Here is a 57671-nt window from a genome sequence, read left to right on the forward strand (position 1 = left end):
GTGCAGCAATGCATGGAGCTGACCAATACTAATCGGTCGAGGGCTTATCCTAATATTCTGAAGTTTAGGCTTCAGAAGCAAATGAAAGTTTCGAACTGCAAATTCATTCGTATCTAGTTTTCAGGGATTCAATCTCTGATTCATGAATAATCTGGAGAGATACCCAAGTGGCTATAAGGGGACCCTCTGCTAAGGGGTTAGACTGTGTAAACGGTGCGTGGGTTCGAATCCCACTCTCTCCGCCATTGATTTTTTCATGAATATGTAATAGGTGTTTAATGTGGCGGTGTAGCTCAGCTGGCTAGAGCGTACGGTTCATACCCGTGAGGTCGGGGGTTCGATCCCCTTCGCCGCTACCATACATATTACAGCCCAGGAGGCTTAGCTCAGCTGGGAGAGCATCTGCCTTACAAGCAGAGGGTCGGGGGTTCGATCCCCTCAGCCTCCACCATTTTTACTTAGGTTTATTGGAATTATACACTTGCCGGTGTAGCTCAACTGGTAGAGCAACTGACTTGTAATCAGTAGGTTGGGGGTTCAAGTCCTCTCGCCGGCACCATCTTTACAAATGGGGAACCGTGGTGTAGTTGGCCTAACATGCCTGCCTGTCACGCAGGAGATCGCGGGTTCGAATCCCGTCGGTTCCGCCATTTTTTTATTTTTTAAATTTAATATGGCTCGGTAGCTCAGTCGGTAGAGCAGAGGACTGAAAATCCTCGTGTCGGCGGTTCGATTCCGTCCCGAGCCACCTTGTTATTACGGAGGATTAGTGAAGTGGCTAAACACGGCAGACTGTAAATCTGCTCTCTACGAGTTCGGTGGTTCGAATCCATCATCCTCCACCAGTATTATGAGCCATTAGCTCAGTTGGTAGAGCACCTGACTTTTAATCAGGGTGTCGAAGGTTCGAATCCTTCATGGCTCATCACTAACAGACGAAAAGTCATCAACCTTTATAGGTGGGTGACTTTTTTGTTTATTCTTCTTTTTAGTCTGGATATGTTACTATATGAAGAAAAAGGTAAAGTGGTAGGTGATAACCGATGATGGAGATGGAGACACTGCGTCAGAAGTTGCAACAAATTGTAGGTATTCCTCTCACGATTAAAGAATTGACTAAGCAGGATTCTAGCTCTTTTTTTAATTATAAGAATAGTACGCTTATGGATTCTGTTGTGAACGAGGGTGAAGTATGGTTTCCCTTGTATAGTCGAGATGGGCGAATGTCTGTCTTAGCTGGAGAGTTGAATGCATTAAGCTTAGAGGAAGTTCAATTTATGGAACTCATACTCGCTAATGTTCGGGTTCAGATGGAGCAATCGTTATCTCCTCAAGATGAGGAAGAGAGAGAAGTTCAAGAATTAAGCTCATGGATAGAATCACAGTTAGAGTTAGGTAAACTGAATGATGAGACCCCAGAAAATGTTTCAATAAGGAAGCGTATGACTACACAAATGGTCCCTTTTTTACTGAAATGTGAGGGTGTCCATTTACCTGATATACCTTATATTACGTTGAAGAGATTGTTAGTAAGTTATTTCGATGGTGAATTACTGCTGATACCACTGAAGGATTATGAATGGTTGATCTTAGCCCAAAGAGAGTTGGTTCTCGGAGGTAATGATGATAAAGAGGACGAACTAGAAGAAACGGACGCAGAGATATTATCTGCCTTCTGTCTTGGTCTGCATGAGCTGGTGGCTAGTGAGTGGGTTGGCGTGTTCCATCTCTCTGTTATGCATTCATTAGATCCACTCCCAGCACTTCCTAGCACAGTACTTATGATGAGAGAGACTATTTTCTTAGGGAAAACCTTTCATATTGCTGAGCACATACACTTGCCTTGGGAATTAGTGCTGGAACGTCTTGTTAGCAGTATACCGGACAAGCAAAGAGGTGGGTTTCTAGAACAGGTGGGTGACCACTCAGTTCTATTTACTGATCCGGAGACACTATCGACTTTGGAAACCTTTTTTCAACTAGATTGTAATGTAAGTGAGACAGCCAAGAGAATGTACATTCATCGGAATACGCTTCTCTATCGATTAGATAAAATTAAGAATGAGACAGGACTCGATGTTCGAAGCTTTAGTGATGCTGTTCTGGTCAAACTCACAATGCTATTGTATAAAGTGACGAAAAGAAATTAGCATTTTTGTGCAATTTGTGGATAGCCAGTCTAGGCATTTATGGGTAATATAAGAGTATCAAATGTATCCGATTTCACTAATATTACTTAGGGGGAAATTATAATGGCTGGAGTACGCTTAGAACATATTTTCAAGAAATATGCAGGTGCAGATAAAGCAACAGTAGAAGATATCAATCTTGATATTAAAGATAAGGAATTTTTGGTTCTAGTAGGACCATCTGGTTGTGGTAAATCAACTACACTTCGGATGATCGCTGGTCTAGAAGAAATTTCAGAAGGTAAACTTTATATCGGAGATCGTGTTGTAAATGATGTAGCTCCTAAAGACCGTGATATTGCGATGGTATTCCAATCTTATGCATTGTATCCTCATATGAGTGTATATCAGAACATGGCGTTCGGATTGAAACTACGTAAAGTGAAGAAAGATGAAATCGATAAAAAAGTACGTGATGCAGCAAAAATTCTAGACATCGAGCATTTGCTTGAACGTAAACCAAAAGCACTTTCTGGTGGACAACGTCAACGTGTTGCCTTGGGTCGTGCGATTGTTCGTGATCCACAAGTCTTCTTGATGGATGAGCCTCTTTCCAACTTGGATGCTAAACTTCGTGGTCAAATGCGTGCTGAAATCACTAAACTGGTTAAGCGCCTTGAAACTACTTGTATCTATGTAACGCATGACCAAACAGAAGCTATGACAATGGGTGACCGTATCGTAGTTATGTACGATGGTATTATTCAACAGGCTGCTTCTCCTGAAGAGTTGTACAATAGCCCAACTAACCTTTTCGTAGCAGGTTTCATTGGATCTCCTACAATGAACTTTATCAATGGTACTTTGAGCGAGTCAAATGGTTCTGTCCGTTTCCGTGCTGATGGATTGGATGTTGAAGTTCCTGGTGGCAAAGCTCAAATCTTGAAAGCTAAAGGTATGATTGGTAAAGAAGTAACTATGGGTGTTCGTCCTGAAGATATTCATGAAGAGCCTGTATTCTTGGAAGCATCACCAAACACGATCTTTACTTCTAATGTTGATGTTACTGAGAACCTTGGACATGAAATGTTACTATACTTGAGCGGTCTAGGTAACGATACGGTTATCGCTCGTGTAGACGGACGTTCTACTACACGTGATGGTAGCACAGTTCGCTTAGCAATTGACATGAACAAAATTCATATCTTCGATAAAGAATCAGAATTGAATGTTCTAATCGGAAAATAATAAATAGATTATATGAAGACCGCCCTGATGGGCGGTTTTTTTAAAATAGCTAAGGATAAGTTTCACTTGAATCCATTCCATCATCGTCGATGCATCTAAAACGATTGGCATTATGATGAAATAGATTCTTGATACCCTGTCCCTTATAACTTCCGTAGAAACAGGTGCCGTCTTTGAAAAAGGACGGCATTGCCGTTTCTACTTGTCTAATATGAAGTCTCTGGTTATCGTACTATAGTTCAGAGATTGCATTCGGTAGCGATTTCAATTACGATGGGTACAATGAAATAGCTTAATTTAATATCATATGAATTCTTGTAATTATAGTTACATAAGAAATGTGAAAGGGAGATATGAGATGGTTAAAAACGTTAAGGTATCCGAATTGGTTCAACAATTTCAACTAGAAGTCATTGCGGGAGAACAAGGTCTCAAACGTACTATTACGGTGGATGACTTAAATAGACCGGGTCTAGAAATGGCAGGTTACTTTGAATATCACCCACAAGAGCGTGTACAATTGTTGGGTAAGACTGAATTAGCTTTCTTTGCGATGTTAACGGCAGAAGAGAGAAAAGAACGTATGCAGAGGATCTGTTCAGATCTGACCCCCTGCTTCGTTGTCACTCGGTCATTAGAGGTTCCACAAGAGTTGATTGATATTAGCAATGAAAAGAATTTACCTGTGCTGAGAAGCAGCATGGCAACGACTATTCTTTCAAGTAAGATAACAGGGTTTCTGGAAAGAAAGCTAGCACCGACAGCAACAATCCATGGTGTATTATGTGATGTATATGGTGTAGGGATGTTGATTACAGGGACTAGTGGTATTGGTAAGAGTGAGACTGCATTGGAATTGGTCAAGAGAGGACATCGTCTCGTTGCAGATGATGCCGTTGAGATCCGACAAACCTCAGATAATCAGCTTCATGGTACAGCTCCTGAGCTCATTAGGCATTTGCTCGAAATTCGTGGAGTAGGTATTATTAATGCGATGACTCTATTTGGTGCGGGTGCCGTTCGTAACAACAAACGAATTACGTTAGTTGTTAGATTGGAGAATTGGCAACAGGATAAGCAATATGATCGTCTAGGTCTTGATGAAGAAACAACACGGATTATTGATACAGATGTTCCATTAGTGACCATTCCGGTTAGACCAGGACGTAACCTTGCAGTTATTATAGAAGTGGCTGCTATGAATTACCGTTTGAAACAAATGGGCCTAAATGCTGCGCTACAATTTACTAACAAATTAACGGCCACGATAGCAGAAGATATTGACGATATGGATTAGGAGCGTGAAAAATGGCCACATTATTACTTGATCCTATAGCCTTTTCTCTTGGATCACTCAAAGTTCACTGGTATGGATTAATTCTAGGGCTTGGTGCATTAGCAGGTTTAATGGTAGCGATTAGAGAAGGAAAGAGATTTAATATTTCCTCTGAGTTTTTTATGGACCTTTTGTTAATTGGTGTTCCTTCATCCATTATTGGCGCTAGAATTTACTTTGTTGCTTTTAAATGGGATGAATATAAAGATAACTTTGTAGATGTATTCAAAATATGGAATGGCGGTATTGCCATTTATGGTGCGTTGATCGGTGCTATTATATGCGCATTTTTCTATACCCGGCATAAAGGGTATGGACTCTGGAGAATTCTAGATATATGTGCTCCTGGTCTGATTATTGGTCAAATTATTGGGCGTTGGGGCAACTTCGTTAACCAAGAGGCATATGGTGGCCCTATAGAGAAATCCTTTTTACAAAATAACTTACATCTACCCGACTTCATTGTGAATCAAATGAATGTGAGTGGCGTGTTCCATCACCCAACATTCTTATATGAATCGTTATGGAACCTAGTTGGTTTAGGATTATTGCTGATTCTACGTCGGCAGAAGTTTCTACGCGCAGGAGAATTGTTCCTGTCCTATTTCATCTGGTATTCTGTCGGAAGATTCTTTATTGAAGGATTGCGTACGGATAGTTTAGCTTTTCAAGGTCAAGAGTGGTTGGCTTCATTAGTAAATGGGATGTGGAGTCCTATGAAGGCGATAGGCTTTGAATATGGTAATTTAGATGTTGAATACGGAAATGTAAGAATATCGCAGCTATTAGCCATTTTATTTGTTATTGTGAGTATAGCCATCATTATCTATCGCCGTGTAACGGTTAAAGGTCAAGAACATTATCTAGACCCTATCGTTTCAACTAAGATAAATGTAGACAATATGCCTGAAGCAATGTTTACACATAAAGAAACGAAGAGGGTAATTCCTACTGAAACTGTGGTACATGAGGAAGAGTTGCCAACTAAGGGTAAAAAGGAGTAACGACTGCATGATTGACACCATTTTATTTGATTTAGATGGAACTATTATTGATACCAATGAGCTTATCATTGACTCCTTTATACATGTATTAGAGAACCATTCACAAGCTCTTCTAACAAGGGATCAGATTATCCCCAAGATGGGTATGACGTTAGAGAAACAGATGCAAATATTCTCTGGGGTTGAAGACGTTACTCATTTGGTACAGGAATATAGAACTTATAATGATCTGATTCATGACGATATGGTTCAGCCATTTCCACAGGTGTTAGAAGTCATTGAAGCACTACACCTAAAGGGAATCACGATGGGGGTAGTTACAACAAAGAATCGCCCTGGTACCTTAAAAGTGCTAGAGATGTTCGGGCTGACCAAGTACATGAAGTCTATTGTAACGGTTATTGATGTTGAGCATCCCAAGCCACATCCTGAGCCTGTACTTAAAGCAATGCAGGAACTAGGTGCTGATCCCCGTAATACGTTAATGGTCGGAGATAGCCCTGTAGATATTCAAGCTGCCAATGCTGCTGGTGCGTGGTCGGCAGGTGTATCGTGGTCTTTAAAAGGTGAGGATGTCCTTAATAAGTATAATCCTGATTATATACTGCATTCGATGAACGACTTATATTCTCTGGTAGAACAGGAGTAAGATGAAGTGAGAAAGGTAACCCGGTATCCGGTGGAAGGTCCAAATTCACTGTGGCAGATCTACAGAACGGTCAGTCCCTGGAAAGGGGTCAAAAATTTCATCTTTATCCAAATTGCTCGTTACTGCCCTATACTTCAAGTGAAGAACTGGATTTATCGCCATATGTTAGGGATGAAAGTAGGCAAGCACACGGCTTTTGGCCTAATGGTGATGGTGGACGTTTTTTTTCCAGAGAAAATATCTGTTGGTGATAATTCTGTAATTGGCTATAATACAACGATCTTGGCACATGAATACTTGATTCAGGAATACCGCCTTGGCGACGTTGATATCGGTGAGAATGTCATGGTAGGTGCGAACACGACTATTTTACCAGGGATAACGATCGGAGATGGAGCTATGATAGCAGCTGGTTCTGTAGTACATAGAGATGTGCCTGCCGGTGCTTTTGTTGGCGGTAATCCTTTGCGTGAATTGAGAACCCAGACAACTTCATCAGAAGTAAATGATAGCGACAATCCATATCCTATAGCGCATAACTTGGTGAACCCAGAGTAAACTACTTTGGGTTTTTTTCCATAGGGAGAGGTGCTGTCTTTTAAAAAGGGATGGCATTACCGGTTCTGCTACAAGGTTCCCTCAGAATGATTTCCAACCATTCTGAGGGAACCTTGGGGTTACTTGTTATATGAACATACATAATGGTAGTGCTCGGGATCTATTTGTTAGAGGTTAGCCTAGTTGGAAATATTATGCCTTATTCAAAGGTTACATCATGAGTTTATATGATGTAATGGGAAGTTTACACTAAGGGGACACTTTAGGGGATATTATATTTTATTGAAAAGGAGTACTTTCTTTGAACTTAATTAGAAAAGAGCGGTTGCCACAGTTAGACGTATATCGTGCACTGGCTTTAATAGGAGTTCTTCATGTTCATGCATCCTCCTATGCTGCTGGAGTGCAAGCTATGGAATCGCCATTTTACTATGTATATAATTTTATGAATATTTTCTTTAAATTTGGGACAACATCTTTTATCTTTTTGAGTGGATTTGTGCTGTTCTATAACTACTACGATCGTCCAATCACCGTAAGACTACTTTCTCGGTTCTATGGTCGGCGAGTGTTATATATATTATTGCCATATGTTATCGCATCCACGGCATACTTTGTATACACGAAATTCACATTAGGACAGTTAAAAGGGATCCCATATAGTAATCTTTGGATTGAATTACGTGGGGATCTGCTAACCGGCACTGCCTATACCCATTTATATTTTGTGTTTATTAGCATTCAGTTCTACATTTTATTCCCATTCTTATTAAAACTATTTCAATCGAAACCAGTATTCGTCAAATGGGCTATACCCATAGGACTTATTCTTCAATGGGCTTTTGTATTTTATAACAAGTATGAGTTACAGCTTCTTAATAAGGGAAGTTATGCAATTACGTATTTTACTTACTATATGATGGGTGCGTACATCGCTATAAACTTTAGCAGCATAAAACCATGGCTGATGAATCCGTGGAAGCTTTTAACGGAGAGACAAAAGGTATGGTCAGTTACACTCTGGATAGGTTGGTTAGCCATCGCATTCATACATGTGCAATTATGGTTCTATACGAGAACAACTGGAAAAGCAGTCGATACGTTATGGTATGAATTAATCTGGAATATTCACTCGATGTTATCTGCGGTAGTTCTTTTACACGCAACCTTTGTTATATATAGGAAGTATTTTGGTAAAGTTGTAGCCTTTTTAACAAGAATGGGTGAGCTTTCTTTTGCCATATATCTACTTCATCCCTTTATTCTCGCCCAATATCGCCGATTTCGTTATCACATAGCACCGGAATCAATAGAATATCTTATATTTATATACGGTGGCTTATTGGTGGCATTGTTTGTGAGTTGGGGAATATCACAGTTTTATTTCAAAAGAGTTTCGTGGTCATGGGTTTTCCTCGGAAATATTCCACGTTCTTTAACGCGAAAATCCCAAAGGGCAACTTCCACCATGGATAGGTCTTCCGATGAGTCAACCACTCGTAAGTCTGTCCTTTAATTCTTAGGAATAATAGGAATAGTCCCATTGACGATAATGACATAATCATGTTAAAATAGCAGAAATTCTTTACTTTGGTAGTATGGTAGATCATTACCGTACTAAAGTATCTGACGAATAAATGTTTATACTCTCTAAGTTGAGGTGAAATATAGTGTCAAAGCCAAAAGGGTTTGAAAAACCGACGGGTGTCCGGGATTATCTACCGTATGCAGTAAAGAAGTTACGAAAGATTGAGCGGAATGTCCTAGATTGTATGAACCGTTGGGGTTATCAGCAGATTATGACACCCACGATGGAATATTACGATACGGTAGGTGTGGCAAGTTCCACATCGGACCAGAAACTTTTCAAATTGCTTAATAACCGCGGTACCACAATGGTACTTCGTTCTGATATGACAGCACCTATTGCTCGAGTAGTGTCTTCTCTATTGAAGGAAGAGTCACTTCCCATCCGCTTATCTTATCATGCCAACGTATTTCGGACGATTGAAGAGGAAGCGGGTAGAGAAGCAGAGTTCTTCCAGACAGGTGTTGAATTAGTTGGAGATGCTTCAGCAGAAGCGGATGCAGAAGTAGTTGCACTTGCAATTGAATCGTTAAAGTCAGCAGGGGTTGCTTCTTTTAAAATTGCTATGGGTCATGTTGGATTTCTACATGGATTATTTGAGGAGATTGTTCCTGGACGTGACGAAGATCAAGAATCATTGAAGGAAGGTCTTCTGCGTAGGGACTATGTGGGATTCCGTAATTCCATTCGTAAGCTACAATTGCCTGAAGCACAGGGGAACGTACTTGATGGTATCGTGCGATTACGTGGGGGTAAGGAAATATGTGAGCAGGCGTTGAAGCTAAGCTCTAACCTACGGGCTAGAGAATCGATTGATCATTTATGTAAGGTATGGGAAGTGCTTGAAGCCTATGGTGTCTCACAACATGTACTGATTGATCTAACGATGATTGGTGACTTCTCCTATTATACAGGCATGACATTCGAGGGGTATGCATCCGAATTAGGGTTCCCTGTATGTAACGGTGGACGATATGATAATCTACTACAGCAATTCGGGCGAGCTATCCCAGCTACAGGCTTTGCACTTAAGACGAATCGAATTCTAGATGGTGTACATGGATTCCAAGATGCAGATGAGAAGCCAATATTAATTCAGTATGATGCAGATCGGCGTCAAGAGGGACTAGCGAAAGCGAATCGTCTTCGGAGTGAGGGGCAGATCGTCATTACAGAATTAGTAACAGCAGCTAATGGTAGTTATGAATCATTACCCGAAGAACAGAATGCTAATAAAGAAAGAACAGGATATAGCCAAACGATCACGTACACTACACAGAAGTAATACATACCAAAGGATTGGAGGGGATGAGTTCGTGAGTGAAACGTTAAAAGTGGCAATGCCCAAGGGGCGTATATATACGAAGGCAGCAGCCTTATTTCGTCAAGCGGGATTAGCCATTCCATTAGAAGTAGATGAATCACGTAAACTGGTGGTTCCATTGCCGGAGATGGGGATGGAGTTTATTCTAGCCAAACCGGTGGACGTACCGACATACGTAGAATATGGTGTAGCTGATATCGGCATCGTTGGTAAGGACGTTCTATTGGAAGAGAGTAGAGATGTATATGAGTTGCTTGATCTTGGCATAGCACGCTGTCGAATGTCCGTTATAGGACTGCCTAATTGGGAACCAGGTATTCAGCAACGAGTAGCTACGAAGTATCCCAATGTCGCTTCCCAATATTTCCGCGAACAGGGACAACAGGTTGAAGTCATCAAATTGAATGGGTCAATTGAGTTAGCACCTTTGATCGGATTAGCCGATCGGATTGTGGATATGGTAGAAACGGGGCAGACGCTGAAGGATAATGGACTCGTTGAGATGATGAGTATTTTTGAAATTACGAGTCGTTTAATCGCGAACCGTGTGAGTTATCGAATGAAGAACACTCAGATTCAAGCGTTGTGCGATCTTCTCCAACAGGTCATTCCCGTACCCAGTATCAATAGTGTGAAGTTATAAAAGAAGCATAGAGCGGATGCATGGCAACAAGTAAACAGTAATAGGTAACCCTTGGGAGAGGAACGGATAAGGATGAAAATTGTACCGATTCAAGACTTTAATTTACAGCGTGAAGTGGACTATGGCACGCCTGAACAGAATGCCACCGTTAAACAAATTGTACGTGATATCAAAACAGAAGGTGACGCGTCCCTCCTACGTTATACCGAACAGTATGATAAGACGTTTCTATCTTCTGAACAGCTTCGGGTTACTCCCGAGGAATTGAAGGCTGCGTATGATCACGTGGAGCCATCCTTCGTTCAGGCAATTTCAGCTGCAGCGGCGAATATTAGAGCATTCCATATGCGGGAAAAGAGAAACTCTTGGATGGATCTACAACCGGACGGGACCATCTTAGGACAAATCATTCGCCCACTCAAACGTGTAGGCGTCTATGTTCCCGGCGGTAAGGCTGCTTATCCATCATCTGTCTTAATGAATGTTATCCCAGCCCAAGTAGCTGGTGTGCCTGAGATTGTTATGGTTACTCCACCCGCAACGAATGGAAAAGAGGGCATTGACCCTTATATTCTTGTTGCTGCTGCTGAAGCGGGTGTAAATGAAATATATAGAGTAGGTGGAGCACAGGCCATCGCTGCTTTGGCATACGGAACCGAAAGCATAGCTCCCGTTGATAAAATATGTGGACCCGGAAATATATATGTGGCTCTTGCGAAACGTGAAGTGTATGGTGCTGTCGATATCGACAGCATTGCTGGACCGAGTGAGATCGTCGTATTGGCTGATGAGACAGCAGATCCAGTCTATGTTGCGGCTGACCTGTTATCACAGGCAGAACACGATGAGATGGCCTCTGCCATCCTTGTGACACCCTCACAAGCATTCGCAGAAGCGACTTCAGTAGAAGTAACACGTCAGTTAGCTTTGTTACCGCGTCGAGATATCGCAGGTGCATCGATTGAGAATTATGGAGCCATTATTGTGGTGGAATCTATTGAAGAAGGAATATCGGTCGTGAATCGACTAGCCCCTGAGCATCTTGAGATCGTTGTTCAGGACCCGATGTCTTATGTAGGAAGTGTAGAGAACGCTGGAGCTATCTTCCTCGGACCGTATAGTTCTGAACCTGTGGGTGATTATTTTGCAGGTCCTAACCACATTATTCCGACGAATGGCACAGCAAGATTCTCTTCACCAGTGGACGTCGATGATTTCATTAAGAAATCAAGTATGATCTATTATAGTAAAGAAGCGTTGTTACAGAACGGTGCAATGATTATGGAGCTTGCGCGACATGAAGGGTTAGAAGGCCATGCTAGAGCGATTGAGGTTCGGCTAGAAAAGGAAGGAAAGGCGGGTATTCATAATGGACAATAATGTGAATGAGAACTTGCGTACAGCAAGTGTGAAACGTGTAACGAATGAGACGAATATCGAGCTTTCTTTTGGCATAGATGGTACTGGGGTTTCAGAAATGGAGACAGATGTCCCTTTCTTAAATCATATGTTGGATTTATTTACGAAGCATGGTCAGTTCGATCTTTCTGTGAAGGCTATGGGTGATATTGAGATTGATGACCATCATACGGTGGAGGATATCGGGATTTGCTTAGGGCAGACCCTTCGAGAAGCTCTAGGGGATAAGCGTGGTATTAAACGTTATGCTAGTGTCTTCGTACCGATGGATGAGGCTTTAGCACAAGTAATCATTGATGTTAGCAATCGACCACACTTCGAATACCGTGCAGAGTATCCATCATCGCAGGTTGGCAGTTTCTCTACAGAGCTAGTTCATGAGTTTCTGTGGAAGTTTGCGCTTGAAGCTCGTATTACGCTACATGTGATTGTACATTATGGACAGAACACACACCATATGATTGAGGCGGTGTTTAAAGCGTTAGGACGCGCGCTTGATGAAGCGACGAGCATTGATCCACGTGTTACAGGTGTACCATCCACGAAGGGAGTGCTGTAGTCGTGGCCATCGCGATTGTAGATTACGGGATAGGGAATCTTCATAGCGTGAGCAAGGCGATCGAGCGACTCGGATATGATGCGCTCATCAGTAGCGACGAAGGCGAGATTCTATCCGCCGATGGTGTGATTCTGCCAGGCGTCGGAGCCTTCGGCGACGCTATGGTGCATTTGCGGCAGAGCTCGCTCGATGCCACAGTGCAAAAGGCCGCAGCTGGCAATCAGCCGCTGCTTGGCATCTGCCTTGGCATGCAGCTGCTATTCAGCAGCAGCGATGAGCATGGTAGTCACGATGGCCTCGGCATTCTGCCAGGCTCAGTGGTTCGATTCAAAGGTGGCGATTATAAAGTGCCACATATGGGATGGAATAAGCTTCAGTATCGTGAAGAGGAGAGTCCATTATTCACTGGGCTGGAGGAAGGATACGTATACTTTGTACATTCCTATCATGTCCTTCCGGAAGTAAAGACGGATATTCTGGCAACAACGGATTATGGACAGCCGGTAACGGCGATTGTGGGACGGGATTCTGTCTTTGGGATGCAATTCCACCCAGAGAAGAGCGGGGATCTTGGAATGAGCTTGTTGCGAAATTTCCTTAAGCTTACGGGGGAGCCCGTGAAGGAAGCACGTGTATAGAAAGTGATGTAAGAACGAATAGAATGAACGAATTAAATGAACTGAAATTATAGGATTGTATTTACTATAGATCAAGAAGAAAGTGGGGCTACCGAAGATGTCTTCTTTTATCATTTATCCTGCTATTGATATTCGTGATGGGAAATGTGTAAGGCTAGTGCAAGGAGATTATAACCAAGAAACCATCTATAATGATAATCCATTGAAAGTAGCAAAAGAGTGGGAGGAACAAGGCGGAACATACATACATCTAGTTGATCTGGATGGTGCCAAGGCTGGCCATCCTGTGAATGACGCTATTATTGGTGCAATTACTAAGGGGGTAAATGTACCCGTACAGGTGGGGGGCGGGTTACGTACCCTAGAAGATGTAAAAAGGTTACTCGCACTTGGAGTGAGCCGGGTCATTATCGGTACAGCAGCGATAGAGGATCGCCCCTTTACCGAAGCGGTTCTAGGTACATTTGGAGATAAGGTAGCGATCGGAATTGATGCAAGAAATGGCTATGTGGCTACACGAGGTTGGCTTGAGACATCCGAAGTGAAAGCGGAAGTGTTGGCAAAGGAACTAGCTTCCAAAGGGGCAGAGACATTCATTTTTACAGACATTTCGCGTGATGGAATGATGCAAGGACCAAACGTTGAAGCCATCCGATCTTTGGCAGTGAGCAGTGGGCGTACCGTTATTGCTTCTGGAGGCGTTACGGTCTTAGATGACCTTCTAAGTCTTAGCGCTTACCACCATGAAGGTATAGGTGGAGCCATCGTAGGCAAAGCATTGTACACAGGAAGTGTTGATCTGGAGACGGCGGTACAAGCGATCAAACAGCAGGGATAGACTAGTCTGGACCTATTCTTATACACTGACGCAACTATTGAATTTAAAGGTAGAGGGGAAGAGAAGCATGCTAGCTAAACGTATCATTCCGTGTCTGGATGTGAAGGATGGTAGGGTGGTAAAGGGCGTTAACTTTGTCAATCTACGTGATGCGGGTGACCCGGTAGAACTGGCGGCGCTTTATGACCGCGAAGGGGCAGATGAACTCGTTTTTTTAGATATTTCAGCTTCTGTTGAAGGTCGGGCAACGATGATCGAAGTCGTTCGACAGACGGCAGGTGAAATTGCTATTCCGTTTACGGTTGGCGGAGGGATCTCCCATGTAGACGATATGAAGAGAATTCTACGTGCGGGTGCAGATAAGATTGGAATTAATACCGCAGCGGTGAAGAATCCACAGTTGATCTCTGAAGGAGCACTTCGCTTCGGTTCGCAATGTATCGTTGTAGCTGTTGACGCCAAGTACAATGAGGCTTGGGGTGAGTGGGAAGTCTATACCCATGGTGGCCGTACACCTTCGGGCATTCGAGCATTACAATGGGTTAAAGAAGTGGAAGCTTTAGGAGCGGGCGAGATTCTTTTAACAAGTATGGATGCCGATGGTACGAAGGATGGATTCGATATTCCACTGACTTCGGCTGTATCTGGACTTGTCGGGATTCCTGTCATTGCTTCTGGTGGTGCCGGAACGAAGGATCATTTCTATGACGTCTTTACAAGTGGTAAGGCTGACGCAGGGTTGGCAGCAACTATTTTTCATTATAAAGAAATGACGATTCAAGATTTGAAGTTGGATTTAAAGCAAAAAGGGGTGGAGATTAGATGAGTAACCTAAATCAAGAAAGTTCATTGAAACAATTACAGGAACAGATTCGTTGGGATGAAGCGGGACTTGTACCTGCGATCGTACAGGATATCACAACGAAAGAAGTATTAATGCTGGCCTATATGAATAAGGAATCACTTAAGCTTTCTGTAGAAAGCGGCGAAACGTGGTTCTGGAGTCGTTCTAGAAAAGAATTATGGCATAAAGGCGCTACTTCTGGTAATACACAAAGCATTGGTTCCATGAGCTATGATTGTGATGGAGATACCTTGCTACTTCAGGTTCAACCTCAGGGTCCAGCCTGCCACACAGGGAAGGTGACTTGTTTCTTTAACGAAGTTGCTGTGGAAAAGAAAGAAGATGTTAAACCAACAATTTCCTCAAGTGTCGATCGTTTCGCTGTGCTAGCGGAGTTGGAGCAGATTATTTCAGACCGTGAGAAGGAACGTCCAGAGGGTGCCTATACTACGTACTTGTTTGAAAAGGGTATCGATAAGATTCTGAAGAAGGTCGGAGAGGAAACATCCGAGGCAATCATTGCTGCTAAGAATAAAGATAACGATGAGTTACGGCTTGAAGTAAGTGATCTAATCTATCATTTGTTGGTATTGTTAGAAGAACGGAAGCTTCCATTAGATGAGATTATGACTGAACTTAGTCTGCGCCACGAGCGTCCTAGACGCGACTAAAGGAGGAAATACGTACAATGCTGATCGATTATCATACACATCACGTCCGTTGTGGGCATGCAGTCGGAGAACTAGAGGAATATGTTCTTAGAGGTATTGAGATGGGATTATCCCAACTCGGACTATCGGATCATATGCCTCTGCTTCACGTGGACCCTGCGACATATTATCCAGAGATGGCTATGCCTATGGCAGAACTTCCACGTTATGTAGAAGAATGCCTTGCGCTTAAAGAGCGCTATAAGGACCAGATTGATATACGTTTGGGACTCGAAGGGGACTACATTGAAGGGTATGAATCAGAGATTGAGCAGATCATTACATCGTATCCCTGGGATTATGTGATAGGGTCTGTTCATTTTCTAGGAGAGTGGGATATAAGTGATTATCGTCAGACGCATAACTGGGATGGCAAGAATATCCTTGCTGTATATGAACAATATTATGATGCTGTAAAAAAAGCCACCGCAACTGGCTTCTATGACATTATGGGTCATATCGATGTGATTAAACGATTTGGTTACCAACCACAACCGGAAGCCTACAACGATGTAATTTCACTAGAACATGCTGCGCTCGAAGCTGTAATGAAAAGTGGGATGGCAATGGAGTTAAATGCATCGGGCTTATCCAAAGCTTGTGAGGAGATGTTTCCTAGTAAACGAATGGTATCAGAAGCGTTTAAGCTGGGTATACCTGTAACCGTGGGTTCTGATGCACATGATCCGCTAAAACTTGGAGAACACTTGAAACAAGCTAGGGCTTTACTATGGGAAGTGGGTTATCGACAACTGTCCGTATTTGAGAAACGGATAAGAACTGAGGTTCCTTTTGAAATCTAGCTTAATCCTGTATAATACAATTACATATTGATTTAACTCAAGTCTGGTATAGTCTTGAAATCAGGAGGATGCTATGCAACACAAGATGCGTATTTTTACGGGCTCGTCCAATCCAAAGCTTGCAAAGGATATTTGCAGTCAACTAGGTGTGGAATTGGGAAGTGTCAAGGTTTCACGGTTCAAGAGTGGTGAAATCTATGTTAACTATGAGGAAAGTATTCGCAATTGTGATGTGTTTATAGTTCAGTCGTTATCGCATCCGATTAATGAGATGTTTGTAGAATTGCTTGTGATGATAGATGCAGCCAAAAGAGCCTCTGCCCATACGGTTAACATTATTGTCCCTTATTACGGCTATGCAAGGCAGGAACGGAAATCAGCACCACGTGAACCTATTTCTGCGAAAATGGTAGCGGATGTTCTAACAACAGTGGGTGCTAACCGAGTAATCACGATGGATTTACATGCCCCGGCCATACAAGGGTTCTTTAATATACCTGTGGATCACTTAACGGCATTAGACTTAATTAGCCAGTATTTGAGATCTAAGAATATTGCTAATCCAGTCATTGTCTCGCCGGATGCTGGTCGTGCTTCAACAGCAGAGAAATTGGCGAACCATCTTGATTCTCCATTTGCAATTATGATTAAGAAGAGACCTTCACATAATGAATCTGTGATCACGCATGTGATCGGAGATGTTGAGGGCAAGACGCCTATCATTATTGAAGATATTATTGATACAGGTACGACTATTGTGAATGTAGTGGAAGGGCTGAAGGAACGTGGAGCAGAAGACGTGTATGTCTGTGCTACACATGGCCTCTTCTCGGGTGATGCCTTAGAACGTTTGAATCATTCGAACATTAAAGAAGTTGTTGTGACGGATTCTATCGTACTTCCCGAGAATTATAGTGGATCGGTCAAAGTGCTATCTATAGCTCCAATGCTAGCACAGGCAACTCGTATTATTATAGAAGGTGGATCGATCGCGACTTTATTTAAAGACTCCGGCATTTAATAGATGCGGTGTCTTTTCTGCGTTTATGAAGAAGAACTTCCCTACTTAAAAGGACTCATGAACTTGTGGTATACTATGAGGAGCAATAGGTTAGTAGGAAAAGGAGGTGCCTTGCTTCAATGAACGATGATACACTACGGACAAATGTCCTACACAATAAAATAATACCGGTCCATTTGGACGCGAACTTCTTCTTTGAGAGGGCTGTTCAATCGTTAGATCGCAATCATTATGCTAAGGCATTGAAATATTTCAGTAAAGCGGTAGAGTATGAACCAGAGAATCCAGTGAATCATTGTAACATGGCCGGAACCATGTCAGAGATGGGGGACTACGAAGGTTCCAATTCCGTACTTGTCGATATTATAGAGCATATTGATCCAACAATGACGGAATGCTATTTCTATATGGCTAACAATTTCGCTAATATGGAGAAATTTGAAGAAGCCGAGAAAGCATTAGTCACCTATCTAGAAGAGGATTCAGACGGTCAGTTTCTAAATGAAGCTGAAGAAATGATGGATCTGCTCCTATATGAGTTAGATCGTCCAGCTAAATTGACTCGAATAAAAAGTCGCCAAGGCATGGTGGAACATGAACATGCCCGTACACTTTTAGAACAGGGCAAGTTCGCTCAAGCTGTAGATCTACTTGAAGAAATTGTAGAGAACTATTCTGATTTCTTAGCAGCACGTAATAACTTAGCCCTTGCTTATTATTACGTTGGATTATTCGATAAAGCGAAGGAAACGATCCAGCAGGTGTTAGAACAGGAGCCGGGAAATCTACATGGGTTATGTAATTTAGCCATCTTCTATCAACATGAGAACAATCTAGAACAATTGCTTCCGTTAGTACATTTACTTACGGTTACTGTGCCATTCCATCAGGAGCACTTATTTAAATTGGCTACAACGATGGGAATCTTAGGTCAACATGAACTAGCCCATCGGCATTTCCGTCGGTTGCTGAAGGATGAAGAGCTAAGTGGCGATCCGAGTCTATATCACTATACGGCGACAGCTGCATTCAACTGTGGACGGTATATTGAGGCAGAGAGATACTGGCGATATACAGCGAAGCTTGATCCAGATTCTGATGTTCCGAGATTCTACTTGTCTCAGCTTCAACAGTTTCAAGAAGGGAAGACGCAGCAACCTAAGATCAGCTACCATTACCATCTACCTTTTGAAGAACAGATGAAGCTGTGGGAGAATAATGGTGAAGGAATCACGGATGAAGTTAAGCATAATCCGCTTCTTCGCTCGTCTTTTTTCTGGGCGTTACGGCATGGTGATCATGCGACGAAACTACAAGTGATTCAGTCCTTTGCATGGATTGGAGATGAAGAGGTAAAACAGGTACTAGAAGCCTTTTTACTTGATCCAGATGAGGATCCCCAGCTAAAAGAGGCAGCCCTGCTGGTTCTACAAGGACTAGGGATTGACAAATCGCTATTGGATTTCCCAATACAGGAAGAAGTGTTATCTCAACAACAAGTATCGACAACGAACGATCTTCCTATGGATTGGGAACAGCCATCGCATATGGTCGTAGATAAGACGTTGCAAATGATGACTCACTCATGGGATCTGAATCAACAGCAAGAGATACAGAACTTATGGACTGAATTCCTGCATAAGAGCTATCCTAATACACCAGAATTTCGCCATCCAGAAGGTTGGTCAGCAGCGCTTGAATATTGGGCTTTCAAAATGGTTGGTCTTCCGACTACCTTCGAGGAAGTAGCACGACGATATGGGCTGTCTCCTTCTACTGTCAGTCGATATGCGCGGCGTATCGATAGTGTATGCCATATGAAGGATAGAAACGGATAATCTAATATATAATTATAGGTATGCAAAATCAGTAATAGGAGGTCACACGTATGTATAAATCAATCGTCATCGGAACAGGTCCTGCAGGATTAACTGCAGCTATATACTTAGCACGTGCGAACATGAAGCCACTCGTAATTGAAGGTATGCAACCAGGTGGTCAGTTAACGACAACTACTGAAATTGAGAACTTTCCAGGATTCCCAGAGGGGATTATGGGACCTGAATTAATGGATAATATGCGCAAGCAGGCTGAGCGTTTCGGAGCTGAATTCAAAACAGGTTGGGTAGAGAAGGTGGATTTCTCGCAACGACCGTTTAAGGTTCAAGTAGACGGCATGGGCGAATTAGTAGCTGAGACGATTATCATTTCAACAGGTGCATCGGCGAAATACCTAGGTATTCCAGGTGAGCAAGAGAACATTGGGCGTGGTGTCAGCACATGTGCGACATGTGACGGGTTCTTTTTCCGTGGGAAAAAGATTATCGTTATTGGAGGCGGAGACTCCGCTATGGAGGAAGCTAGCTTCCTAACGCGTTTTGGTTCTAGTGTAACCCTAGTACACCGTCGTGAAGAGATGCGTGCTTCTAAGATCATGCAAGATCGTGCTCGTGAGAATGAGAAGGTCCTGTGGGCATTGAATCGTACTCCACTGGAGGTTGTATCTGAAGGAATGGGTCTCAAAGGACTAAAGGTCCTGAATAATGAGACGAATCAAGAAGAACTGATCGAAGCAGACGGCGTATTTGTAGCGATTGGACATACACCAAACACGAAGTTCTTGGATAATCAGATTACTACGGATGATGTAGGTTATATTCTCGTAAAACCAGGTACAACAGAAACCAACATTCCAGGAGTATTCGCTTGCGGTGATGTACAAGATACTCGTTATCGCCAGGCAATATCGGCAGCTGGATCAGGATGTATGGCAGCGATGGATGCTGAGAAATTTATTGAAGGCAACATGGTACATGACTGGAGCGAGACTCTAGATAAGTAACTATAATGGTCACTTAATTAAAAAGACCCTGACGGATAAACGTTCCGTCAGGGTCTTTGTGTTGTATTTAAGACTCTCAATATTTATAACCACCCCTTCTCCTCGGCCGTCCGAATGGCCTCCATTCGATTATTAGCGCCTAGTTTATTCAACGCTTCGGAGATATAATTGCGTACCGTTCCATAGGAGAGATGGAGCATTAATGATATTTCATTAGCCGACTTTCCTTGGGAAGACAGGGATAGAATCTCACGCTCGCGAGGATTGAGAGGATTTGCTTCCTTTAGAGTTCCGAAAATGAGCTCAGGGGATATTTCTCGATGTCCCATCATGACCCGTCGTATAGACTGGGCAAGTTTTTCACTAGGTTCATCTTTTAATAAATAACCCTGCACGTCAGCCTTTATGGCACGTTCGAAGTACCCTGGGCGGGCAAAGGTAGTTAGAATAATGACTTTACATGGGGAACCTTGTTGATATAGCTGTTCAGCAACATCAAGACCTGTCCTAACGGGCATCTCGATATCTAGCAAGCAGACATCAGGTACATGAGAAGCGATGAGAGTGAGGGCTTCTTGCCCGTCTGAAGCCTGACCGATCACCTCGATATCACTTTCTAGATTTAATAATAAGGCTAACGCACCACGCAACATCCGTTGATCTTCGGCAAGAAGAACCCGTATCATGCTGTCTCCTCCTCTGAATGATCTTTCATAATAATAGGTATAGTAATTGTTAAGGTAGTGCCTTCCTCCGAAGATAAGATTAGAGAACCGTCAATTAAAGAAAGCCTCTCACCCATCCCTTTTAATCCATTGCCATCTTGATGATCTTCACGTAACCCTATACCATCATCGCTAATGATAAGGGTGACCTTCGACAATTGCTGTTCGATCCGTATCATACAACGATTGGCTCGGCTATGTTTCACCATATTTGTGACGGATTCCCGCAGGCATAGGCTAAGAATATTTTGAGTGAGATCGGGAACCCCCACTAACGTAACATCACCTTCGAAGGAGGATATGATATTGGCATTGTGCAAAATAACCTGAACATCTATTAACTCCTCAGCAATGGTCACTGCCCTCATGTCCGATACAAGTTCACGAACCTGTCGAAGAGCCGCTCTTGAGGTACGTTCAATTTCCTTAGCTTCAAGCTGTGCCCGCTCTGGATCCATGGTAATGAGCCGATTCACGATCTGGCTTTTCAAAGTAATTAAAGACAATGTGTGCCCCAATGTGTCATGTAGATCTCTAGCAATGCGCATCCGTTCTTCCCGCTTAACGAGTTCTCTGATATGTTCGTTAGCTTCATCTAACTGGATCTCCAATTGCTGATGCTTATTCATAGATCGTATTCCAAAAGGAGTAATAAGCATGATGATAATAAACGGGAGTAAAATCAAATATTGCATTGGTGGAATGGTCTTCAAATGTAGAATAAGCGGTAGAAATTCAATGATGGCTAATATACATAAGGAGACTTTGAATTTTAGTGAGTTGGTGTAATATCCAATGAAGTTAGCGGTAAAGAAACCCATAAATAAGTTGTATGGATTATAAAATAGGCTAAGAATAAAAATAATAACCATTTGTGAGGCAAGCCAATAAGAGAAGCTTCTATGTTCTGAGGCGAAATAAAGTTGGCGATAGGAGACTACGAATATACCAATCATCAAATAACCATATACCATCTTCATCCCCTGCTCCTGGGACATAATAAAGATAGGTATGAAGATATAAATTAACCAAACGTAAGGGTAGAATCCTAGTTTCTTGGGGAAAACTTGAAATCTCTCGGGCATGAGGTAGTTTACACCGCTTCCTGTTTTTTACGAATATATGTCGATAATACCATGAAAAATACAAGATATCCCAGCAGAATCCATATGTTATTCCACTCGGGTGTATTCCCACGTACAATCTCCCAAGCACCATTCCCAAAATTATAAGAAGGAAGCCAGTGGCCAATAGTCTGTAACACCTTAGGGAAAGCATCGATAGGAAACCACATTCCACCCATGATTGCCATGATCATGTAAATCGCATTACTAACGCCACTTGCCGTATCTACTCTTTTCATAGTTCCAACTAAGGTTCCTAGGGCTAAGAATGGTGAGCATCCGATTAATATCCATAGTCCACTGAGAATCCATTGCCATGCAGATAAGGACACGCCATTCATTAAATATCCTGAAGCAAAAATAACAATAATAGAAAATAAATGCATCATCGTTTGCCCGAACATTTTGCCGAAGAAATAGATGCCATCAGGAAGTGGTGTTATGCGAATGTAGGTAGACCATCCATGCACTCGTTCTTGAACAATACGAATGCCTAACGTCATAATTGATGAACCCATGACACTAAATGTGGTCATAGACATCAAGTAATGTGCCTGCCAAAGTTCATTATCATCGGTATTGGTGTTTATAAGTTTCGTAAATACGTAATAAAACAGAATAGGTAATACTAGTGACCAGAATACATAATAAGGATTGCGGAAAATTCTTCGTATCTCTGCCTTACACTGCATAGTTAACGCATACATGTTAGATAGCCCCCTTCTTGTGATTCATAGAATCAGGATGAAGTGTTAATTGTTCGAAGGCGTCATCAAGACGGCCATGCTCGACGCGAATATCATTGACTGCAAACTTATGTTTAAAAAGTGACGCCAACATCCTGTCTGTATTCTCGGTCACAGCATAGATTCGCCCTTCTTTTTCATATACATCCACAACCATTGATAAATTGAGAAGTGCCTCAGTCAGATGAGGGTCATTCGATTTGAAGGAGACAGAAGATTTCGTGAGTTTAGATTTGATATCATCAGGAGTACCATCAGCTATAATGACACCTTGGTCAAATAAAATAACACGATCTGCACAATCTTCAGCTTCGGAAAGGTAATGTGTGGTAAATAGAATGGTTTTGCCCTGATTAGTCAGTGAACGAACTTGATCCCAGAACAACCGACGAGCGGTAACATCTAAACCTACGGTTGGTTCATCTAAGAAAATGAGATCAGGATTGCCTATAAGAGCCAGTGCGAACCCAAGTCTTCTTCTTTGTCCTCCAGATAGCTTATATGCGAATCGATTGAGATCTTCCTCGTTCAGTCCAGTTAGTGGTATTAGTTGATCAAGATCAAGTGGATGCGGATGATAACTTCGAATTAAGGTAATCAACTCACGTACTTTCAGACCATCCATGACACTCACTTCTTGGAGCATTGCCCCAATCTTCTTGCGCACTTCGATATCCTTAGGGTCTTTACCTAGAACGCGTACCGTACCCTGACTTGGTTTAATTAGGCCTAATAACATCGACAGGACAGTGGTTTTCCCTGCACCGTTAGGACCTAGAATGGCAACGATGGAACCTTTCTCAATTGAAAAAGACACATGATCAACTGCCTTTTTTGTTCCGTAAAGTTTGGTAACGCCAGTCACATCCACAATTGAATTCATAATGAACCCCCTCATTTATATTTTAAACTCCTTATATTTCCATATTAAAAGATAGGATATGTTTGCGTTAGTTAAAAGTGTCAGTAAATCAAGATGACAATTGTCATCATATCCAACAACATGTTTGTGCATCAGTTCACAAATAAGTTTGCAACCTAAGGTGATATCATCTTAAAAATGCTATATAAATGAAGTATTAATTCTATCCGTGGGGATTGCGCTAGAGTTGTGCTTCTCTTGACCATATTGAGGGCATCAATTATAGTGGGTACGTAGGCTCAAAACTATTTTAGAGTGAAAAAGGTGGCTTGTTACATGTCTGAAAGTATCTATGTAGGTGTGGATTTAGGCGGAACGGCGATAAAAGTTGGGATTTGTGATAAAGAGGGGAAGCTTCTTCTGACGCATGAAGGACCCACAGAAAGTGCAAAAGGCGTTCAGGTCGTTATTGATAATATTGTGAAATATGTACGAGACATTGTGGAGAATTCTTCATATAGTTGGGACCAGCTTGAGGGTGTAGGTGCTGGGGTTGCTGGCTTTACGAATGTCCGTGAAGGGATTATCATTCAAGCACCGAACTTAGGCTTTCGTGATGTTCCGATACGTTCACTCTTAGAGGAACGTCTGGGCAAGCCGGTCAAAATAGATAACGATGCTAACGTGGCTGCTCTGGGTGAAGCTTGGAGTGGTGCCGGACGTGGAGTAGATAATTGTGTGTGCTATACACTTGGAACAGGTGTAGGTGGAGGCATTATTTTAAATGGTAAAATATATCAAGGTTTCTCAGGGATGGCAGGAGAGATTGGACATATTGCAGTTGTGCCTGATCTAGAAGCTATTCAATGTGGATGTGGTAAAAAGGGTTGTGTTGAAACCGTATCTTCTGCAACAGGTATTATTCGTATGGCGAAGGATGCTGTTGAACGTGGAGATCGTACAACACTTTCTACAGTAGAGAAAATGAATGCTAAGGAAGTATTCGATGCAGCTAAAGCTGGTGATGAAGTTGCCATGCGTATTGTGAATCGTGCCGCTTTCTATTTGGGTAAATCGATGGCAGCTGTAGCTGCAGTACTGAATCCAGAAGTATTCATTATTGGTGGCGGAGTTGCCTATGCAGGAGATATTCTGTTTAATGAGGTTCGTGCAGTATATGCGAAGTACACACCAGATCCTTTACTACAGGGTGTTTCGATTCTACCTGCTCTATTAGGAAACAATGCGGGGATCGTTGGAGCAGCAGGTCTGCACCTTCGTTCGTAGAAACTACTTCATATAAAACCCGTCAAAAGCTTGTGAACTCATGGACAAGGGAGTGAAAGCTGATGCTGGAAAATGACAATGCTGCGTCGGCCGTGGCCACCTTAATAATTATTACGGGTATGTCAGGCGCGGGAAAAACACTTGCGGTACAAAGCCTAGAAGATCTAGGGTTCTTCTGTGTGGATAATCTTCCACCGGTATTAATCCCAAAGTTTGCAGAACTCATTGAACAATCAAACGGTAAGATTGCTAAGGTTGCCTTAGTGATTGACTTACGTGGACGTGAATTCTTCACGGCTCTATCGGAATCTTTATTATATATTAAAAAGCATTTCACCATGCGTTGCGAGATTCTGTTCCTTGATGCGACCGACTCTGTTCTTGTACAACGTTATAAAGAGAGTCGTAGACGCCATCCGTTAGCTCCTGAGGGGATGCCATTAGATGGTATTCGCCTAGAGCGTAAGATGTTGGAGGAACTTAAAGTCTCTGCGACGCAGTTGATTGATACAAGTAGCACGAAGCCTGGACAATTGAAGGAGAAAATTATTTCTCGCTTCTCGCATCTTGAACCAAATACCTTGTCAGTCAATATTACATCCTTTGGATTTAAATATGGAATACCCATAGATGCAGATTTAGTATTTGATGTAAGGTTCTTGCCAAACCCTCACTACGTAGATCACTTACGTCCACGAACGGGGCAAGACAATGAAGTGTATGAGTATGTGATGAAGTGGGCTGAGACCCAATTGTTCCTAGTTAAACTGTTGGATATGCTCCATTTCTTAATTCCACAGTATTATAAAGAAGGTAAGAGCCAGGTCATTATCGCTATTGGATGTACGGGTGGCAAGCATCGCTCTGTTGCTATTGCGGAGTACTTAGGTAAGATGCTGAGTACCAGCGAGACTGAGACCGTCTCCGTTAGCCACCGAGACTCTGAACGAGATCGTGACCGGCATTAATGAGGTGAAGTCTGATGAAAGTGGCAGAGCCAACAAGATCGCGTCCACGAATTGTTGTAATGGGCGGAGGAACGGGATTGTCCGTCATGCTTCGGGGACTAAAGGAAAAGCCTCTGGATATTACAGCGATTGTTACGGTAGCTGATGACGGGGGAAGTTCGGGCATATTGCGAAGTGAGTTGCAGATGCCCCCACCTGGTGATATTCGGAATGTGTTAACTGCACTTGCAGACGTGGAACCGCTACTTTCGGAAATGTTGAGCTATCGGTTTAACAATGGTACTGGACTTGCTGGTCATAGCTTAGGCAATTTAATATTGGCAGGGATGACAGACATTACGGGAGACTTTGTAACGGCTGTTCGAGAGTTGAGTAAGGTATTTGCTGTTCGTGGTCAGGTGCTGCCTGCAGCAGGTGTTGCTGTAACTCTCCATGCAGAGATGGAAGATGGAAGTATTGTCATCGGTGAGTCCAAAATTCCAGAAGCCGGAGGTAGGATTAAGCGTGTCTTTCTTGATCCGACTCACGTGGAGCCGTTGCCAGAGGCTGTGGAGGCGATTCGTCAGGCAGATGCAATTTTGATTGGACCAGGTAGCTTATATACAAGTATTCTTCCAAATCTACTCGTTCCCAAGCTTGCGGAAGCGGTGTGTGCATCAGACGCAATTAAGATTTTTGTGTGTAATGTCATGACGCAACCTGGAGAAACAGATAACTATACAGTCAGTGACCATTTGAATGCAATCTATGATCATATTGGTACACAACTATTTGATTATGTCATTGTAAATAATGGTGATATCCCGACTCAAGTTCAAAATAAATATGCTGAGAAGGGTGCAAGGCCCGTCCAATTGGACATGGATGAATTGACCGGGCAAGGCTATAAAGTGATAGCTGACACGCTAGTCCTATTTCGGACATATCTACGGCATGATGCAGAGAAGTTAAGTCAACATATATATCAACTAGTACAAAATTGGATCTTACGAGAGAGGTGAGTCCCTTGTCATTTGCGGCACAGACCAAAAAAGAATTGACTATGGTTGAAGGACAGGCATGTTGTGAGAAGGCTGAATTATCAGCATTAATTCGAATGAATGGTTCAGTTCAGCTGTCCAACAAAAAGGTCATTTTAGATATCTCGACAGAAAATGCCGCGATAGCAAGGCGAATTTATACCTTGATCAAAAAATACTTTCAAGCGCATACTGAACTACTTGTCCGTAAAAAAATGAGATTAAAAAAGAACAACGTCTATATCGTACGTATTCCAGCCCAGGTACAGGAAATTCTGAAGGAACTTCATATTGTTTCCGAAGGTTTTATATTTACACCAGACATTCAACCTGATCTTATTCGTAAAAATTGCTGTAAACGGGCATATTTACGAGGTGCATTCATGGCAGGTGGATCAGTGAATAACCCAGAGGGGTCCTCTTATCATTTGGAGATTTCCTCCATGTATGAAGACCATTGTAAGGCACTAGTAGATCTGGCTAACGAGTTCAATTTGAATGCACGTTTTATTGAGCGTAAAAAGGGATTCGTTCTTTACATTAAGGAAGGCGAGAAGATTATCGAATTTCTCAGTATGATCGGTGCACATCAATCGTTATTTAAGTTTGAAGATGTTCGTATTATGCGTGATATGAGAAATTCCGTAAATCGGATTGTAAACTGTGAGACCGCCAACTTGAATAAAACAATTGGTGCAGCAGTGAGACAGATCGAGAATATTAAGCTATTACAACGTGAAATGGGATTAGAAAATTTACCAGAGAAACTGCGAGAAGTAGCAGAGGTTCGGCTTGTTCATCCTGATATGAACTTGAAAGAAGTCGGTGAGATGCTCAAAGGCACAGTCAGTAAATCAGGCGTAAATCATCGTTTGCGTAAGATTGATGAGATGGCCGATAAAATTCGCAATGGTTAAGTTTTTACTCTAGTGTCCTTCATGTTATAATGGTATAATGTTATTAATAAAAATGGTAATTCAGTGTATAGATTTATAAATAGGGGGTAAGTTTCCATGACAAAACACCCAGTAGTTGTCCGTCTAAAGACGGGTCTTCACGCGAGACCGGCAGCATTGTTCGTTCAAGAAGCGAACAAGTACTCGTCCGAAATTTTCGTGGAAAAAGACGATAAAAAAGTGAATGCTAAAAGTATCATGGGTATAATGAGTCTTGCAATCAGCTCAGGTACGGAAATCAACATTAGTGCTGAAGGTGCTGATGCTGAGCAGGCTGTAACTGCTTTAGTCAATTTGGTGAGTAAAGAGGAATTAGAGAACCAGTAATCGACCCATAATCGATGCGTTCTCGACATTCAATTGCATACATTAAGGAGCCGATCCCTAAAGGATTAGCTCCTTTTTGTTATTGTGATGCCTCCTAAATCTTATTAATTAAATTTATTTCTCCCCTTATGCAACCTTTCCTAATAAACCTCGTCTAAAGGGTAAATAAAGGAATAATTTTACGAGTGCGGATAAAATTAACTCAAACAAGATAAAGATGATGCATACGGGGCAAGCTTTACTTCGTGATGCTCAGACTATGCTTACGAAGTTAGCTTTACTCCGTAAAACTTTTAGGAGGCGAAGGTCATGCAAAGATGGGTGAAGAAAACGGGGAGTTTATTAGTAGCAGGTGCATTGGTGTTAGGATTAACAGGGGTTACGGGTTCGTTAACTAGTACTTCTAAGGTGTATGCAGACGAAGTACAACGTAATGTAATTAATGTTGTAGGTACAGGTGAAATCTCGATTACACCAGACATTGCGTATTTATCTATTGGTGTAACTTCGCAGGCGGATACGGCTCAAGCAGCACAAAAGGCAAATGCAGCTAAGATGAAGAAGTTGAATGATCTATTGAAGAACACATGGAAGATCGCTGATAAAGATATTAAGAGCACACAGTTCTATGTGCAACCTAACTATACCTATACAGAAAAAGAAGGACAAAAAGTGAAAGGGTATAATGCAAATCATACGATTCAAGTGACTTATCGTGATCTTGCTAAGATTGGTGAACTACTTGATGCGGCATCAAATGTAGGGGCAAATAACATTGATAATGTTCGCTTCTCGATAGAGAATCGTGATCAGTTCGAGACGCAAGTGATTGAGAAGGCGATGGCTAACGCTAATCTGAAGGCTAGTGCTATTGCGAAAGCAGCGAATCGACAATTAGGTATGGTTCTAACCGTTAGTCAGGGAGATATGAGTAACCCAGTCGTGTACGCGCAAACTGAAATGTTAATGAATGCGAAGTCGAGCATGGACTCAGCAGGTTCGTCAGCTGTTGAAGCTGGGGAAGTTAAAGTAGCAACACAGCTTAGCGTACAATATGAAATTAAATAACATCTAGGTTAAATGAATAATTGTGTTCACTAGAGTCACCTTCCTTCGACGAAACGTTGTCGCGGGAGGGTGACTTTTTAAATGCTGATTAATGTTTTGTGACGAATGTAGATTTGTTATTGTCGAAAACGATAGAAAGTTGTTGTACCTCAAGGCGAAAAACGTTATAGTGAATATGCGAAAATGGTATGTGCATGTTTAGGATTAAATGATTGAATAATAAGAATGAAAGAAAGCCATACAGATGATATGGCTTTTTAAAAATGTTAGAAGCTATGAACATAATGTAAACGGAATCTATACGATGAAAAAAGGGGTTGGTACTTATGATTGAACTCGTCAAGATCGAGAAGCAATTTGAAGGGCAAGTGGTGGTAAAACCATTATCCATGAACATTAAGGAAGGTGAATTCCTTACGTTGCTGGGTCCAAGTGGATGTGGGAAGACGACTATTCTTCGCATGATTGCGGGTTTTGAGCAACCTACGGATGGGGATATCGTACTTGCTGGGAAAGTTGTGACGGATAAGTCTCCTAACGAAAGAGACTTGAATTTGGTATTCCAGCACTATGCGCTATTTCCACATATGACGGTGGAAGAGAATATTGCCTTTGGATTAAAAATGAAAAAGATACCAAAGAATGAACAAAAGGTACGGATTGCAGAGGCAGTTGCCATGACGCAGCTAACGGCTCTAACCGGACGTTATCCTCATCAACTATCGGGAGGCCAACAACAGCGGGTAGCTATAGCCCGAGCTATAGTGAATAAACCGAAAGTGTTGTTACTCGATGAGCCACTTGGGGCACTAGATTTACAGTTGCGCAAAAATTTACAAACCGAATTAAAGCACCTTCAGCGTACATTGGGTATAACTTTTGTATATGTAACACATGATCAAGAGGAAGCTATGATGATGTCTGATCGAATCGTTATTATGAATAATGGGCAAGTTGAACAGATCGGAACCCCTAAAGAAATCTATTCTTCACCACGTACACTATTTGCAGCAACCTTTGTTGGTGAGAATAATATCTTTACATCACCCCAAGGTTTATTTGCAGTAAGACCTGAGAAGTTACGCCCACAACGAAGCGTAGAAGGTTCGATGAAGTCAGGTGTTATTCAAGATGTTCTGTATCTGGGAAATGTGCATAAATTATTGGTTGAACTAGATCAAGTAGGTGAGCAAGCAGCCATGATAGTGACGATGGTTCTGGATTCAACGGATGAAGAGGCATGGCAAGTAGGGGAACGGATTGGGGTGAGCTGGAACCCTAAGGATGAGGTGGTGATCCAACCGTGAACAAGTCCAAATGGTTCTTTACACCTGTATTGATATGGTTAGGATTATTCTTGATTGTCCCCATGCTTATCGTTGTGGCCATGTCTTTCATGCAACGCGACACACTGGGTAATGTTGTCTTTAGTTTCAGTTGGGAAGGTTATAAGACATTCTGGGATTCCCTTTATCTAGGGATCTATTGGGATACAATCGTATTATCCTTCATGACGACCTTGATATGTCTAGTTGTAAGTTATCCATTAGCCTATTATTTAGCCAATGCTTCTCCTCGAATGCAGAATTGGGGTATGATACTAATTACGATTCCTTTCTGGATTAATTTCTTGATACGGACTTACGCTTGGGTATTACTGCTTCGAACACAGGGTGTGGTGAACAGTTTACTGATCCATTTTGGATGGATAGATGAACCATTGCAAATGCTCTATACCAAGGGCGCTGTTCTGTTAGGGATGGTATATAATTTCATTCCTTTTATGGTGCTACCTTTATATGTGGCTATCGAGCAGATTGATCGACGTTTGCTTGATGCTGCAAGTGATTTAGGAGCCAGTCGATGGAAGGCATTCTGGCATATTGCTTTACCACAGAGTAAGGCAGGTATTATGACGGGGTCTGTGCTTGTCTTTGTATCTACTGCGGGAATGTTCGTTGTTACAGATATTCTAGGAGGATCGAAATCCTCTATGATTAGTAACATTATTCAGGCACAGTTTCTTGGAGCGCGTAATTGGCCCTTCGGTTCAGCGCTATCCGTTATTTTTGTATTGACTTCGCTTATACTGATTGTATTATTTAGTCGAGCTATGAAGTCACGTAGCGATCGTACAAGGGAGGGTGGAAGCAAATGAAGAAGAAAGGACATCCACTTCTCGGTATTCATTCTGCATTAATGATGATATTCATCTACGTACCCATTGTGCTCGTTATTGTGTATTCCTTCAATAACACACGCCTAAGTGGGGATTGGAAGGGTTTCACGCTTGATTGGTATTCCTCTTTAATGAGAGATCGCCACGTTATGGAAGCTTTAACTAATAGTCTTATCATTGCTGTTGTTTCAACTATTGCAGCGACTTTATTGGGTACGATCTCAGCTTTATCTATGCGCGAAATGGCGAAGAAGTGGAAAACTCCACTAAATGGGATGTTGTATATGCCTGTAATTATCCCGGACATCATCATGGGCTTGTCGTTACTAGTGCTATTCAGCCAACTTCAAATCCCTTTAGGGAAGTCAACAGTCATGATTGCCCATATTACGTTTAGTCTGTCTTATGTATACGTTCTTGTGACCGCAAGATTAGCGGGAATGGGTAGACAACTTGAAGAGGCAGCTCAGGACCTTGGAGCTAGTTATTGGCAGACTTTCCGACACATCACATTACCACAGATTACACCTGGTATTATCTCAGGGGCCCTTATTGCATTTACACTTTCACTTGATGATTTCATGGTTAGTTTCTTCGTGGCTGGGCCTAGCTCGACGACGCTCCCCATCTATATTTATGGGCAAGTGAAACGAGGAATATCACCAGAGATTAATGCATTGTGTACGTTGCTTATACTGGTTAGCATCACCTTGATATTGTTGGCGCAATACGCGTTGAATCGAGGAAAAGGACAGAAGAAACATAAGATGTTGCCCTTTTAATACCGTAGTTTGAGAATATATCATTACAAATGATGGATGGCCAAGTTGTAAGAGTAACTTGTACATTTGCCATATAAAAAGGTTTAACGAAAGAGAGGAGATACGTAACTGTGAAAAGAACTGGATTTTTTAGTATGCTTGGAGTTGGAGTTTTGGCAATTTCCCTTTTGGGTGGTTGTTCCTCCAAAGAGAAGTTGCATATTTACAGCTGGGCGGACAATTTTGATGAATCGGTGATATCGGATTTCGAGAAAGAGTTCAATGTGGACGTAACATATGATATTTATGCAAATAATGAGGATCTATTAGCCAAGATTAAAGCTGGAGGCGGAGGTTATGATCTAATCCAACCGTCAGACTATATGGTGGAGACGATGATCAAGAACAATCTGCTAGAACCATTGGATAAGAGTAATATCCCGAATTTCACTAATATTTCGGATACATTCAAAGACCCAACGTTCGATCCAGAGAATAAATATTCCATTGTCTATACTTCTGGTGTAACCGGAATTGCATATAACAAGAAATATATCAAAGATCCAATTGATAGTTGGGAAGATCTATGGAATCCAGCCTATAAGGGAAAAGTATTGCTATTAGATGACAACCGTGAAGTAATCGGTATGGCTCTTAAGAAGCAAGGGTTCTCAAACAGTTCTACCAATGAAGCGGAGATTAAAACAGCCGTAGACGATTTGAAGACATTACTCCCAAGCGTCCTAGCTTTTGATACAGATACTATTAAACAAAAGATGATTCAAGAAGAGGGATGGATCAGTACAGTATGGTCCGGAGATGCTGCGTATATTGTAAAGGATAACCCGGATATTGCGTACGTTGTGCCTAAAGAAGGGGCGACGATATTCTCTGATAACTATGCGATCCCTAAAGGGGCTAAGAATAAAGCATTAGCAGAGAAATTCATCAATTATATGCTGGATCCTCAAGTGAGTGCGACCAACTATGAAGCTATTGGTTATAGTGATCCGAATACCAAAGCGATGGAGTTCCATAGTGAAACCTATCGTAGTAATACGATGATCAACCTGACAGAAGAAGAACTAAATCGGACAGAATGGTTGAGTGATGTAGGGGATACCCTGCAGATCTATGATCGGTATTGGACAGAATTGAAAAGCGGTCGGGAATAACATTCTGTACACATAAAAGAGTAAGTGATATTTGGAAGCAGTTCGAAGCTACAGTCGTAGCTTTGAATTGCTTTTTTTGTTAAAATCTAAACGTTTCTTCGCCGCTAAAGGACGGCGAGGCCGTTTATGCTTGTAAGGATAACGCTGCTTAGATGAATCAAGTCAGACTAACTTGATTAAAAACAAACGATAACATATAATGTCTATTAAATAAGCAAACAATATTGGAAGGTGTCTATAATTATGGGGTATTTATCAAAATATTTCTGGAACGCGAGTGTTGAGGAAATTAAGCAAGGTTATGTGTACGATGCAGAACAGGAGGCATATGTTTGTTTAGTCTGCGGGTTGCGATATGAGAAGGGTATTATCTATAAGGAAGAAGAGGTATTCTACGAAGCGGAGAAATATGTACGTCGGCATATTGCAGGGGAACACACGTCAATGGTGGACTTTTTACTAGGATTAGATAAGAAATGGACGGGATTAACAGATTTGCAGCGAACGTTATTGAACTATTTTCAAATGGGGTTAAGTGACCAAGAGATCGTTAAAGAACTAGATGGAGGAAGTGCCTCAACTATTCGGAATCACCGCTTTACTTTACGTGAGAAGATGAAGCAAGCAAAGGTGTTTCTGTCCATTATGGAGCTAGTGGAGGAGAGATCAAGCAATAAGAACAAGTATATCCATATTCATGATTCTCCTTCGCTGTTGGATGAACGACACTCGATCACGCAGCAAGAGAATGAAGATATTCTTAATACGTATTTTAGTCAGGGTCTAGAGGGCCCGTTAAAAGAATTTCCCAAGAAAGAAAAGCGAAAGATCGTAATTTTGCGTCATCTTATTCAATTGTTTGATGTTCAAAAGTACTATACGGAAAAAGAGGTCAACGCAGTCCTTCAAGCTCGGTTAGATGACTATGTTACATTAAGACGTTATTTGATTGAATATGGATTCATGGAGCGGGAACCGGATGGCAGTCAATATTGGGTGAAAAGTAAGACGAAATAACAAACGATGATGAAGGAAGGGATCGACATGGATCAGCAAAGACGTAAACAATTAGTAACAGAGTATCAACAACGTCCACGTGAAATCGGAGTATATCAAATCTACAATTTGGCGAATCATAAAATATGGATCGGAAGTAGCCTGAATTTACATGGAGCGCTCAATAAAGATGTGTTCATGCTAAATATGGGGAATCATGACTGTAAGGCATTGCAGAAGGAATGGAAGGAATACGGTGAACATCAATTTAAGTTGGAAATATTGGAGAAATTGAAACTGGAGGAAGGTGAGTCTCTAATCGGTATGGTCCCAGTGAATGTACCTGTAAACCACCCATCGAATAAAAAAATTAAGAAAGAGCTCGAGGAATTAGAACAGAAGTGGCTACTTAAGCTTCAACCCTATGGAGATAAGGGGTATCACGAACAGAATTAACGATTTATTGATGGCTGATTAACTCTTACAACTAACGACAATACTGTTACTCAGATGTTACTTTATTCATTTTCCGTTTCGATATACTATGAAGTAATACCATTAATTAGTTGTTGAAGGGAGTATTGGAAAATGAATAAGGTAATGAGATATAGTGTGGCAGTTTTATTAGCTGGTATTCTAGGTACTAGTCTAGGATATACAGGACAAGCATCCACATACGCAGCACCGAATGCGACAAAAGGTACTATTCAACAAACCTCTGTGGTTCTGAAATGGAAGGGAACGACGTTATCCCAGAAAGGGCTAATTCATAATGGGAATACTTTGATTCCCGTGACTGTACTGAGAGATCAAATGGGGCTCCCTTTAACATATAATCCAGGCACAAGAACTTATAGTGTTGGTAGTGGGCATAGACAGTTGAATATCGATGTAATGGAGTATGGGGTTAACACAAACATTAATAACTATTACGTTAATAACTATGAAGTTCAGAATATCAAAGGCAAATTATATGTCCCGTTCAAGTTGATGAGTGATTACTTGGGGTATCAAGGCGTATGGAATCCATCACTTAAATCTCTGAGTATTACTCCAAGAGTGGAGAACCATACGATCATTAAATCAGAATCTGATGAGACGAAGACGAAGGATGCCCTTTTCTTGTTACGCTACCCTATCATTAGTGGACTTGAGAATGCAGACGCGGAGAAAGAGATTAACACTATCCTAGAGAAGCTCAAGGACCAATTCGTAGATGCCTCTAAAGAACAGGCTGCTAAGAGAGATAGTTCTGTCGAGCACACCTACCAATTCTTTCAGAACTATATTGTGACATACAATGAGAATGGAATGCTAAGTATCGTTGTAGATCAGTATAGTTATACGGGTGGAGCACATGGGGGCACATGGCAGACAGGATTAACCTTTTCCTTAAAGAATGGAAAGCTACTTTCGTTAGATGACCTATTGAAAGAGAAAAAGCCCACCTATAAAGTGGAGTTAAATCAATTTGTTGTGAAGAGTCTCAAAGAAATAAATGGGCACTATGAAGATTTTAAAGGGCTTAAAGATGATGCAGACTACTTTCTCAAAACGGATGGCTTAGCGTTGTTCTTTCAACAATATGCCTATACACCCTATGTTGCAGGTATTCCAACATTTGTGATCCCCTATAATCAAGTGCTACCTACTTTAAAATAATAAAACAAAAAACCATGTTCCTCTAGGGAACATGGTTTTTTATAGAGAAAAGTTCTTATTTTATAGAGCTAATGGCTTTTCGATAACTTTGTCGATGATGCCGTACGCCGCAGCATCTGCAGCACTCATGAAGTAATCACGATCGGTATCTTTCTCGATACGTTCAAGTGGTTGCCCTGTACGTTCGGACAATATTTTGTTCAACTTATCACGCATTTTGAGAATACGACGAGCACGAATTTCTATATCCGATGCTTGACCTTGTGCACCACCTAGAGGTTGGTGAATCATGATCTCACTGTTTGGAAGAGCATAACGTTTACCAATTGCACCTGCGTTCAATAGGAAAGCTCCCATTGAAGCAGCCATACCTACACAAATTGTAGATACATCAGGCTTGATATACTGCATCGTGTCAAATATTGCCATTCCGGCTGTAATGGATCCACCAGGACTGTTTACATATAAAGAGATATCTTTCTCTGGGTCTTCAGCAGCTAGAAATAGCATTTGTGCGATAATGGAATTGGCAACCATGTCATTTACATCAGAACCTAAGAAAATGATGCGATCTTTCAAAAGTCTAGAATAGATGTCATAAGCGCGTTCACCGCGGTTGCTTTGTTCAACGACCATAGGAATATAACCCACGTTGAAAACCTCCCTTTATTTAGCTAAATTATAACCTTTATTATACATACGATTACCGTATTTACCACATGATAAACATTTTAAATGAAAAAGTCAAAGAAAGTCAAACTCTGAACAAAAAAAATAGCCCTGATTGGACTTTGAGCGTTTGGTTAAAGATATTATAGAGACAAGCTACTGCAATAATAATGGCGCGCCCGCGAGGAATTGAACCTCGATCTCAGGCTTCGGAGGCCTACGTCATATCCATTTGACCACGGGCGCACGTTAAGCAATAGCAAAAATCATTATATGATAAATACGCAACAATAGCAAGGACTATCATGATGTATCTTCATTTTACTTTGCATAATAAGTAGAAGATAGATAGCGAAGATATGTAGTATGAGGGATTGGTACTTATTATGTATAAGAATTTCAAAACTTGTGAAATATACTCAGGGAATGCTTGCAACAGGAGCAAATATTGGTTACAATAGAGGTGGGACTTAAAAAGTTAACCCGGGACATTTTAAGGCCATGGAGAATGTAGCAGGAGTGGAAAGCATGCGAAATTTATTGGAAATACAAAAGCAGCTTCTGCCTGATCTCATGGAAACACTCAAGACAAGGTATAGTATTCTTCAACGAATCATGCTGTTTGATATGATTGGTCGTAGAACGCTCGCCGCGTCGCTTCATATGACGGAACGTGTATTACGGTCCGAGACAGATCTATTGAAATCGCAAGGACTAATAGAGATTGAAAGTACGGGGATGAAAATTAGTGATTCAGGTAGAAAATTGCTGGAGTCGCTAGAGCCCATTGCTAAGAATCTATTTGGACTCGCTGATTTGGAAGATAGAATTCGTCAAGCATATGGACTACGTAAGGTAGTGATTGTGCCTGGTGATTCTGAGTTATCGACGTTCTCTAAACGAGAATTGGGGCGTGCAGGTGCAAAGGCCCTGCTAAGCGTCATGAGTAATGAGGATATAATCGCTGTTACAGGAGGTTCAACACTTGCTGCAGTCGCTGAGCAACTGACTCAACAGTCATCATCCCACGCTAAGCGAACTTGGTTCGTACCAGCTCGTGGTGGACTAGGTGAGAGCATGGAGTTCCAAGCGAACACCGTTGCTTCTACGATGGCTAAGAGTGTGGGAGCCCAATATCGATTATTGCATTTGCCGGATTTACTCAGCGAAGATGCTTATCAATCGCTTGTCCAAGATAAGAACATTCAGGAAATTGTTCAGTTAATCAGACAGTCAAGAATCATCGTGCACGGCATTGGTGATGCCATGGAAATGACACGTCGCAGAAAGCTTGATGCAGCTACAATTGAAGCTATTAGAGTGGATGGCGCAGTTGCTGAGTCCTTTGGTTATTATTTCAATGATAAAGGTGCTATGGTTCATAAGATGATGATTTTAGGTCTTCGACTGGAAGATATCATGAACACTGAAATTGTAATTGGGATTGCAGGCGGTAAGAGTAAGGCCAGAGCAATACACGCCGTTCTTAGGTTTGGTCAGGAAGATATACTCGTCACAGACGAGGCTGCCGCCTTAGAAATTGAGAGAGAGATGGAAGAACAGGCTCTCACAACTTAGAAGATTGACTATTATTTTGTTGTCACGACAGGCTTAATAACCCGTCTTGAATAAATAAAAACGAATTTCGGGAGGAAATATTAAATGACTGTAAAAGTTGGTATTAACGGATTTGGACGTATTGGTCGCCTTGCATTTCGTCGTATTCAAGCTGTGGAAGGTATCGAAGTAGTAGCTATTAATGACTTAACAGATGCTAAAATGTTAGCTCATCTTTTAAAATATGATACAACTCAAGGTCGCTTTGATGGTGACGTTGAAGTACATGACGGTTTCTTCAAAGTAAACGGTAAAGAAGTTAAGGTTCTAGCTAACCGTAACCCTGAAGAATTGCCTTGGGGAGATCTTGGTGTAGAAATCGTACTAGAATGTACTGGATTCTTCACTACTAAAGAAGCAGCTGAGAAGCATTTGAAAGGCGGAGCTAAAAAAGTCGTTATCTCTGCTCCAGCTACAGGCGACATGAAGACTGTTGTTTACAACGTTAACCATGAAATCCTTGATGGAACTGAAACTGTAATCTCTGGTGCTTCTTGTACTACTAACTGCCTAGCTCCTATGGCAAAAACATTACAAGATAATTTCGGTATTGTTGAAGGTTTGATGACAACAATCCACGCTTACACTGGCGACCAAAATACTTTGGATGCTCCTCACGCTAAAGGAGACTTCCGTCGTGCTCGCGCAGCTGCTGAGAACATTATTCCTAACACAACGGGTGCTGCTAAAGCAATCGGCCTAGTTATTCCTGAACTTAAAGGTAAATTGGATGGTGCTGCTCAACGTGTTCCAGTTGCAACTGGTTCATTGACTGAGTTGGTTACTGTTCTTGAAAAGAATGTAACTGTTGAAGAAATTAACGCTGCTATGAAAGCTGCTTCTGATGTGGACACTTATGGATACACAGAAGACGAAATCGTATCTTCTGATATCAAAGGTATTACATTCGGATCATTGTTTGACGCTACACAAACAAAAGTATTGACTGTTGGCGACAAACAATTGGTTAAAACAGTAGCTTGGTATGACAACGAAATGTCCTACACAGCACAACTTATTCGTACTTTGGAATACTTCGCTAAATTGGCTAAGTAATAAAGACAAAGCACTTAGAAAACTTAAAGAGCGGAAACGGGTAATATGGTTTCCGCTCTTTATAAAATAACGAAAAAATATCTTAAATTTAAGATATGGGTTTATAGAACGGTTACGCTCCTTCATGGGCGTCATGCTGTAGATGCTTTAAATGTTATTCCTTAGATTCCAATCGATAAAAATATAATGGGTGTGGGGGAACGTGGAGATGAATAAGAAGAGTGTACGGGATGTAGAGGTTAATGGATTAAGAGTATTTGTTCGTGTCGATTTCAATGTACCACTCGAAGATGGTAAAATTACCGATGATACACGTATTCGTGAAACTCTACCAACGATTAAATATTTGGTAGAACACGGAGCTAAAGTTATTTTGGCAAGTCATATGGGGCGTCCAAACGGACAAGTGGTAGAATCCATGCGTTTGACTCCTGCAGCTGAGCGTTTGTCTGAGTTGCTCGGTAAGAAAGTGATCAAAGCTAATGAGTCTGTTGGCGAAGCTGTTAAATCCCAAATTGCTGAAATGACTAATGGTGACGTATTATTGCTTGAGAACGTGCGGTTCTATCCTGGAGAAGAGAAGAATGACACTGAACTAGCGAAACAATTTGCTGAACTAGCAGATTTGTTCGTGAATGACGCCTTTGGCGCTGCTCACCGTGCTCATGCTTCTACAGAAGGTATTGCTCATCTTCTGCCAGCAGTATCCGGACTATTGATGGAAAAAGAATTGTCCGTGCTAGGTAAAGCATTCTCTACGCCTGAGCGTCCTTTTACAGCGATCGTTGGGGGATCGAAGGTTAAAGATAAAATTGACGTAATTAACAACTTGCTAAATCTTGCTGATAACGTGCTTATCGGTGGTGGATTAGCTTATACGTTCTTCAAAGCACAAGGACATGAAATTGGTCTATCCCTGTGTGATGATTCTAAACTTGACACTGCACTAGGATTCATTGAGAAGGCTAAAGAGCTTGGTAAAAACTTCATGCTTCCGGTCGACATTGTCATTGCTGACGACTTCAGTGCTGATGCAAATGTTCAAATCGTTGACATCGATAGCATTCCTGCAGGTTGGGAAGGCGTAGATATCGGACCGAAGACTCGTGCTCTTTATGCTGATGTAATCAAAAACTCCAAATTGGTTGTATGGAATGGACCAATGGGAGTTTTTGAAATGGAACCATTCGCTAATGGTACACTAGAAGTAGCTCAGGCATGTGCTACTACGGATGCTTATACGATCATTGGTGGTGGAGATTCAGCTGCAGCAGCTGAGAAATTCCATTTAGCTGATCAAATGAATCATATCTCTACGGGTGGCGGAGCTTCCCTTGAGTTCATGGAAGGCAAAAAACTTCCTGGTGTAGAGGCATTGAACGATAAATAAATCCTAAATATTCGTTTATAAATGACGGATTGCTTCACCTAGCATGTTGAGGGTGGACAGCCCGTCAGATATAAATGTGTAGGGAATACAAGGAGTGAATAGCATGAGAACACCTATTATCGCAGGTAACTGGAAGATGTTTAAAACAGTTCCAGAGGCTGAAGCGTTTATTGAAGAAATCAAAGGTAAAGCAGAAGTAACTGGTGTTGAGAGTGTTATTTGTGCACCATTTACCAACCTTCCAGCATTAGTAGAAGCTGTTAAAGGAACTGCTATCAAGATTGGTGCGCAGAATTTACATTTCGAAGACAACGGTGCTTACACTGGTGAAATCAGTGGCGTTATGTTAAAAGATCTAGGCGTTGACTATGTCATTATTGGTCACTCCGAACGTCGTGCTTATTTCGCTGAATCCGATGAAATTGTAAACAAGAAAGCACACGCTGCGTTTAAACATGGCATTACACCGATCATCTGCGTTGGTGAGAAGCTAGAAGAACGTGAAGCTGACCAGACTAAAGCAGTATGTAAAGTTCAGACTGAAGGTGCCTTGAAAGGGCTGACTGCTGAACAAGCAGCTCAAGTCGTTATCGCATACGAACCAATCTGGGCTATTGGTACAGGTAAATCTTCAACTGCACAAGATGCTAATGAGGTTATTTCCTATATCCGTGATCTAGTTAAAGGTTTATATGGTGAGAATGTTGCGAATGCTGTACGTATTCAATATGGCGGTAGTGTGAAGCCTGAGAATGTGGTAGAATACATGGGTCAAAGCGACATTGACGGAGCATTAGTCGGCGGAGCTAGCTTGCAACCTGATTCATTCGTTCAGCTTGTTGAGGGGGCGAAGTAAGATGCCAGCACCAAGACCGGTAGCCTTAATCATCATGGATGGTTTCGGACTTCGTAATACTCAAGAGGGTAATGCGGTAGCACAAGCCAAAAAGCCTAACTATGAACGGTTGATGAGCCAATATCCTAACTCTACTCTTATTGCTTGTGGTGAAGAAGTTGGATTGCCAGCAGGACAAATGGGTAATTCTGAGGTAGGTCATCTTAACATTGGTGCAGGCCGTATTGTTTATCAGGACTTGACTCGTATCTCCAAATCCATTCGTGATGGCGAGTTCTATGAGAATCCTACATTGGTGGAAGCTGTTCGCGCTGCCAAGGTAAACAATAAGAAATTCCATATCTATGGTCTATTGTCCGATGGAGGTGTACATAGTCACATTGAACATGTCTTTGCGATGCTCGATTTGGCTAAGAAGGAAGGTCTGGACGAAGTCTATATTCATGCCTTTCTAGATGGACGTGACGTATCTCCAGACTCAGGTAAGCATTTCGTTGAACAATTGAATGCTAAGATGGAACAAGTTGGGATCGGTAAAATTGCGACAGTACAGGGCCGTTATTATGCTATGGACCGTGACAAACGTTGGGAACGGGTTGAGAAGTCATACCGTGCTATCGTTTATGGAGATGGACCACAGTATACAGACGCGCTTCAAGCTGTGACGGAATCATACGAGAAATCGATTTTTGATGAATTCGTAGAACCTACCGTTATTGTAGATGAGCAGGGTAACCCAGTATCTACAGTTGAAAGCGGAGATTCAATTGTATTCTTGAATTTCCGTCCTGACCGTGCAATTCAATTGTCTCAAGTGTTCACGAACAAGGATTTCCGCGGTTTCGATCGTGGACCTAAGTTCCCTGAGAATCTACACTTTGTATGCTTGACGATGTTCAGTGAAACCGTAGAAGGTTATGTTGCATATGAACCGAAGAACCTAGATAATACGCTTGGGGAAGTATTGGTACAGAACAACAAGAAACAACTACGTATTGCTGAGACAGAGAAATATCCGCATGTCACTTTCTTCTTCAGTGGTGGGCGCGATGTTGAACTGCCAGGTGAGACTCGTATTCTGATTAATTCACCAAAAGTAGCTACGTATGATTTGCAACCAGAGATGAGTGCTTATGAAGTAGCTGATGCTGCAGTGAAAGAGATCGAAGCTGAGAATCACGATTGCATCATTCTTAATTTCGCGAATCCGGATATGGTAGGACACTCAGGTATGCTTGAGCCTACGATTAAGGCAGTTGAAGTGACGGATGAATGTATGGGTAAAGTGGTTGATGCTGTCATTGCTAAAGGCGGGGTAGCCATTATTATTGCTGACCACGGTAACGCTGATATGGTATTTGATGAGCAAGGACGTCCATTTACTGCACATACAACTAATCCTGTTCCGTTCATTCTGACAGCTTCTGATGTTGTGTTACGCGATGGTGGTATATTGGCAGATGTTGCACCTACGATCCTAGATCTAATGCAATTGCCTAAACCTGTTGAAATGACTGGCGTATCTATGATAGCTAGTCACAAATAAGTGAATTTTTACAAAAAAATGATGTTCAAACAAAGGAGAAAAAACACATGACTATTATTTCTGACGTGTATGCTCGCGAAGTCCTAGATTCTCGTGGTAACCCAACAGTTGAGGTTGAAGTATATTTGGAATCAGGCGGTCTTGGCCGTGCAATCGTACCATCCGGTGCATCTACTGGTGCTCATGAAGCGGTTGAGCTTCGTGACGGTGACAAATCTCGTTACCTTGGTAAAGGTGTATTGCAAGCTGTTAAGAACGTAAACGACATTATTGCTCCTGAAGTTATTGGTATGGATGCATTGGATCAAGTCGGTATCGACAAAATGATGATCACTCTTGATGGAACACACAACAAAGGTAAATTGGGTGCTAATGCTATTCTAGCTGTATCCATGGCTGTAGCTCGCGCTGCTGCTGACGCTTTGGATCTTCCTTTGTATGTTTACCTTGGCGGATTCAACGCTAAAGTTCTTCCAGTACCAATGATGAACATCATCAACGGTGGTGAGCATGCTGATAACAACATCGACGTTCAAGAGTTCATGGTTCTTCCAGTAGGAGCTCCAAGCTTTAAAGAAGCTCTTCGTGTTGGAGCAGAAATCTTCCACAACTTGAAATCCGTATTGAGTTCTAAAGGATTGAACACAGCTGTAGGTGATGAAGGCGGATTCGCACCGAACCTTAGCTCAAATGAAGAAGCAATCACAACAATTATCGAAGCTATCGAAAAAGCTGGTTACAAACCAGGCGTTGATGTATTCCTAGGTATGGACGTTGCTTCTACTGAGTTCTACAAAGATGGTAAATATACACTTGCTGGTGAAGGTAAATCTTACACTTCCGCTGAGTATGTTGATCTTCTTGCTTCATGGGTTGAGAAGTACCCAATCATCACAATCGAAGACGGTATGTCCGAAGATGACTGGGATGGATGGAAATTGCTTACTGAAAAATTGGGCGATAAAGTTCAATTGGTTGGTGATGACTTGTTCGTTACGAACACTGAGCGTCTTGCAACAGGTATCGAAAAAGGTATCGGTAACTCCATCTTGGTTAAGGTTAACCAAATTGGTACATTGACTGAAACTTTCGATGCAATTGAAATGGCTAAGCGCGCTGGTTACACAGCTGTTATCTCTCACCGTTCTGGTGAATCAGAAGATAGCACAATCGCTGATATCGCTGTTGCAACAAATGCTGGTCAGATCAAAACAGGTGCTCCTTCCCGTACTGACCGTATCGCTAAATACAACCAATTGCTTCGCATCGAAGATCAATTGGGTGAATTAGCTCAATACAACGGTATGAAATCTTTCTACAACTTGAAAAAATAATTTAACATAGATAAAAAAGGCCAGATCGGGTGCACACCGACTGGCTTTTTTTTAATATAAGAAATGAGTACGTTTGGCTTGACCCTCTAGGTTATGGATATTCCCCCTAATTGAGGAGGTAATCTTGTCAAATATAGGCTCATGTGATACAATAAGAATGCTGTTTTCCGTAAATAACTAATTAATTCAACTTGGAATACATTAGAATGTTTGACACGTTTAGGAGGTGGAATGAATGGAACTCTTTTTACAAGTATTACTCGTTATTTTCTCCATTGGTTTAATCGCGGTGGTTCTCTTACAAAAAGGGAAAAGTGCAGGGCTTTCCGGCGCCATCTCCGGCGGTGCTGAACATCTTTTTGGTAAAAGTAAAGCTCGTGGTATGGACTTGGTCCTACAGCGTGTAACGGTTGCATTGGCAGCAGGATTCTTTATCCTTGCTATTGCAGTAGCTGTTGTTAGCTAATGAGAATTTCCGAAACCTTCGCTCTTACATATCCTATGTGGAGTGAAGGTTTTTTTGTTAAATAAAAATAGCAATCCTCATCCTCGTTCACTGACATTTGTAAATAATTCTTCTAACCCTTCATGTTAACTCTCCTATACAAACTCTATTTTGAATCTTGATATCCCAAAAATTTGAAACACTTCCTCGTAGAACACTTCCTCGTAGTTTGACTAATGTTTCCCTGTCTTTATTCATATGTAATTGGTGTGATGGTGTTGAACAATGAAGAGGTACATAGATGGAAAAGGGATGTTTGGGATTGAAATCGTGTATACTAGGGTAAGGGTATAGTAAAGAAATAAATGGTAAACAAATAAATAATAAAGAAATAATATGAAGCAAAGGATACATAAGAGCTTGCATTGCATCTATATTGCAAGTCATCTGAGGTGATAAATATGATATCAGAAGAAGAGATACTGAATTTTATGCGTGAAACAGCTTATAAGCCAATGACATACCAAGAGCTGGAACAGCATTTTGGGATTAGTCAGGCTCAGGATTTCAAGGAATTCGTGAAACTGTTGAACGCCATTGAACAAGACGGAAAAATTATACTAACACGTACCAATCGTTATGGTGTACCGGAGCGTATGGATCTTATACGTGGTCGCGTACAAGCGCATGCCAAAGGTTTTGCATTTCTAATTCCAGACGATCGGGACCACCCCGATGTCTACATCAACGCTAACGACCTTAAGAGTGCTATGAACGGTGACATTGTCCTTGTTCGTGTTACTTCAAAGAGTGCAGCTGGAGGTAAGTTAGAAGGCGAAATTATCCGTATAGTGAAACGGGCAATTACACAAGTGGTTGGGATATTCCAGAATAACGAAGCGTATGGTTTCGTATTGCCTGATGACAAGCGAATTAACCGTGATATTTTTATACCTAAGAATGCATTTAATGGTGCTGTGGACGGTGAGAAGGTCGTTGTACGGATTGTGAACTATCCAGAAGGGCGTTCTGCTGCAGAAGGCGAAGTAGCTGAAGTACTTGGTCATAAGGATGATCCGGGTGTAGACATTATCTCTATTATTCGTAAACATCAATTACCAGAAGCATTTCCTGAGGAAGTATTGGCTGAAGCGGAACAAGCGCCGGATTCCATTACTGATGAGGAGATTGCTCAGCAAGGCAGACGTGACCTACGTAATAAAACCATTGTAACAATTGATGGTGAAGATGCTAAGGATCTAGATGATGCTGTTAATGTTGAGCTTTTACCGAATGGGCACTATCTCCTTGGAGTTCATATCGCCGATGTAGGTTATTATGTGCGAGAGGGCTCTGAGCTGGATAAGGAAGCTTACAATCGTGGATGCAGCGTTTATTTGGTTGATCGCGTTATTCCGATGTTGCCACATCGCCTATCGAATGGGATCTGTAGTCTTAATCCCCAGGTGGACAGGCTAACGTTATCATGTGAGATGGAATTCGATGAGAATATGAAAGTCGTTAATCATGATGTGTTTACGAGCGTAATTCGAACGAAAGAACGCATGACCTATACGAATGTACGCAAAATTCTAGAGGATGAAGATCCTGAGTTAATGGAGCGTTATAGTGACTTAGTTGATACCTTCCGACTGATGAAAGAATTGGCTTTGAAGCTTCGTGGTAATCGCATGCGCCGTGGCGCTGTGGATTTTGACTTCCAAGAATCTAAAGTCATTGTGGATGAGAAGGGTAAGGCTGTAGATATTGTCAAAAGAGAACGTTCAATCGCGGAGCAAATGATTGAAGAGTTCATGCTTGCGGCGAATGAGACGGTAGCTGAGCATTTCCATTGGCTAAAAGTACCGTTCATCTATCGTATCCATGAGAATCCAGATCCAGAGAGACTACAGAACTTCTTGGCTTTTGCTGAGAATTTTGGCTTTCATGTCAAAGGTCGCGGAAACTCTATCCATCCAAGAGCTCTACAAGGGTTACTTGAAGATATTCAAGGAACAAAGGAACAAACGGTTATCAGTACGATGATGCTTCGTTCGATGAAGCAAGCGAAATATGATGCAGAGACGTCAGGTCATTTCGGGCTCGCGGCTGAGTACTATTCACACTTTACATCACCTATTCGTCGATATCCTGACCTTGCAATACATCGTGTCATTCGAGAAGTGATCGAGAACAAGGGGATGTTAAGTAATAAGCGTCAGGAATACCTTGCTTCACGTATGCCGGATGTAGCTCAACAATCTTCCGAGCGTGAGCGCGTTGCGGTGGAAGCAGAACGAGATACGGATCAGCTTAAGAAGGCTGAGTATATGTTGGATAAGGTTGGCGAAGAATTCGATGGAATGATCAGCAGTGTGACTAACTTCGGTATGTTTATTGAGCTAGAGAATTCAGTCGAAGGTTTAATTCGTTTGAGTGCGCTGACAGACGACTATTATCACTTTAATGAACAGATGATGTCATTAATTGGTGAACGTACTTCTAAAGTATTCCGCATTGGTGACGAATTGAAGATTCGTGTAGCACGTGTGAATATGGACGACCATACGATCGATTTTGAATTGATCGATATGAAGCCGCGGAAGGAAGGTAGCCGAGGCGGAAATGGGGGTCGTCCAGCAGGGGCAAATGGCAGTTTTGGTAAAGGTCCGGGCCGTGGAGGTAACAAGAACGGAGCTCGTGGTGATAAGGGAGCTTCAGGAAAGACAACTGGTGGGAAAATCGGATCTAACAGCAGAGGCACAAAGGCGCCTGGTGCACATGGTGGAGGTAAGAAGAAAGCGATGAATATGGGGAATAATACAATGGTTAACGGTGCAGCTACAGATGCAGGGAGTAAGCCATCTGAAGGCAGAGGTAGTAGAGGTAAAGGTAAATCGGGCGGTTTCAACAACCGTAAAGGCAATAAGGATGTTGCTTTTAAACCTGTAAATGACAATGTAGTTGTTGCTGAGGGTGGTAAAACCGCTACTCCAAGTGAAAATACGAAACCAGCTAGTCGTGGAGCAGCTCCTAGACGTGAAGGTGGAAATAGTGGTAATAAGGATAAGGGCGCAGGACGTAAACGTGACCGTGGTCCAGGTGCTCCAGCAGGTCGTTATGATGCTTTACAGACAACGCGTGGTCCTGGATTTGCATTCGGATCAGGTAAGGGAGGATACGGAGCAGGAGCAACTAGCGAGACAACACGTAACGATAGTTCACCTTCCAATGGGAATGGACGTAAACCTTCAGGTCGCGGTGGAATCTTTCTAGGTGGAGAAGCAACACCGGGAAGTGGTGCTGGAGGCAATTCACGTAAACGCCCAGCAAGAGAAGAGCAAAGTAAGACAAACGAAACCTCAAGCGAAGAGAAGTAGTAGATACCTTTAGAAGCTTAGAGGGCTTGCCTCATCTTGATTTTGAAGGATGCAGTTGATACAATGGATTTCTGGTATATTCTTTGTTGGATGAGGAATATGTACCAGAATCCATTTTTTATCATGATGTAAGGGGTTGAGGACATGGGTAAGAATAATAGTGACGGGAAAGTCTTGGCCCAGAACAAGAAAGCTTCCCATGATTATTTCATAGAAGAAACGTATGAAGCTGGAATGGTCTTAACGGGTACAGAGATTAAGTCACTTCGTAATGGTAGATCGAACATTGGTGATGCGTTTGCTACGATTCGTAATGGTGAGATTCATATTCATAATATGCACATCAGCCCTTTTGAACAAGGGAATCGGAGTAATCCGACGGATCCAACGCGAACACGTAAACTTCTTATGCATAAAGTACAGATTAAGAAGTTAGTCGGGTTGTTGAAGCAAGAAGGTTACACGGTTGTTCCACTTAAGATCTATATTAAGAATGGCTATGCAAAGCTACTTATTGGTCTAGGTCGAGGGAAGAAACAATACGATAAAAGAGATACTGCTGCTAAACGTGATGCACAGCGTGATATTCAACGTGCTTTACGAGAGAAGCAAAAGATTGCACGATAACGGTTTGATGCAGGATGGTAAACGGCTGAAGTTTCTTTAGGCTCACATGTCTGGCAATCTTGACCTATATTTCCTTGAACTAAGTTTCATAATGTATGCCATATGTGATATACTTAGTTATACGAGATCACTTGATCTTGTTGATTGATTACCTTCTAGTTGTCCTTTTTCATGGAGGAAAAGGATACTGAATAGAACATCATGTCTTGACTACTCAAGATTCTATCCTAGAAGCCCTTTATATTAAGGGGGCGTTTATGGATTCGACGGGGATAGTTTGAGCATGAGTAGCGGGTAGTGGGGACGCGTCCGCTTTATCAACGCTAAAGCCTATTAAATGGCAAAACACAAAACAACTACGCATTAGCAGCTTAATAACCTGTTAGCGTGCTCCTACCTAGCATCGTCCATGTGACTAGACTAGGGGCTAACAAATAGTGGAATACGCTGTCTCATCTCCGCCTGCGGTGAGCTGAAGAAGATAATCAGGCTGACCCAACGTATAGCCGGTTACGGGGCGATACTCGGGTGACATCAAAACTGTGACTACACCCGTAGAATCTTATGTGTCGATATTTTCGGACAGGGGTTCGACTCCCCTCGCCTCCATTTGAAAGACCCGCTGATCTAGCGGGTTTTTTCTTGTTTAGGGAGTGAATTGTAGACGGGCGCCTTAAATGTGGCGTTCTTTTTATTGGCTATAAGGATACCCAAAAGGTGTCCTTTTTTTCGTTGTATGGAGGAGGTGCGAGACAAGAATTGGGCACATCCATATCCTCGTATTTGGATAAATATACAAATTTGTCATGTGACAATATTGATGACAGCAGTCACTATTTTCTAAAATGCTGTAAATATATAATAGATTGATTACATATAAAGATGGGACAGTACGTATACGCTTTTCATGTATAAGTTTAGATAGACACGTATAAGTGAAGTTCATCGCCAAGTGTGAAATGAATTATATTATATTGATATTTTTTTTGATGAAAAGGAGAGTAATCATGAAAGAAAAAATTCTAGTTCTATTAATGATTATTGTTATTGTATTCACGACAATCACACCCGGGTTGATACTAAGAGTTGAGGCGGCAGTGGGGACAGTTACAAAGACCTTTACAGCTACGAAGGATACGATGGAGTTAAACGGTCATATTCAGTATGACGGCATTCATGATAATGATGGGAATGGCTTTCTTGGTATTGGCAGGATTAATGACCAATACGGGAATGTTCGGCAGAGGGCTGGCATAACGTTTGATTTGGGTGTGCCCGAAGGGAATGTTGTATCAGCAGAGTTGGTCTTGACTGTTGCTACTGTTATCAGAAATCCTAACCATACTTTGTATATGGAAGCCAGAAGATCTGCGACGAATGATTTGAATTATGTAACCTTTCCATCTTTAGATACGAGTAGTCCTTATGCAGATAAATTCATTGCGAAGAGTACTGATGAAGTGCCTATGGGTACTTATCTTGAGAATCAATCCATTACTTTTAATGTGAAAAGTGCTGTAGATGCTTTCACAGATGTCACGGATCGTAAAATCACCTTCTTACTCAATGGGAATGAGGCAGACGCTGACAGCGGCTGGTTCTCCATTCACTCCTTAGAGACTCATGAGAATGCTGCATACCGTCCGAAGCTAGTCGTTACTTATGAGACTGGACCGGTTAATACTCCCCCTGTGGGTTCTTTTATGATTTCGGAGGGAGTAGCGACAAACATAAGCACAGTTAATTTATCCGTAATAGGATCAGATCCTGATGCAGGGGATAGTGTTACCCATATGAGATTTGCGGATAGCGTTGCTAACTTGTCAGCGGCTTCTTGGCTGCAATACAGCAACATTTAGTCTAACTGGAGGAGATGGATCGAAGACCATCTATATGCAGCTTAGGGATTACAACAATGGGATCTCAACCAATTCTTCTCAAACCATTCTATTGGATCAAACAGCACCAACAGGTACACTGATCATTAATGATGGTGCCTCATGGTCGAAATCACACACGGTCACTTTGAAAGGAACCTATACGGATGGAAGCGGCTCAGGAGTTGAGCAGGCACGCCTTTCTAATATTAACGGCAGTTGGCAGACCAGTTGGTTCAGTATCGCTGACCTGAACGGGAGGTCATGGGTCCTTCCAGCTGGCGAGGGAGCTCAGACCGTATATGTACAATATAGAGATAAAGTCGAAAATTCGAGCAGTTCTGTTATTAGCAGTACGATTGCAGTAGATATAACCGCACCTGTTATTACGAATGTAGTCAATGGCAAAGCATATAACAGCACAGTTACCCCTCTTTTTAACGAAGGCAGCGGATTGCTTAATGGGAGCCCTTATTCCAGCGGTACAGATATTACGCAGGATGGAGCATATACGTTAATCGTCACCGATCCAGCAGGTAATAGTGCTACGGTGAGCTTCCGTATTGATACGGCGTTACCTATAGTGGTGGGAGTATACAATGGCGAAATATACAACACGAGCAAAACGATTACCTTTAACGAAGGGACAGCGACCTTAAACGGAGCAGTTTTTGTGAATAATACACAAGTTACACTAGAAGGTGTGTATACTCTAGTCGTAACAGATGATGCAGGCAATAAAGCAATTATTAGCTTCGTGATTGATAAGACAGGACCGATGGTGATGGGAGTTAGCAACGGTGGATTCTATAAAACAAAAGTATCTGTGGGCTTCAACGATGGAACGGCTACGCTGAACGGTGTGGCATTTGCTAATGGTACGGATATTGATCAGGATGGCAATTATACTCTGGTCGTAACGGATGCTGTAGGAAATGTAACGACCGTAAGCTTCATGATTGACACGGTAGCTCCAGTTGTAACGGGAGTAGCAGATGGAGGAGTTTACAAGTTAAGTAAGACGGTAGTTTTTAACGAAGGAACCGCAACGTTGAATGGGGCGGCCTTTACAAGCGGGACAGAAGTTACACAAGATGGTATTTATACGCTAGTTGTCACGGATCAGGCAGGTAATGTGACGACGGTTAATTTTGAGGTTAATAATGTCGGACCAACGGTTACGGGAGTAACGGAGGGTGAAGTCTATAAGTCAGTAACTCCTATATTTATGAAAGGAACGGCGAAGCTGAATGGAACAACCTTTGTCAGCGGTACGGAGATCATACTGGAGGGGGATTACACACTTGTTGTAACGGATGCAGCGAGTAACGCGACAACCATTAAATTTCAAATTGATGTAACTGCCCCAGAGGGTACGGTAAGTATCCAAGCAGGTGCAGAATGGACAAATGTGACGGACGTTACACTCACTCTGACTAGTAACGACGGAAACAATGGTAGCGGAATAGCGGAGATGCGCTTTTCTAACAACGGAAGTGATTGGGGAAACTGGGAACCATCAGTTATAACAAAGGCTTGGAGCCTTGTAACGGGGGACGCGGAGAAGACGGTTTATGTACAGTTTAAAGACAAGGTTGGCAATGTGAGTGGAACCATTAATGACGTTATTAAGCTGGATCAAACGATTCCTACAGGAACAATCGCTATAGACAAGGGTGAAACCACGACAAGCAGCAAGTCAGTGGCAGTAACTTTAACTTCTTCAGATGGTGCAGGTAGTGGCGTGACTGAAATGCGTTTCTCCGAAGATAGTGTGACGTGGTTGAGTTGGGAGGCCATATCATCTGAGAAAAAATGGCGTTTTACGGGTGAAGCGGGATTAAAGAAACTTTACGTCCAATTCCAAGACGCAGTAGGTAATATTAGTACGTCAAACTTGGCTTCAATTACCTATCAAGAAAGCTCGGGTGTTAGCGGCGGGGGTTCTAACGGGGGTGGTTCTAGCAGCGGTGGTTCTGTAAGTGAGGGGAGCACAGAAATTCTTCCTAGTGTTGATGCTGTCATTATTAGTACAGGGGGGAAGTCGGAGGTAGCAAAAGTTGATGTTAAAATGGTCGAAGGAAAAAAGGTAACAACGGTCTTCTTGGAAGAAGCTCAACTTCAAGCGATGCTGAATAAATCGGACAACAAACCGATTATTACGATTACGGTTCGTAACCATTCTGAAACCGTCAATTGGGAGATGAACTCTGAACTCCTACAAATCTTGGAGAACAACAATGCAATCATTCAAGTGATTACGGAAACGGTAGTGTATACTCTTCCCTTGGATCAAGTTAGCGTTAATAAATGGCGTAATCAACTAGGAACCGATATTCCTTTAAAGGACATGAAGATCAAGGTGCAAATAATTAATCTTCCTATATCGGGATTTGAGAATTTGGGTCATGGGCAGGTTTCATTTGTCGTTCCGCCGATTAGTTTTTCTATAAAGGGGTTATATGGAAACAAGGAAATAGAATTAAATCAATTCGATACTTTTGTGGAAAGGCGCTTGTACCATCCGACATGAGCTTAACTCCCGTCGTAATACGTGTAGGATCTATCCCTGTGGGTAATACAATTATTATTAATGGAGCAGACGAGCAACAGTTTATACCGGATAGTGATATTACACGCGCAGAGTATATAGCGATTATTACTAGATCATTAGGCTTAAGCTCAGCAAACAAGACATTTCATTTCAATGATATAGAGGAGAAAGCCTGGTATCATCAATCCGTTCAGATCGGGTTTTCTTATGGTTTGGTCGATGGATATAACGATGGTTCCTTCAGCCCTAATGAGAAGATAACTAGACAGGAAGCGATGGTTATTCTATCTAGGGCAATGAAGCTTGTGGAGTTGAATAAGGAGATAGACGGTACGAAGCAGCAAGAGTTAGTCAGCAATTTCGCAGATAGTGAACAATTGGCCTCTTGGGCTCGTCAAGCTGCAGCAATCATTCAGCGATTACTTCAACAAGCTGAATTTGTTTAAAATAACTACAGCGTATGGTGATCTTGTACAGCCAAGCTCCTCGCCTCCATTTTTAAATCCACAACCAAATCCGGTTGTGGATTTTTCATTTTAGGGATAAGAGACTATAAGAAAAGGTCAACATGCCTTATATAGACAATCCTCACTACTTCAAATCAAAACCTTTACTTTTTACGTATTCGGTATATCCGCCCAACGGCAAATCTTTTTCTAGCATGGCAATAAATTTGCCGGACCAGCTTGCCTTCTGTTTGTTATTCGTTCGTGCGCCATAGTATTCCTCGATTTCCCGGTCATAGCTTTCGACCTTTGCTTTAAGATCGTGATCATACTGGTTTTCAAAAAATACGGCAGACTGGGGCAACCGTGGCTTTTGCTCAGGGAATTCATCGGGAATCCCTACTGCAAGACCGACCAAAGGAATGACGAGGTTCGGCAGGTCAAGCCATTTGTCGAGGGCAGGCAAGGTTTCGTTTATTCCACCGATAATTACGGCTCCGAGCCCCATTGATTGGGCAGCCAAATTGGCATTTTGCAGAGCAAGCGAGGCACTCAGTACAGCGGTTTGATAAAAATACGAGAAGCTCAGGGTATGACTCATTTTCTCTTGTTGTTCCGGGCTGGCGGCTAGCATCATCCGATGTAGATCGGTGCAAAAAATAAAAAAGTACCCGCATTCCCCAATTGAGGGATTTTTCGAATGCACTGCGATATTCTTCAGCAGTTCCTGATCAGTAATGCCGATGATTGTGAACGGCTGCATATGCGCCGAGGTTGGTGCCATCTGCGCTGCATCGACAATGGCTTCGATTTGCTCGCCAGTCAACGGAATATTTTGAAACTTACGGATGGAGCGATGTTCGCGGATCAGTTGAATAACCTCATTCATTAAAATTCCCTCCCAATAGATAGTTTCTGCTGAAGCTATAGGAAGACCCCGTTTCACCTTATGGTTTCCATGGAAACCATATTACCAAGAAAAAGATATTGTGTCAAATAGTTTCCATGGAAACTATGATATAATTAAAATAAAAAAAGGTAGGCTTCCCTTATGGCAGAAGATATGAATGATGATTTACTTCAGCTCAAAAACCGCATCGAAAAATCAATCTACCGGATCCTCATTAGCGAAGCCGACGAGGACCAGGATCGACTGTGGCTCATGGACCGTATTTCTGACGACCGGCTAAAAAAGATGCTGCCCAGCCTATCTGTCTCAAGTCTCCATGTTTTGGACGTCATCAATACGCATGAAGGCATTATAGGGGCTGATATTGCCCGCGATATGGAGTTAACAAAAGGCGCCGTCTCGAAAATCACCCGTAAATTGTTGGATCAGGGCCTGATTCAGAAGAAACAACTGCCGGACAACCTGAAAGAGATTTACTTCTCCGTGAGTCCGCTCGGTGCCGAATTGGCCGAACTGCATCGGTTATTCCACCAAGAGCAGGATAAGAAAGCGATGGGATTGTTAACAAGCTTCGACGTAGCGTCGTTGGAAATCGTGGCAGACTTTATGGAGAAGCTAGCCAGCTTGAAATAGGGGAAATATTTTAAGATACCTTTAGATATTTATTTAGTTTTATAGTATATTTGTAATTAATAGGAATATTATGCGTCTATTTTAAAGGTTCAGGATTTTGTCACTCTATAAGAGAGATCACTCCATCATCATCTTGAGGAAGTGAATACTCTGGTTCAATTCGAAGCATAATGTGTAATGAAATTAACATGTAATTTAGAGCGTAGTTTAGAGAGTTCACAAAATGTTAATTATAATTATTCTAAACTAACTTGACGGATTATATTATTTAGTTAATAATAATGATTATAAAGTATATTCACAGTTAGTTGTTTTAAGGCTTGAATATACTATATTAATACTAATACAACTTAAAAGGAGATTATAAATATGTCACTTATCGGAACAGAAGTACTACCATTCACAGCATCTGCATTTCAAGACGGTAAATTTATTGATGTTACAGAGGAAAATTTCAAAGGTAAATGGAGTGTAGTGTGCTTTTACCCAGCTGACTTTACATTCGTATGCCCTACAGAACTAGAAGATCTACAGAACCAATATGAAACTTTAAAAGGTCTTGGTGTTGAAGTGTATTCCGTATCAACAGATACTCATTTCACACATAAAGCATGGCATGCAAGTTCTGATGCTATTGGTAAAGTTAAATACATTATGATCGGTGATCCTTCCCATGTTGTTTCTCGTAACTTTGATGTATTGATCGAAGCTGATGGTCTAGCTGATCGTGGTACATTCATTATTGATCCAGACGGCGTTATCCAAACGGTTGAGATTAATGCAGGAGGCATTGGTCGTGATGCTAGTGCTCTTGTTAACAAAATCAAAGCTGCGCAGTATGTACGTAACCATCCAGGTGAAGTTTGCCCAGCGAAATGGTCTGAAGGTGCTGCAACACTTAAACCAAGTCTTGATCTTGTAGGTAAAATTTAAGGTAGGTGTAGAAGATGAGACTAGATCCAGAAATAAAGTCCCAACTAGAACAATACCTCCAGCTCTTGGAAGGTAATATCGTGTTAAGGGTTAGCGCAGGCGATGATGAGGCATCTGAAGAAATGTTGTCACTGATCGATGAACTCGCTACCATGTCTTCCATGATCACTGTGGAAAACACACAATTACCTAGAACGCCAAGCTTTAGCGTAAATCGTGTGGGTGAAGAAACAGGCGTAACTTTTGCTGGAACACCATTAGGCCATGAATTTACTTCATTAGTACTCGCTCTATTACAAGTTAGTGGACGAGCTCCTAAGGTTGAACAGAATGTTATTGATCAGATCAAGAACATTCGTGGTGAATATACGTTTGAAACTTATATCAGCTTAAGCTGTCATAATTGTCCTGATGTTGTACAAGCCCTGAACTTGATGTCCATCCTTAATCCTGGTATTTCTCATACGATGATTGATGGTGGAGCCTTCAAAGAAGAGGTAGAACGCAAGGAAATTATGTCTGTACCAAGTGTTTACCTTAACGGTGAATTCTTCGAAAGCGGTCGTATGACCGTAGAAGAGATTCTTGCCAAAATGGGTAATGGTCCTGACGCGTCAGAGTTTGACAATAAAGAACCTTTTGACGTACTTGTTGTTGGTGGCGGTCCATCAGGTGCAAGTGCAGCAATTTATGCAGCACGTAAAGGAATTCGCACAGGTATTGTTGCTGAACGCTTTGGCGGTCAGGTCAATGATACTGTGGGTATTGAGAACTTTATCAGTGTTAAATATACTGAGGGTCCTAAGCTCGTGGCTAGCATTGAAGAGCAGGTTAAAGAATATGGCATCGATATAATGAATCTACAGCGTGCAAAACGTCTTGAGAAGAAGGATCTAATCGAAGTTGAACTCGAGAATGGTGCGATTCTGAAGAGTAAGGCAGTTATCCTATCAACAGGTGCACGTTGGCGCAATATGGGTGTTCCTGGTGAAACAGAGTTCAAGAACAAAGGTGTGGCTTATTGCCCCCATTGTGACGGTCCTTTATTCATAGGAAAAGATGTTGCCGTTGTTGGTGGCGGTAATTCAGGTATTGAAGCTGCAATTGATCTTGCAGGAATTGTGAAACATGTGACAGTTCTTGAATTTGCACCAGAACTAAAAGCTGATGCTGTGTTACAAGATCGCCTTTACAGTCTGCCTAATGTTACTGTACTGAAAAACGTTATGACAAAAGAAGTGACTGGAACTGATAAAGTTAACGGTATTTCTTATGAAGAACGTGATACAGGAGCAATCAAGCATATTGAATTGCAGGGTGTGTTTGTACAGATCGGTCTTGTACCTAATACCGATTGGTTAGGTGACATGGTTGAACGAACTCGCATGGG

General features: G+C 41.9%; 53 protein-coding genes, 9 tRNA genes and 1 other RNA gene (1 of these 63 running past the window's edge). 56 read left to right on the plus strand and 7 right to left on the minus strand.

The window, feature by feature from the left end; translation table 11 throughout:
• The first annotated feature begins 153 nt into the window (after positions 1-153).
• The 27 genes from AC1D7X_RS20170 (at position 154) to trxB (ending at position 20153) form a co-directional block, all read left to right on the plus strand.
• Positions 154-245: transfer RNA gene (locus AC1D7X_RS20170), tRNA-Ser, on the plus strand.
• 37 nt (positions 246-282) lie between these two features.
• Positions 283-359, plus strand: a tRNA-Met gene (locus tag AC1D7X_RS20175).
• 16 nt (positions 360-375) lie between these two features.
• Positions 376-451 (plus strand) — tRNA-Val (locus tag AC1D7X_RS20180).
• A 32-nt stretch (positions 452-483) separates the two neighbouring features.
• Positions 484-559 (plus strand) — tRNA-Thr (locus AC1D7X_RS20185).
• Between the two features lie 13 nt (positions 560-572).
• Positions 573-650 (plus strand) — tRNA-Asp (locus tag AC1D7X_RS20190).
• A gap of 25 nt (positions 651-675) precedes the next feature.
• A tRNA-Phe gene (locus tag AC1D7X_RS20195) sits at positions 676-748 on the plus strand.
• 12 nt (positions 749-760) lie between these two features.
• Positions 761-845, plus strand: a tRNA-Tyr gene (locus tag AC1D7X_RS20200).
• Between the two features lie 7 nt (positions 846-852).
• A tRNA-Lys gene (locus AC1D7X_RS20205) sits at positions 853-925 on the plus strand.
• Between the two features lie 118 nt (positions 926-1043).
• On the plus strand, positions 1044-2150 hold the full coding sequence (locus AC1D7X_RS20210) for a PucR family transcriptional regulator (protein ID WP_495457961.1): 1107 nt from the start codon (positions 1044-1046) through the stop codon (positions 2148-2150).
• Between the two features lie 102 nt (positions 2151-2252).
• Positions 2253-3377, plus strand: a complete 1125-nt coding sequence (locus AC1D7X_RS20215; protein ID WP_495457960.1) for an ABC transporter ATP-binding protein — start codon at positions 2253-2255, stop codon at positions 3375-3377.
• Positions 3378-3735: 358 nt separating this feature from the next.
• Positions 3736-4674 (plus strand): HPr(Ser) kinase/phosphatase, encoded by a 939-nt coding sequence (hprK, locus tag AC1D7X_RS20220; RefSeq protein WP_495457959.1) that lies wholly within the window; start codon positions 3736-3738, stop codon positions 4672-4674.
• Positions 4675-4685: 11 nt separating this feature from the next.
• Complete coding sequence (gene lgt / locus AC1D7X_RS20225) at positions 4686-5717, plus strand: prolipoprotein diacylglyceryl transferase (RefSeq protein ID WP_495457958.1); 1032 nt, start codon at positions 4686-4688, stop codon at positions 5715-5717.
• Positions 5718-5724: 7 nt separating this feature from the next.
• Positions 5725-6366 carry a pyrophosphatase PpaX gene (gene ppaX / locus AC1D7X_RS20230; RefSeq protein WP_495457957.1) on the plus strand — a complete coding sequence of 214 codons (642 nt, stop codon included), beginning with the start codon at positions 5725-5727 and terminating at the stop codon, positions 6364-6366.
• Between the two features lie 6 nt (positions 6367-6372).
• Positions 6373-6924 (plus strand): acyltransferase, encoded by a 552-nt coding sequence (locus AC1D7X_RS20235; RefSeq protein WP_495457956.1) that lies wholly within the window; start codon positions 6373-6375, stop codon positions 6922-6924.
• Positions 6925-7225: 301 nt separating this feature from the next.
• Positions 7226-8440, plus strand: a complete 1215-nt coding sequence (locus tag AC1D7X_RS20240; RefSeq protein ID WP_495457955.1) for an acyltransferase — start codon at positions 7226-7228, stop codon at positions 8438-8440.
• Between the two features lie 154 nt (positions 8441-8594).
• Positions 8595-9797, plus strand: coding sequence for an ATP phosphoribosyltransferase regulatory subunit (locus AC1D7X_RS20245; protein ID WP_495457954.1), 1203 nt, complete (start codon positions 8595-8597; stop codon positions 9795-9797).
• A gap of 31 nt (positions 9798-9828) precedes the next feature.
• Complete coding sequence (hisG, locus tag AC1D7X_RS20250) at positions 9829-10479, plus strand: ATP phosphoribosyltransferase (protein ID WP_495457953.1); 651 nt, start codon at positions 9829-9831, stop codon at positions 10477-10479.
• Between the two features lie 72 nt (positions 10480-10551).
• The gene (gene hisD / locus AC1D7X_RS20255) at positions 10552-11859 is read left to right on the plus strand and encodes a histidinol dehydrogenase (RefSeq protein ID WP_495457952.1); all 1308 of its coding nucleotides are present in this window, start codon (positions 10552-10554) and stop codon (positions 11857-11859) included.
• On the plus strand, positions 11849-12457 hold the full coding sequence (gene hisB, locus AC1D7X_RS20260) for an imidazoleglycerol-phosphate dehydratase HisB (protein WP_495457951.1): 609 nt from the start codon (positions 11849-11851) through the stop codon (positions 12455-12457). Before hisD ends, hisB begins: the two co-directional genes overlap by 11 nt.
• 2 nt (positions 12458-12459) lie before the next feature.
• On the plus strand, positions 12460-13095 hold the full coding sequence (hisH, locus tag AC1D7X_RS20265; RefSeq protein ID WP_495457950.1) for an imidazole glycerol phosphate synthase subunit HisH: 636 nt from the start codon (positions 12460-12462) through the stop codon (positions 13093-13095).
• 97 nt (positions 13096-13192) lie between these two features.
• The gene (gene hisA, locus AC1D7X_RS20270) at positions 13193-13933 is read left to right on the plus strand and encodes a 1-(5-phosphoribosyl)-5-[(5-phosphoribosylamino)methylideneamino]imidazole-4-carboxamide isomerase (RefSeq protein ID WP_495457949.1); all 741 of its coding nucleotides are present in this window, start codon (positions 13193-13195) and stop codon (positions 13931-13933) included.
• Between the two features lie 67 nt (positions 13934-14000).
• A complete protein-coding gene (hisF, locus tag AC1D7X_RS20275; protein ID WP_495457948.1) occupies positions 14001-14759 on the plus strand; it encodes an imidazole glycerol phosphate synthase subunit HisF in 759 nt (252 codons plus the stop codon).
• Positions 14756-15448: a bifunctional phosphoribosyl-AMP cyclohydrolase/phosphoribosyl-ATP diphosphatase HisIE gene (gene hisIE, locus AC1D7X_RS20280; protein WP_495457947.1), complete on the plus strand. Its 693-nt coding sequence runs from the start codon at positions 14756-14758 to the stop codon at positions 15446-15448. The genes hisF and hisIE overlap by 4 nt, the downstream gene beginning before the upstream one ends.
• A gap of 17 nt (positions 15449-15465) precedes the next feature.
• A complete protein-coding gene (gene hisJ / locus AC1D7X_RS20285; protein WP_495457946.1) occupies positions 15466-16290 on the plus strand; it encodes a histidinol-phosphatase HisJ in 825 nt (274 codons plus the stop codon).
• Between the two features lie 73 nt (positions 16291-16363).
• Entirely contained in the window at positions 16364-17311 is a 948-nt protein-coding gene (locus tag AC1D7X_RS20290) for a ribose-phosphate diphosphokinase (RefSeq protein WP_495457945.1), read from the plus strand.
• A gap of 119 nt (positions 17312-17430) precedes the next feature.
• Positions 17431-19149, plus strand: a complete 1719-nt coding sequence (locus AC1D7X_RS20295; protein WP_495457944.1) for a tetratricopeptide repeat protein — start codon at positions 17431-17433, stop codon at positions 19147-19149.
• 50 nt (positions 19150-19199) lie between these two features.
• Entirely contained in the window at positions 19200-20153 is a 954-nt protein-coding gene (trxB, locus tag AC1D7X_RS20300; protein WP_495457943.1) for a thioredoxin-disulfide reductase, read from the plus strand.
• A gap of 83 nt (positions 20154-20236) precedes the next feature.
• Here the strand turns inward: trxB and AC1D7X_RS20305 are convergent, their stop codons facing one another.
• Genes AC1D7X_RS20305 through AC1D7X_RS20320 form a run of 4 tightly spaced genes read right to left on the minus strand, consistent with a single transcriptional unit; the run spans position 20237 to position 23631 of the window.
• Positions 20237-20839, minus strand: a complete 603-nt coding sequence (locus tag AC1D7X_RS20305) for a response regulator transcription factor (protein ID WP_495457942.1) — start codon at positions 20837-20839, stop codon at positions 20237-20239.
• Positions 20836-21963, minus strand: coding sequence for a sensor histidine kinase (locus tag AC1D7X_RS20310; protein ID WP_495457941.1), 1128 nt, complete (start codon positions 21961-21963; stop codon positions 20836-20838). The genes AC1D7X_RS20305 and AC1D7X_RS20310 overlap by 4 nt, the downstream gene beginning before the upstream one ends.
• Positions 21964-21971: 8 nt before the next feature.
• On the minus strand, positions 21972-22709 hold the full coding sequence (locus AC1D7X_RS20315) for an ABC transporter permease (protein ID WP_495457940.1): 738 nt from the start codon (positions 22707-22709) through the stop codon (positions 21972-21974).
• 1 nt (position 22710) lies between these two features.
• Entirely contained in the window at positions 22711-23631 is a 921-nt protein-coding gene (locus AC1D7X_RS20320) for an ABC transporter ATP-binding protein (protein WP_495457939.1), read from the minus strand.
• Between the two features lie 315 nt (positions 23632-23946).
• On the opposite strand from AC1D7X_RS20320, the gene AC1D7X_RS20325 reads away from it, so the two are divergent.
• The 13 genes from AC1D7X_RS20325 (at position 23947) to AC1D7X_RS20385 (ending at position 36008) form a co-directional block, all read left to right on the plus strand.
• Positions 23947-24897, plus strand: a complete 951-nt coding sequence (locus tag AC1D7X_RS20325) for an ROK family glucokinase (RefSeq protein WP_495457938.1) — start codon at positions 23947-23949, stop codon at positions 24895-24897.
• Positions 24898-24959: 62 nt separating this feature from the next.
• Positions 24960-25865 (plus strand): RNase adapter RapZ, encoded by a 906-nt coding sequence (rapZ, locus tag AC1D7X_RS20330; protein ID WP_495457937.1) that lies wholly within the window; start codon positions 24960-24962, stop codon positions 25863-25865.
• Between the two features lie 14 nt (positions 25866-25879).
• Entirely contained in the window at positions 25880-26866 is a 987-nt protein-coding gene (locus AC1D7X_RS20335) for a gluconeogenesis factor YvcK family protein (protein WP_495457936.1), read from the plus strand.
• Positions 26867-26871: 5 nt separating this feature from the next.
• Positions 26872-27801 (plus strand): DNA-binding protein WhiA, encoded by a 930-nt coding sequence (whiA, locus tag AC1D7X_RS20340; protein ID WP_495457966.1) that lies wholly within the window; start codon positions 26872-26874, stop codon positions 27799-27801.
• Between the two features lie 96 nt (positions 27802-27897).
• Positions 27898-28167: an HPr family phosphocarrier protein gene (locus tag AC1D7X_RS20345; protein WP_429374001.1), complete on the plus strand. Its 270-nt coding sequence runs from the start codon at positions 27898-27900 to the stop codon at positions 28165-28167.
• A 309-nt stretch (positions 28168-28476) separates the two neighbouring features.
• Positions 28477-29235, plus strand: coding sequence for an SIMPL domain-containing protein (locus AC1D7X_RS20350; protein ID WP_495457935.1), 759 nt, complete (start codon positions 28477-28479; stop codon positions 29233-29235).
• 326 nt (positions 29236-29561) lie between these two features.
• Positions 29562-30542 (plus strand): ABC transporter ATP-binding protein, encoded by a 981-nt coding sequence (locus AC1D7X_RS20355; RefSeq protein ID WP_495457934.1) that lies wholly within the window; start codon positions 29562-29564, stop codon positions 30540-30542.
• Positions 30539-31393: an ABC transporter permease gene (locus AC1D7X_RS20360; RefSeq protein WP_495457933.1), complete on the plus strand. Its 855-nt coding sequence runs from the start codon at positions 30539-30541 to the stop codon at positions 31391-31393. Before AC1D7X_RS20355 ends, AC1D7X_RS20360 begins: the two co-directional genes overlap by 4 nt.
• Positions 31390-32196: an ABC transporter permease gene (locus tag AC1D7X_RS20365; RefSeq protein WP_495457932.1), complete on the plus strand. Its 807-nt coding sequence runs from the start codon at positions 31390-31392 to the stop codon at positions 32194-32196. Before AC1D7X_RS20360 ends, AC1D7X_RS20365 begins: the two co-directional genes overlap by 4 nt.
• 134 nt (positions 32197-32330) lie before the next feature.
• Positions 32331-33350 (plus strand): polyamine ABC transporter substrate-binding protein, encoded by a 1020-nt coding sequence (locus AC1D7X_RS20370; protein WP_495457965.1) that lies wholly within the window; start codon positions 32331-32333, stop codon positions 33348-33350.
• A 243-nt stretch (positions 33351-33593) separates the two neighbouring features.
• Positions 33594-34367, plus strand: coding sequence for a DUF2087 domain-containing protein (locus AC1D7X_RS20375; RefSeq protein ID WP_495457931.1), 774 nt, complete (start codon positions 33594-33596; stop codon positions 34365-34367).
• Positions 34368-34394: 27 nt separating this feature from the next.
• A complete protein-coding gene (locus tag AC1D7X_RS20380; protein ID WP_495457930.1) occupies positions 34395-34802 on the plus strand; it encodes a GIY-YIG nuclease family protein in 408 nt (135 codons plus the stop codon).
• 132 nt (positions 34803-34934) lie between these two features.
• A complete protein-coding gene (locus AC1D7X_RS20385; RefSeq protein WP_495457929.1) occupies positions 34935-36008 on the plus strand; it encodes a DUF3298 and DUF4163 domain-containing protein in 1074 nt (357 codons plus the stop codon).
• A 60-nt stretch (positions 36009-36068) separates the two neighbouring features.
• Here the strand turns inward: AC1D7X_RS20385 and clpP are convergent, their stop codons facing one another.
• Positions 36069-36659 carry an ATP-dependent Clp endopeptidase proteolytic subunit ClpP gene (clpP, locus tag AC1D7X_RS20390; RefSeq protein ID WP_495457928.1) on the minus strand — a complete coding sequence of 197 codons (591 nt, stop codon included), beginning with the start codon at positions 36657-36659 and terminating at the stop codon, positions 36069-36071.
• Positions 36660-36848: 189 nt separating this feature from the next.
• Positions 36849-36923, minus strand: a tRNA-Arg gene (locus AC1D7X_RS20395).
• 282 nt (positions 36924-37205) lie between these two features.
• On the opposite strand from AC1D7X_RS20395, the gene AC1D7X_RS20400 reads away from it, so the two are divergent.
• The 13 genes from AC1D7X_RS20400 to AC1D7X_RS20460 all read left to right on the plus strand — a co-directional run bounded on the left by AC1D7X_RS20400 (position 37206) and on the right by AC1D7X_RS20460 (position 53805).
• Positions 37206-38255 carry a sugar-binding transcriptional regulator gene (locus tag AC1D7X_RS20400; protein WP_495457927.1) on the plus strand — a complete coding sequence of 350 codons (1050 nt, stop codon included), beginning with the start codon at positions 37206-37208 and terminating at the stop codon, positions 38253-38255.
• 84 nt (positions 38256-38339) lie between these two features.
• Positions 38340-39350, plus strand: a complete 1011-nt coding sequence (gene gap / locus AC1D7X_RS20405; protein ID WP_495457926.1) for a type I glyceraldehyde-3-phosphate dehydrogenase — start codon at positions 38340-38342, stop codon at positions 39348-39350.
• Positions 39351-39558: 208 nt separating this feature from the next.
• The gene (locus AC1D7X_RS20410; protein ID WP_495457925.1) at positions 39559-40740 is read left to right on the plus strand and encodes a phosphoglycerate kinase; all 1182 of its coding nucleotides are present in this window, start codon (positions 39559-39561) and stop codon (positions 40738-40740) included.
• Positions 40741-40843: 103 nt separating this feature from the next.
• A complete protein-coding gene (tpiA, locus tag AC1D7X_RS20415; RefSeq protein WP_495457924.1) occupies positions 40844-41596 on the plus strand; it encodes a triose-phosphate isomerase in 753 nt (250 codons plus the stop codon).
• Between the two features lies 1 nt (position 41597).
• Positions 41598-43142, plus strand: coding sequence for a 2,3-bisphosphoglycerate-independent phosphoglycerate mutase (gene gpmI / locus AC1D7X_RS20420; RefSeq protein WP_495457923.1), 1545 nt, complete (start codon positions 41598-41600; stop codon positions 43140-43142).
• Positions 43143-43189: 47 nt separating this feature from the next.
• Positions 43190-44476 (plus strand): phosphopyruvate hydratase, encoded by a 1287-nt coding sequence (gene eno, locus AC1D7X_RS20425; protein ID WP_495457922.1) that lies wholly within the window; start codon positions 43190-43192, stop codon positions 44474-44476.
• Between the two features lie 235 nt (positions 44477-44711).
• On the plus strand, positions 44712-44942 hold the full coding sequence (secG, locus tag AC1D7X_RS20430; protein ID WP_495457921.1) for a preprotein translocase subunit SecG: 231 nt from the start codon (positions 44712-44714) through the stop codon (positions 44940-44942).
• Positions 44943-45382: 440 nt separating this feature from the next.
• On the plus strand, positions 45383-48301 hold the full coding sequence (gene rnr / locus AC1D7X_RS20435; protein ID WP_495457920.1) for a ribonuclease R: 2919 nt from the start codon (positions 45383-45385) through the stop codon (positions 48299-48301).
• A gap of 144 nt (positions 48302-48445) precedes the next feature.
• Positions 48446-48928 carry an SsrA-binding protein SmpB gene (gene smpB / locus AC1D7X_RS20440; RefSeq protein ID WP_495457919.1) on the plus strand — a complete coding sequence of 161 codons (483 nt, stop codon included), beginning with the start codon at positions 48446-48448 and terminating at the stop codon, positions 48926-48928.
• Between the two features lie 247 nt (positions 48929-49175).
• Positions 49176-49540, plus strand: a transfer-messenger RNA (tmRNA) gene (gene ssrA, locus AC1D7X_RS20445).
• 395 nt (positions 49541-49935) lie between these two features.
• Complete coding sequence (locus AC1D7X_RS20450) at positions 49936-50787, plus strand: DNRLRE domain-containing protein (RefSeq protein WP_495457918.1); 852 nt, start codon at positions 49936-49938, stop codon at positions 50785-50787.
• The gene (locus tag AC1D7X_RS20455) at positions 50741-53338 is read left to right on the plus strand and encodes an autotransporter outer membrane beta-barrel domain-containing protein (protein WP_495476004.1); all 2598 of its coding nucleotides are present in this window, start codon (positions 50741-50743) and stop codon (positions 53336-53338) included. The genes AC1D7X_RS20450 and AC1D7X_RS20455 overlap by 47 nt, the downstream gene beginning before the upstream one ends.
• 38 nt (positions 53339-53376) lie before the next feature.
• Entirely contained in the window at positions 53377-53805 is a 429-nt protein-coding gene (locus tag AC1D7X_RS20460; protein ID WP_495476005.1) for an S-layer homology domain-containing protein, read from the plus strand.
• A gap of 145 nt (positions 53806-53950) precedes the next feature.
• On the opposite strand, the gene AC1D7X_RS20465 is transcribed toward AC1D7X_RS20460, so the two are convergent.
• A complete protein-coding gene (locus AC1D7X_RS20465; protein WP_495457914.1) occupies positions 53951-54694 on the minus strand; it encodes a nitroreductase family protein in 744 nt (247 codons plus the stop codon).
• Between the two features lie 162 nt (positions 54695-54856).
• Between AC1D7X_RS20465 and AC1D7X_RS20470 the strand changes: the two genes are divergently transcribed.
• The 3 genes from AC1D7X_RS20470 to ahpF form a co-directional block, all read left to right on the plus strand.
• Positions 54857-55348 carry a MarR family transcriptional regulator gene (locus AC1D7X_RS20470; RefSeq protein ID WP_495457913.1) on the plus strand — a complete coding sequence of 164 codons (492 nt, stop codon included), beginning with the start codon at positions 54857-54859 and terminating at the stop codon, positions 55346-55348.
• A gap of 369 nt (positions 55349-55717) precedes the next feature.
• Complete coding sequence (gene ahpC, locus AC1D7X_RS20475) at positions 55718-56281, plus strand: alkyl hydroperoxide reductase subunit C (RefSeq protein ID WP_495457912.1); 564 nt, start codon at positions 55718-55720, stop codon at positions 56279-56281.
• A gap of 14 nt (positions 56282-56295) precedes the next feature.
• Positions 56296-57671, plus strand: the 5' portion of a protein-coding gene (ahpF, locus tag AC1D7X_RS20480; protein ID WP_495457911.1) for an alkyl hydroperoxide reductase subunit F. Its footprint extends 154 nt past the window's final position; 1376 of the gene's 1530 nt are visible here — the first part of the coding sequence; it begins with the start codon at positions 56296-56298; its stop codon lies off the right edge, out of view.

The organism is Paenibacillus sp. Y568 (assembly GCF_059445545.1).

Excerpts from the sequence above, each read along its gene's own strand:
- AC1D7X_RS20210 (WP_495457961.1), top strand. The coding sequence starts at position 1,044 with ATGATGGAGATGGAGACACTGCGTCAGAAGTTGCAACAAATTGTAGGT.
- AC1D7X_RS20215 (WP_495457960.1), top strand. The coding sequence starts at position 2,253 with ATGGCTGGAGTACGCTTAGAACATATTTTCAAGAAATATGCAGGTGCA.
- hprK (WP_495457959.1), top strand. The coding sequence starts at position 3,736 with ATGGTTAAAAACGTTAAGGTATCCGAATTGGTTCAACAATTTCAACTA.
- lgt (WP_495457958.1), top strand. The coding sequence starts at position 4,686 with ATGGCCACATTATTACTTGATCCTATAGCCTTTTCTCTTGGATCACTC.
- ppaX (WP_495457957.1), top strand. The coding sequence starts at position 5,725 with ATGATTGACACCATTTTATTTGATTTAGATGGAACTATTATTGATACC.
- hisD (WP_495457952.1), top strand. The coding sequence starts at position 10,552 with ATGAAAATTGTACCGATTCAAGACTTTAATTTACAGCGTGAAGTGGAC.
- hisB (WP_495457951.1), top strand. The coding sequence starts at position 11,849 with ATGGACAATAATGTGAATGAGAACTTGCGTACAGCAAGTGTGAAACGT.
- hisA (WP_495457949.1), top strand. The coding sequence starts at position 13,193 with ATGTCTTCTTTTATCATTTATCCTGCTATTGATATTCGTGATGGGAAA.
- hisF (WP_495457948.1), top strand. The coding sequence starts at position 14,001 with ATGCTAGCTAAACGTATCATTCCGTGTCTGGATGTGAAGGATGGTAGG.
- hisIE (WP_495457947.1), top strand. The coding sequence starts at position 14,756 with ATGAGTAACCTAAATCAAGAAAGTTCATTGAAACAATTACAGGAACAG.
- hisJ (WP_495457946.1), top strand. The coding sequence starts at position 15,466 with ATGCTGATCGATTATCATACACATCACGTCCGTTGTGGGCATGCAGTC.
- AC1D7X_RS20290 (WP_495457945.1), top strand. The coding sequence starts at position 16,364 with ATGCAACACAAGATGCGTATTTTTACGGGCTCGTCCAATCCAAAGCTT.
- AC1D7X_RS20295 (WP_495457944.1), top strand. The coding sequence starts at position 17,431 with ATGAACGATGATACACTACGGACAAATGTCCTACACAATAAAATAATA.
- trxB (WP_495457943.1), top strand. The coding sequence starts at position 19,200 with ATGTATAAATCAATCGTCATCGGAACAGGTCCTGCAGGATTAACTGCA.
- AC1D7X_RS20305 (WP_495457942.1), bottom strand. The coding sequence starts at position 20,839 with ATGATACGGGTTCTTCTTGCCGAAGATCAACGGATGTTGCGTGGTGCG.
- AC1D7X_RS20310 (WP_495457941.1), bottom strand. The coding sequence starts at position 21,963 with ATGCCCGAGAGATTTCAAGTTTTCCCCAAGAAACTAGGATTCTACCCT.
- AC1D7X_RS20315 (WP_495457940.1), bottom strand. The coding sequence starts at position 22,709 with ATGTATGCGTTAACTATGCAGTGTAAGGCAGAGATACGAAGAATTTTC.
- AC1D7X_RS20320 (WP_495457939.1), bottom strand. The coding sequence starts at position 23,631 with ATGAATTCAATTGTGGATGTGACTGGCGTTACCAAACTTTACGGAACA.
- AC1D7X_RS20325 (WP_495457938.1), top strand. The coding sequence starts at position 23,947 with ATGTCTGAAAGTATCTATGTAGGTGTGGATTTAGGCGGAACGGCGATA.
- rapZ (WP_495457937.1), top strand. The coding sequence starts at position 24,960 with ATGCTGGAAAATGACAATGCTGCGTCGGCCGTGGCCACCTTAATAATT.
- AC1D7X_RS20335 (WP_495457936.1), top strand. The coding sequence starts at position 25,880 with ATGAAAGTGGCAGAGCCAACAAGATCGCGTCCACGAATTGTTGTAATG.
- AC1D7X_RS20345 (WP_429374001.1), top strand. The coding sequence starts at position 27,898 with ATGACAAAACACCCAGTAGTTGTCCGTCTAAAGACGGGTCTTCACGCG.
- AC1D7X_RS20350 (WP_495457935.1), top strand. The coding sequence starts at position 28,477 with ATGCAAAGATGGGTGAAGAAAACGGGGAGTTTATTAGTAGCAGGTGCA.
- AC1D7X_RS20355 (WP_495457934.1), top strand. The coding sequence starts at position 29,562 with ATGATTGAACTCGTCAAGATCGAGAAGCAATTTGAAGGGCAAGTGGTG.
- AC1D7X_RS20365 (WP_495457932.1), top strand. The coding sequence starts at position 31,390 with ATGAAGAAGAAAGGACATCCACTTCTCGGTATTCATTCTGCATTAATG.
- AC1D7X_RS20370 (WP_495457965.1), top strand. The coding sequence starts at position 32,331 with ATGCTTGGAGTTGGAGTTTTGGCAATTTCCCTTTTGGGTGGTTGTTCC.
- AC1D7X_RS20375 (WP_495457931.1), top strand. The coding sequence starts at position 33,594 with ATGGGGTATTTATCAAAATATTTCTGGAACGCGAGTGTTGAGGAAATT.
- AC1D7X_RS20380 (WP_495457930.1), top strand. The coding sequence starts at position 34,395 with ATGGATCAGCAAAGACGTAAACAATTAGTAACAGAGTATCAACAACGT.
- AC1D7X_RS20385 (WP_495457929.1), top strand. The coding sequence starts at position 34,935 with ATGAATAAGGTAATGAGATATAGTGTGGCAGTTTTATTAGCTGGTATT.
- AC1D7X_RS20400 (WP_495457927.1), top strand. The coding sequence starts at position 37,206 with ATGCGAAATTTATTGGAAATACAAAAGCAGCTTCTGCCTGATCTCATG.
- gap (WP_495457926.1), top strand. The coding sequence starts at position 38,340 with ATGACTGTAAAAGTTGGTATTAACGGATTTGGACGTATTGGTCGCCTT.
- AC1D7X_RS20410 (WP_495457925.1), top strand. The coding sequence starts at position 39,559 with ATGAATAAGAAGAGTGTACGGGATGTAGAGGTTAATGGATTAAGAGTA.
- tpiA (WP_495457924.1), top strand. The coding sequence starts at position 40,844 with ATGAGAACACCTATTATCGCAGGTAACTGGAAGATGTTTAAAACAGTT.
- gpmI (WP_495457923.1), top strand. The coding sequence starts at position 41,598 with ATGCCAGCACCAAGACCGGTAGCCTTAATCATCATGGATGGTTTCGGA.
- eno (WP_495457922.1), top strand. The coding sequence starts at position 43,190 with ATGACTATTATTTCTGACGTGTATGCTCGCGAAGTCCTAGATTCTCGT.
- secG (WP_495457921.1), top strand. The coding sequence starts at position 44,712 with ATGGAACTCTTTTTACAAGTATTACTCGTTATTTTCTCCATTGGTTTA.
- rnr (WP_495457920.1), top strand. The coding sequence starts at position 45,383 with ATGATATCAGAAGAAGAGATACTGAATTTTATGCGTGAAACAGCTTAT.
- smpB (WP_495457919.1), top strand. The coding sequence starts at position 48,446 with ATGGGTAAGAATAATAGTGACGGGAAAGTCTTGGCCCAGAACAAGAAA.
- AC1D7X_RS20450 (WP_495457918.1), top strand. The coding sequence starts at position 49,936 with ATGAAAGAAAAAATTCTAGTTCTATTAATGATTATTGTTATTGTATTC.
- AC1D7X_RS20465 (WP_495457914.1), bottom strand. The coding sequence starts at position 54,694 with ATGAATGAGGTTATTCAACTGATCCGCGAACATCGCTCCATCCGTAAG.
- AC1D7X_RS20470 (WP_495457913.1), top strand. The coding sequence starts at position 54,857 with ATGGCAGAAGATATGAATGATGATTTACTTCAGCTCAAAAACCGCATC.
- ahpC (WP_495457912.1), top strand. The coding sequence starts at position 55,718 with ATGTCACTTATCGGAACAGAAGTACTACCATTCACAGCATCTGCATTT.